At 71.6% G+C, this 56,049-nt stretch carries 50 protein-coding genes and 2 pseudogenes (1 of these 52 only partly in view); 27 read left to right on the forward strand and 25 right to left on the reverse strand.

From position 1 onward, the window contains the following. Positions 1-29 precede the first annotated feature (29 nt). Positions 30-695: a ribosome-inactivating family protein gene (locus SMA5143A_RS28475; RefSeq protein WP_107465682.1), complete on the reverse strand. Its 666-nt coding sequence runs from the start codon at positions 693-695 to the stop codon at positions 30-32. A gap of 208 nt (positions 696-903) precedes the next feature. Then, positions 904-2,343: an RICIN domain-containing protein gene (locus tag SMA5143A_RS28480; RefSeq protein WP_107465683.1), complete on the reverse strand. Its 1,440-nt coding sequence runs from the start codon at positions 2,341-2,343 to the stop codon at positions 904-906. A 555-nt stretch (positions 2,344-2,898) separates the two neighbouring features. Between SMA5143A_RS28480 and SMA5143A_RS44825 the strand changes: the two are divergent. The 5 genes and pseudogenes from SMA5143A_RS44825 to SMA5143A_RS28500 form a co-directional block, all read left to right on the forward strand. Then, positions 2,899-3,000 (forward strand): annotated as a pseudogene (locus SMA5143A_RS44825) (alpha-L-fucosidase); the annotation flags it as partial. Positions 3,001-3,061: 61 nt separating this feature from the next. Then, positions 3,062-5,020 (forward strand): alpha-L-fucosidase, encoded by a 1,959-nt coding sequence (locus SMA5143A_RS28485; RefSeq protein WP_375136554.1) that lies wholly within the window; start codon positions 3,062-3,064, stop codon positions 5,018-5,020. 179 nt (positions 5,021-5,199) lie between these two features. Continuing rightward, the gene (locus SMA5143A_RS28490) at positions 5,200-6,852 is read left to right on the forward strand and encodes an MFS transporter (protein ID WP_107465684.1); all 1,653 of its coding nucleotides are present in this window, start codon (positions 5,200-5,202) and stop codon (positions 6,850-6,852) included. An 11-nt stretch (positions 6,853-6,863) separates the two neighbouring features. Next, on the forward strand, positions 6,864-7,436 hold the full coding sequence (locus tag SMA5143A_RS28495; protein ID WP_107465685.1) for a hypothetical protein: 573 nt from the start codon (positions 6,864-6,866) through the stop codon (positions 7,434-7,436). A 162-nt stretch (positions 7,437-7,598) separates the two neighbouring features. Next, positions 7,599-7,796, forward strand: coding sequence for a hypothetical protein (locus SMA5143A_RS28500; protein ID WP_055543260.1), 198 nt, complete (start codon positions 7,599-7,601; stop codon positions 7,794-7,796). Between the two features lie 11 nt (positions 7,797-7,807). Here the strand turns inward: SMA5143A_RS28500 and SMA5143A_RS28505 are convergent, their stop codons facing one another. Next, on the reverse strand, positions 7,808-8,449 hold the full coding sequence (locus tag SMA5143A_RS28505) for a potassium channel family protein (protein ID WP_107465686.1): 642 nt from the start codon (positions 8,447-8,449) through the stop codon (positions 7,808-7,810). 249 nt (positions 8,450-8,698) lie between these two features. Between SMA5143A_RS28505 and SMA5143A_RS28510 the strand changes: the two genes are divergently transcribed. From SMA5143A_RS28510 to SMA5143A_RS28530, 5 genes are all read left to right on the forward strand, one after another. Next, a complete protein-coding gene (locus tag SMA5143A_RS28510; RefSeq protein WP_258193787.1) occupies positions 8,699-9,448 on the forward strand; it encodes an HdeD family acid-resistance protein in 750 nt (249 codons plus the stop codon). A gap of 25 nt (positions 9,449-9,473) precedes the next feature. After that, a complete protein-coding gene (locus SMA5143A_RS28515) occupies positions 9,474-10,490 on the forward strand; it encodes a YhjD/YihY/BrkB family envelope integrity protein (protein ID WP_107465687.1) in 1,017 nt (338 codons plus the stop codon). Next, on the forward strand, positions 10,487-10,927 hold the full coding sequence (locus SMA5143A_RS28520) for an SHOCT domain-containing protein (protein WP_107465688.1): 441 nt from the start codon (positions 10,487-10,489) through the stop codon (positions 10,925-10,927). Before SMA5143A_RS28515 ends, SMA5143A_RS28520 begins: the two co-directional genes overlap by 4 nt. Before the next feature lie 64 nt (positions 10,928-10,991). Next, entirely contained in the window at positions 10,992-11,432 is a 441-nt protein-coding gene (locus SMA5143A_RS28525; RefSeq protein ID WP_107465689.1) for a DUF7144 family membrane protein, read from the forward strand. 119 nt (positions 11,433-11,551) lie between these two features. Continuing rightward, a complete protein-coding gene (locus SMA5143A_RS28530) occupies positions 11,552-12,406 on the forward strand; it encodes a class II glutamine amidotransferase (RefSeq protein ID WP_107465690.1) in 855 nt (284 codons plus the stop codon). Between the two features lie 46 nt (positions 12,407-12,452). Here SMA5143A_RS28530 and SMA5143A_RS28535 read toward each other — a convergent pair whose 3' ends face one another. The 10 genes from SMA5143A_RS28535 to SMA5143A_RS28580 all read right to left on the reverse strand — a co-directional run bounded on the left by SMA5143A_RS28535 (position 12,453) and on the right by SMA5143A_RS28580 (position 22,855). Beyond that, positions 12,453-13,145, reverse strand: a complete 693-nt coding sequence (locus SMA5143A_RS28535) for a gamma-glutamyl-gamma-aminobutyrate hydrolase family protein (RefSeq protein ID WP_258193788.1) — start codon at positions 13,143-13,145, stop codon at positions 12,453-12,455. A 56-nt stretch (positions 13,146-13,201) separates the two neighbouring features. Next, entirely contained in the window at positions 13,202-14,692 is a 1,491-nt protein-coding gene (locus SMA5143A_RS28540) for an aldehyde dehydrogenase (RefSeq protein WP_107465691.1), read from the reverse strand. A 144-nt stretch (positions 14,693-14,836) separates the two neighbouring features. Then, on the reverse strand, positions 14,837-16,294 hold the full coding sequence (locus SMA5143A_RS28545) for an APC family permease (protein WP_107465692.1): 1,458 nt from the start codon (positions 16,292-16,294) through the stop codon (positions 14,837-14,839). A gap of 217 nt (positions 16,295-16,511) precedes the next feature. Then, on the reverse strand, positions 16,512-17,150 hold the full coding sequence (locus tag SMA5143A_RS28550; RefSeq protein ID WP_107465693.1) for a TetR/AcrR family transcriptional regulator: 639 nt from the start codon (positions 17,148-17,150) through the stop codon (positions 16,512-16,514). A gap of 150 nt (positions 17,151-17,300) precedes the next feature. Beyond that, positions 17,301-18,146, reverse strand: coding sequence for a fumarylacetoacetate hydrolase family protein (locus SMA5143A_RS28555; protein WP_107465694.1), 846 nt, complete (start codon positions 18,144-18,146; stop codon positions 17,301-17,303). Next, positions 18,139-19,059, reverse strand: a complete 921-nt coding sequence (locus SMA5143A_RS28560) for a 3,4-dihydroxyphenylacetate 2,3-dioxygenase (RefSeq protein WP_107465695.1) — start codon at positions 19,057-19,059, stop codon at positions 18,139-18,141. Before SMA5143A_RS28560 ends, SMA5143A_RS28555 begins: the two co-directional genes overlap by 8 nt. Beyond that, the gene (locus SMA5143A_RS28565; protein WP_107465696.1) at positions 19,052-20,512 is read right to left on the reverse strand and encodes an aldehyde dehydrogenase; all 1,461 of its coding nucleotides are present in this window, start codon (positions 20,510-20,512) and stop codon (positions 19,052-19,054) included. The genes SMA5143A_RS28560 and SMA5143A_RS28565 overlap by 8 nt, the downstream gene beginning before the upstream one ends. Before the next feature lie 125 nt (positions 20,513-20,637). Continuing rightward, complete coding sequence (locus SMA5143A_RS28570) at positions 20,638-21,450, reverse strand: acetoacetate decarboxylase family protein (RefSeq protein ID WP_107465697.1); 813 nt, start codon at positions 21,448-21,450, stop codon at positions 20,638-20,640. 14 nt (positions 21,451-21,464) lie between these two features. Next, positions 21,465-22,664, reverse strand: a complete 1,200-nt coding sequence (locus tag SMA5143A_RS28575; protein ID WP_181362048.1) for an NAD(P)/FAD-dependent oxidoreductase — start codon at positions 22,662-22,664, stop codon at positions 21,465-21,467. Positions 22,665-22,666: 2 nt separating this feature from the next. Continuing rightward, positions 22,667-22,855: a ferredoxin gene (locus SMA5143A_RS28580; RefSeq protein ID WP_055512415.1), complete on the reverse strand. Its 189-nt coding sequence runs from the start codon at positions 22,853-22,855 to the stop codon at positions 22,667-22,669. A 167-nt stretch (positions 22,856-23,022) separates the two neighbouring features. Here SMA5143A_RS28580 and SMA5143A_RS28585 point away from each other — a divergent pair, with 167 nt between their 5' ends. Then, positions 23,023-24,378, forward strand: a complete 1,356-nt coding sequence (locus SMA5143A_RS28585; RefSeq protein WP_107465698.1) for a glutamine synthetase family protein — start codon at positions 23,023-23,025, stop codon at positions 24,376-24,378. Positions 24,379-24,398: 20 nt separating this feature from the next. After that, positions 24,399-25,697 carry a cytochrome P450 gene (locus SMA5143A_RS28590; RefSeq protein ID WP_107465699.1) on the forward strand — a complete coding sequence of 433 codons (1,299 nt, stop codon included), beginning with the start codon at positions 24,399-24,401 and terminating at the stop codon, positions 25,695-25,697. Between the two features lie 11 nt (positions 25,698-25,708). On the opposite strand, the gene SMA5143A_RS28595 is transcribed toward SMA5143A_RS28590, so the two are convergent. Next, positions 25,709-26,401 carry a DUF6215 domain-containing protein gene (locus SMA5143A_RS28595; protein WP_181362049.1) on the reverse strand — a complete coding sequence of 231 codons (693 nt, stop codon included), beginning with the start codon at positions 26,399-26,401 and terminating at the stop codon, positions 25,709-25,711. A 184-nt stretch (positions 26,402-26,585) separates the two neighbouring features. Here SMA5143A_RS28595 and SMA5143A_RS43145 point away from each other — a divergent pair, with 184 nt between their 5' ends. Both SMA5143A_RS43145 and SMA5143A_RS43150 read left to right on the forward strand, forming a co-directional pair. Beyond that, complete coding sequence (locus tag SMA5143A_RS43145) at positions 26,586-27,608, forward strand: Gfo/Idh/MocA family protein (RefSeq protein WP_181362050.1); 1,023 nt, start codon at positions 26,586-26,588, stop codon at positions 27,606-27,608. 128 nt (positions 27,609-27,736) lie between these two features. Next, positions 27,737-28,498, forward strand: coding sequence for an SDR family NAD(P)-dependent oxidoreductase (locus SMA5143A_RS43150; RefSeq protein WP_181362051.1), 762 nt, complete (start codon positions 27,737-27,739; stop codon positions 28,496-28,498). A 9-nt stretch (positions 28,499-28,507) separates the two neighbouring features. Here SMA5143A_RS43150 and SMA5143A_RS28610 read toward each other — a convergent pair whose 3' ends face one another. From SMA5143A_RS28610 to SMA5143A_RS28620, 3 genes are all read right to left on the reverse strand, one after another. After that, complete coding sequence (locus tag SMA5143A_RS28610; RefSeq protein WP_107465701.1) at positions 28,508-29,008, reverse strand: hypothetical protein; 501 nt, start codon at positions 29,006-29,008, stop codon at positions 28,508-28,510. Between the two features lie 304 nt (positions 29,009-29,312). Next, positions 29,313-31,529, reverse strand: a complete 2,217-nt coding sequence (gene katG / locus SMA5143A_RS28615; RefSeq protein WP_107465702.1) for a catalase/peroxidase HPI — start codon at positions 31,527-31,529, stop codon at positions 29,313-29,315. 32 nt (positions 31,530-31,561) lie between these two features. Further along, positions 31,562-32,002 (reverse strand): Fur family transcriptional regulator, encoded by a 441-nt coding sequence (locus SMA5143A_RS28620; RefSeq protein WP_107465703.1) that lies wholly within the window; start codon positions 32,000-32,002, stop codon positions 31,562-31,564. 165 nt (positions 32,003-32,167) lie between these two features. Between SMA5143A_RS28620 and SMA5143A_RS28625 the strand changes: the two genes are divergently transcribed. Further along, positions 32,168-32,812 carry a phosphoribosyltransferase gene (locus SMA5143A_RS28625; RefSeq protein ID WP_107465704.1) on the forward strand — a complete coding sequence of 215 codons (645 nt, stop codon included), beginning with the start codon at positions 32,168-32,170 and terminating at the stop codon, positions 32,810-32,812. Between the two features lie 204 nt (positions 32,813-33,016). Then, positions 33,017-33,685: pseudogene (locus SMA5143A_RS28630) on the forward strand (UdgX family uracil-DNA binding protein); the annotation flags it as partial. A gap of 49 nt (positions 33,686-33,734) precedes the next feature. Here the strand turns inward: SMA5143A_RS28630 and SMA5143A_RS28635 are convergent. Further along, positions 33,735-34,646, reverse strand: coding sequence for an SAM-dependent methyltransferase (locus tag SMA5143A_RS28635; protein ID WP_181362052.1), 912 nt, complete (start codon positions 34,644-34,646; stop codon positions 33,735-33,737). A 166-nt stretch (positions 34,647-34,812) separates the two neighbouring features. Between SMA5143A_RS28635 and SMA5143A_RS28640 the strand changes: the two genes are divergently transcribed. Next, positions 34,813-35,355 (forward strand): GNAT family N-acetyltransferase, encoded by a 543-nt coding sequence (locus tag SMA5143A_RS28640; protein ID WP_107465706.1) that lies wholly within the window; start codon positions 34,813-34,815, stop codon positions 35,353-35,355. A gap of 61 nt (positions 35,356-35,416) precedes the next feature. On the opposite strand, the gene SMA5143A_RS28645 is transcribed toward SMA5143A_RS28640, so the two are convergent. The 6 genes from SMA5143A_RS28645 to rhaI all read right to left on the reverse strand — a co-directional run bounded on the left by SMA5143A_RS28645 (position 35,417) and on the right by rhaI (position 43,631). Continuing rightward, positions 35,417-36,106, reverse strand: coding sequence for a LutC/YkgG family protein (locus tag SMA5143A_RS28645; RefSeq protein ID WP_107465707.1), 690 nt, complete (start codon positions 36,104-36,106; stop codon positions 35,417-35,419). Continuing rightward, entirely contained in the window at positions 36,103-37,683 is a 1,581-nt protein-coding gene (locus tag SMA5143A_RS28650; protein ID WP_258193789.1) for a LutB/LldF family L-lactate oxidation iron-sulfur protein, read from the reverse strand. The genes SMA5143A_RS28645 and SMA5143A_RS28650 overlap by 4 nt, the downstream gene beginning before the upstream one ends. Positions 37,684-37,756: 73 nt before the next feature. Further along, positions 37,757-38,512: a (Fe-S)-binding protein gene (locus SMA5143A_RS28655; protein ID WP_107465708.1), complete on the reverse strand. Its 756-nt coding sequence runs from the start codon at positions 38,510-38,512 to the stop codon at positions 37,757-37,759. Between the two features lie 223 nt (positions 38,513-38,735). Further along, the gene (locus SMA5143A_RS28660) at positions 38,736-40,184 is read right to left on the reverse strand and encodes a rhamnulokinase (RefSeq protein ID WP_107465709.1); all 1,449 of its coding nucleotides are present in this window, start codon (positions 40,182-40,184) and stop codon (positions 38,736-38,738) included. Then, the gene (locus tag SMA5143A_RS28665) at positions 40,181-42,220 is read right to left on the reverse strand and encodes a bifunctional aldolase/short-chain dehydrogenase (RefSeq protein WP_107465710.1); all 2,040 of its coding nucleotides are present in this window, start codon (positions 42,218-42,220) and stop codon (positions 40,181-40,183) included. The genes SMA5143A_RS28660 and SMA5143A_RS28665 overlap by 4 nt, the downstream gene beginning before the upstream one ends. 250 nt (positions 42,221-42,470) lie before the next feature. Further along, a complete protein-coding gene (gene rhaI, locus SMA5143A_RS28670; RefSeq protein ID WP_107465711.1) occupies positions 42,471-43,631 on the reverse strand; it encodes an L-rhamnose isomerase in 1,161 nt (386 codons plus the stop codon). Positions 43,632-43,886: 255 nt separating this feature from the next. Between rhaI and SMA5143A_RS28675 the strand changes: the two genes are divergently transcribed. The 10 genes from SMA5143A_RS28675 to SMA5143A_RS28720 all read left to right on the forward strand — a co-directional run bounded on the left by SMA5143A_RS28675 (position 43,887) and on the right by SMA5143A_RS28720 (position 54,709). Next, the gene (locus tag SMA5143A_RS28675) at positions 43,887-45,404 is read left to right on the forward strand and encodes a sugar ABC transporter ATP-binding protein (protein ID WP_107465712.1); all 1,518 of its coding nucleotides are present in this window, start codon (positions 43,887-43,889) and stop codon (positions 45,402-45,404) included. Then, a complete protein-coding gene (locus SMA5143A_RS28680) occupies positions 45,401-46,441 on the forward strand; it encodes an ABC transporter permease (protein ID WP_107465713.1) in 1,041 nt (346 codons plus the stop codon). The genes SMA5143A_RS28675 and SMA5143A_RS28680 overlap by 4 nt, the downstream gene beginning before the upstream one ends. Next, positions 46,434-47,465, forward strand: coding sequence for an ABC transporter permease (locus tag SMA5143A_RS28685; RefSeq protein ID WP_107465714.1), 1,032 nt, complete (start codon positions 46,434-46,436; stop codon positions 47,463-47,465). Before SMA5143A_RS28680 ends, SMA5143A_RS28685 begins: the two co-directional genes overlap by 8 nt. Before the next feature lie 66 nt (positions 47,466-47,531). After that, a complete protein-coding gene (gene rhaS / locus SMA5143A_RS28690) occupies positions 47,532-48,614 on the forward strand; it encodes a rhamnose ABC transporter substrate-binding protein (protein WP_107465715.1) in 1,083 nt (360 codons plus the stop codon). Positions 48,615-48,665: 51 nt separating this feature from the next. Further along, positions 48,666-48,986 (forward strand): L-rhamnose mutarotase, encoded by a 321-nt coding sequence (locus SMA5143A_RS28695; protein WP_099968455.1) that lies wholly within the window; start codon positions 48,666-48,668, stop codon positions 48,984-48,986. A gap of 56 nt (positions 48,987-49,042) precedes the next feature. Next, on the forward strand, positions 49,043-50,467 hold the full coding sequence (locus tag SMA5143A_RS28700; protein WP_107465801.1) for a BNR repeat-containing protein: 1,425 nt from the start codon (positions 49,043-49,045) through the stop codon (positions 50,465-50,467). 110 nt (positions 50,468-50,577) lie between these two features. Next, positions 50,578-51,603 carry a LacI family DNA-binding transcriptional regulator gene (locus SMA5143A_RS28705; RefSeq protein ID WP_107465716.1) on the forward strand — a complete coding sequence of 342 codons (1,026 nt, stop codon included), beginning with the start codon at positions 50,578-50,580 and terminating at the stop codon, positions 51,601-51,603. Between the two features lie 102 nt (positions 51,604-51,705). Next, positions 51,706-53,007 (forward strand): alpha/beta fold hydrolase, encoded by a 1,302-nt coding sequence (locus tag SMA5143A_RS28710; protein ID WP_107465717.1) that lies wholly within the window; start codon positions 51,706-51,708, stop codon positions 53,005-53,007. Between the two features lie 2 nt (positions 53,008-53,009). Beyond that, positions 53,010-53,753 (forward strand): PIG-L deacetylase family protein, encoded by a 744-nt coding sequence (locus SMA5143A_RS28715; RefSeq protein ID WP_107465718.1) that lies wholly within the window; start codon positions 53,010-53,012, stop codon positions 53,751-53,753. A 44-nt stretch (positions 53,754-53,797) separates the two neighbouring features. Further along, complete coding sequence (locus SMA5143A_RS28720) at positions 53,798-54,709, forward strand: pentapeptide repeat-containing protein (RefSeq protein WP_107465719.1); 912 nt, start codon at positions 53,798-53,800, stop codon at positions 54,707-54,709. Here the strand turns inward: SMA5143A_RS28720 and SMA5143A_RS28725 are convergent. Next, positions 54,677-56,049, reverse strand: the 3' portion of a protein-coding gene (locus tag SMA5143A_RS28725; protein ID WP_107465720.1) for a cytochrome P450. 184 nt of this gene lie beyond the right edge of the window; 1,373 of the gene's 1,557 nt are visible here — the last part of the coding sequence; the start codon falls outside the window, past its right edge; its stop codon occupies positions 54,677-54,679. The two genes, SMA5143A_RS28720 and SMA5143A_RS28725, sit on opposite strands and share 33 nt — an antisense overlap.

The raw sequence follows: 56,049 nt of genomic DNA on the forward strand, positions 1-56,049 counted from the left end.
GGCAGACGACGCTACTTTCGCAACGCGCCCTAGCCGCGCATCAGGCCGACCTGCTGTGCGGTGACGAAGACGGGGGATCCCTTGTCCATGCCGCCGGCGATGTGGTCGGCGATGGGGCGGAACCGGGAGGCCGCGGTGATGGCGATGCTGTAGCGGAGCATGCCGCTCGCCTGCGTGGTGCGGTCGGTGCCGCGGACGCCGAGGTCCCTGAGGCTCTGCTCAAGGCTGAACCAGCCGAGGTCGACGTCGGTCAGCGACTGGTTCGCGACGCGGGCGAGATCGTCGTAGCCCTCCTTGCCGAGGAACCAGTTGTCATCGGTGGCGTCCTCCTTGTCCGGTATGCCGGAGGCGAGGTTCAGGACGACGCCGTGCGGGGTGCCACCGACGGAGAACCGGACGACGCGGAAGTCGCTGAGCCGTACGAGCGCGTGCGCCGTGGGGGTGTGGTTGCCGCCGCTGATCACGACGTCGGCGAACCTCCGGGTGTCGACGTCGGGCGTGGTGCTGCCGTCGGCCGGGGTCTCGGCGAGACTCCGCAGCCGGTCGAGCATGTCCAGGTAGGCGCCCGATCCGCGGTCCAGCTGCCAGCGGACCTGGGGGAGGTCGACGTCGTCGGTGCCCATCCATGCGTGGATGATCACCAGGAGGCCGAGAAGCACCGACAAGGCGACCACGATGGTGACGCTGGTGGGCATGTCGTGCTCCGGTTGTTCGACGTGCGGCGATGTCACCAACGACGCTCACAGCCGGGCGGTTGTTTGGCAGGCCCCTGTTGCCGCCGCGAACAATTCAAGAGGGCAGGGTTTCATGTGGTGCGTACACATATGGGGCTTTCCGGACGCGGACGTGCCGAGGCCCGACGGGTGGCCAGGACGCCCACCCGTCGGGCCTCGGTGCGTGCCGTCAGGCGGTGCGGCGCTCGAACTGCTGGTTGGTGCCGGTCCCGCAGGTCCACTGGATGAGTCGGGCGCCGTTGGCGGTGGAGGCGTCCTTGACGTCCAGGCACTTGCCGCTGTGCCGGGCCACCAGGCGGTAGTAGCCGCTTCCCTGGTCCTCGAACCGCCACTGCTGGTTGGTGCCCGTCGTGCAGCGGTACTGGTTCACGAAGGCGCCGTCGGCGGTGGAGGCGCCGGAGACGTCCAGGCACTTGCCGCTGTGCTGGGCGAGGACGCGGACGTAGCCACTCCCCGCGTCCTGGAGCCGCCACTGCTGGTTGAGGCCGCCGCCGCAGGTGTACTGGAGGGCGAACGCGCTGTCGGCGGCCGAGTTGTCGGTGATGTCGAGGCACTTGCCGCTGTGCCGGGCGACCAGGTTGTAGTAGGGGCCGCCGCCCACGCCGGTGACCGTGCCGGCTGCGGTGTCGACGGCGATCTGCGGGTACCAGGGCAGGTTCATGGTGGTCTTGGTCGGGAAGGTCAGCGGCAGCCAGACGTACTGGGAGTCGTTGACGGTGCCGCCCATGGAGTTGCCCCAGCGGTCGCCCATGTACAGGTACGAGGTGCCGGAGGTGCCCTGGACGGGCAGGACGAACGTGGTCTGGGAGCCGTAGCCGGTGTCGTCCCCGATGTCGGCCATCGCCGTCCACGGGCCGGTGATGCTGGTCGCGGTCGCGTACCTCTGCTGGTTCGGCTTCCAGCCGCTGTTGCCGGAGGTGAGCATGAAGTAGACGCCGTCCCGCTTGAACAGCGCCGGTGCCTCGCGGAAGGTGCCCGCCCACGGGTTGGCGGCCAGGCTGTCGTAGCCGGTGTAGTCGGCGGTGAGCTTCCAGATCTGCAGGTCGGCGTTGCCGGCCGCGGAGGTGATCTGGTAGGCGGTGCCGTCGTCGTCCTTGAACAGCGTCATGTCGCGGGACGTGGTGCCGGACGGCGGGCGGAAGCTGCCCCGCCAGGTGTAGTCGCCGTCGACGGTGTCGGAGACGGCGACCGCGGCACGGGCCTGGTTGTAGTCGCTGCCGTTCTCCTTGTGCATCCACATCACGAACGTGCCGGTGGTGCTGTTGAAGATCACCTTCGGGCGTTCGATGTTGGCGACCGCCAACTCGGGGTCGCTGGCCTGGGTCAGCACATGGCGCCGGAACTCCCAGGTCTTCAGGTCGGTGGAGCGGTAGACGGAGACGGCCTTGAAGGTGTTGTCGGCGTTGCGGTTCTCGCCGAACCAGTAGTAGAAGGAGCCGACCTTGATCACCCCGCCGCCATGGGCGTGCACCACGGCTCCCGTGGCGTCGGTGAACTGCGTCCCGTTGGTCACCGTGACCGGTGCGGCCGAGGCGGGCGAGCCGGTCACCAACAAGGCGAACACGCTCACCGTGGCGGCCAGCACGAGCGTGAGGATGCGTCTGAGCATGGGTACCTCAGCAGTTTTGGAATTGTTGATGTGTGTGCGACTCCGTTGCCGGACGGTAGAGGTGGGTGCATCGGTACGTCAAGGGTTCTGACATCCGATGTCTGCTGGAGCGGATCTTGATACGTCTGGCCACCACCTGCGTTCTGGGCGCTTTTTCGTCCGCCCTATGGACAGGGTTGACGTCATGATTCTTAATGCATTCAGCGTCATCCCGGTGCGATGTGCGTTTCTGTGCGGCTCCCTGTATCCCGCCGTCCCCGGGATGACCCATCCGATCTGTTCGGTCCCGATGCTGACGCACCGCATGGTCCGTGCTGTCCTTTGGACAGGCAGGAGAGATCTCCCTTGTCAGAACCGCTCACGCGACGAAGAGTACTGATGGGTATGGCGGCCATGACGGTCGCCGCAGTCGTCACGCCCGCCCTGGCGAGCCCCGCGCACGCCGCGTCCACCCGGCCCCTTCCGCTCCCGCCCCTGCGTGTCCCGAAGCTCGACCAGGGTGTCGAGCAGCAGTCCGACGACAAGATCCAGTGGCTGCGGGACGCCAAGCTCGGCATGTTCATCCACTGGGGTCCCTACTCCGGCCCGGCCAAGGGCGAGTGGTACATGGAGAACGCCGCCGTCACGCCGGAGAACTACAAGAAGTACGTCACCGACGTCACCGGTGAGCAGTTCACCGGCAGCGCGTACAGGCCGGCCGACTGGGCCCAGCTGGCGAATGGGCGCCAAGTACACCGTTCTCACCGCTCGCCACCACGACGGGTTCGCGCTGTGGCCGTCCACCCACCCGAACGCCTGGCACGCCGGTCAGGCGCCGCTGCAAAAGGACTTCATCGGCCAGTACGTCACCGCCGTACGGGACGCCGGGCTGAAGGTGGGCCTGTACTTCTCCCCGCTGAGCTGGCGCTACCCCGGCTACTATGACGTCCGTGGCACCGACTGCCTCCCGAACGCGTGGGGGTACACCACCGATCCCGCGCACAAGGAGAACGCGCGGATCATGAAGAACGAGGTGTACCAGCAGGTCAAGGAACTGGTCACCCAGTACGGCAAGATCGACGACCTGTGGTGGGACGGCGGCTGGCTCGGCCAGCAGGGCTCGGACGCGGACGCCGCCTTCTTCTGGGAGCCCGGCAGGTTCCGCGACCCCGCCAACGAATGGCCGGTGGACGCCGCCTACGGCGACACCGATCCCGCCACCGGCAAGCCTCTGGGCCTGACCGGGCTGGTCCGCAAGCACCAGCCCGACGCCGTCACCACGCTGCGCTCCGGCTGGATCGGCGACTTCGCCAGCGAGGAAGGCCCCTCCGTCCCGAGCGGTGCCATCCGCACCGGCAAGGTGTCGGAGAAGTGCTTCACCATCGGCGGCGCCTGGGGCTACAAGGCCGGCTCCGGGGTGATGAGCTTCGGCACCGCCATGAACATCCTGGTCAACGCCTGGGTGCGCGACATGACCTGTCTCGTCAACGTCGGCCCCGACCGCACCGGCGCGGTCCCGAGCGCCCAGCAGACCCTGGTACGGCAGATCGGCTCCTTCCTGACCATGTGCGGGGAGGCCGTGTACGGCACCGTCGGCGGCCCGTGGAACCCGGTCGACGGCAAGTACGGGTTCACGTACAAGGACAGGACCTTCTATGTCCATCTGCTGCCCGGCTACAGCGGCACCTCCTTCACCACCCCGCAGATCGGCGACGCGAAGGTCACCCGGGTGTTCGACGTGGCGTCGGGCACCGACCTGGCGTACAGCGTGAGTGACAGCGGCGAGGTGACCGTCACCGGCATCAACCGCACCCGCGTCCCCGAGGACAGCGTCGTCGGCGTCATCCTGGACCGGACGGTGCAGCCGGCCGACATCGCCGCCGGCAGGCCCGCCACAGCGAGCAGCGAGGAGAGCTCCAAGGGGAACACGGCGGCCAAGGCGGTCGACGGCTCCACCGCGACCCGCTGGTGCGCGAGCAACGGCAGCACCGGCCACTGGCTGAAGGTGGACCTGGGGGAGGCCAAATCGCTCACCGGCGTCCGGATCGCCTGGGAGCTGGACGCCACCAACTACCGGTACCGGATCGAGGGCTCCACCGACAACGCCACCTGGACCACCCTGGCCGACCGCACCGGCACCGCCGGCACGAGCCAGGTGCAGGTCGCCATGGTCAGCGCCTCGGCCCGGTACGTGCGGGTGACCGTCACGGGCCTGCCCTCCGGGGCCTGGGCGTCCATCCGCAGTCTGGAGGTCTACGACCGGCCCTTCGCCGCCGATCTGGGCACGTTCCGGGTGGTCAACCGCAAGAGCGGCAAGGTGCTGGACGTCAGCGCGGCTTCCAGCGCCGACGGCGCGGCCGTCATCCAGTGGCCGTGGACCGGCGGCACCAACCAGCAGTGGAAGCTGCTGCCCAACACGGACGGCTCCTACCGGCTGTCCAACGTCCGCAGCGGGAAGGTCCTGGACAGTCCGGGGGGCTCCGCCGAGGGCGCGGCCCTGGGCCAGTGGGCGGACACCGACGCCGGCAACCAGTGGTGGAAGCTGGTCCCCGCGACCAGTGGCCACTACCGCCTCGTCAACGTCGGCAACGGCTGGTGCGCCGACGTCAAGGACGCCTCCACCGCGGACGGCGCCGCGGTCATCCAGTGGCACGACACCGGAGGCGCCAACCAGGAATGGCAGGTCATCGCCCTGTAGCCGGCGAGCCGCGCAGCGCCGCGATCGCGGTCACCGCTCATGTGGTGGCCGCCTCGCCCGTGGCGGGTGAGGCGGCCGGCGGGGTTGTGCGCTGCGATGGATGTGGCGGCCGGTCGGCGGAGGGCCGCTGTCCGGGCCACCCCACCGGGTGCCCGGGCCGACTCGGCGAGGTGGGCGGTGTGGCGCACTGGCGGGCTCTGATCGTTCTCGGTACGGCCCAGTTCCTCATGGTGCTGGACACCTCCGTCATGAACGTATCGATCAGTCAGCTGGTCGAGGACTTCGACACCGAGGTCACGGCCATCCAGGCCGTGATCACCCTGTACGCGCTGGTCATGGCCGCGTTCATGCTCATCGGAGGACGCCTCGGGGACATCCTCGGGCGACGCTGCGTCTTCCTCCTGGGCCTCGTCGTCTACGCCACCGGATCGGCTCTGACCGCCGTGGCCCCCAGCCTGTGGGTCCTCACGCTGGGCTGGTCCGTCATCGAGGGGATCGGGGCCGCCATGGTGTTGCCGGCCATGGCGGCCCTCGTCGCCGAGTCCTACCGGGGCCGGGACCGGGCCGTCGCCTACGGCGTCATCGGCGGACTCGCCGGTGCGGGCATCGCGGTCGGCCCGCTGCTCGGCGGCTGGGTCACCACGTACCTCACCTGGCGGCTGGTCTTCGCCGGCGAGGTGGTGGTCGTCGTGACCGTCCTCTGCTTCCGCCGGGTGATCACCGACATCCCCCGGACCGGGCCGCGCCCCCGGCTGGACGCCGTCGGCGCGATCCTCTCGGCCGCCGGGCTCGGCCTCGGCGTACTGGGGGTGCTCCAGAGCGGAACCTGGGGCTGGGTGCAGCCCCGCAACCCGCCCTTCACCGTCCTCGGATTCGCGCCCACCCTGTTCGTCGTCGCCGCCGGAGTGGCCGTCCTGGCCTTCTTCCGGCACTGGGAACGGCACCGGGAACGCGAGAACCGCGACCCCCTGGTGCATCTGTCGCTGCTGGGCGTGCCCGCGCTGCGGTCCGGCCTGATGACGCTGGTGAGCCAGAACCTCATCCTGCTCGGCCTCTTCTTCACCATCCCGCTGTACCTCCAGGTCGTCCAGGGATTCGACGCGTTCCAGACGGGACTGCGGCTGCTCCCGGTGTCCGTGACCATGCTCGTGGCGTCCACCGTCGCCGCCCGGCTGGGCCGGCGGGTGGGGCCGCGCCGCATGGTCCGGCTGGGCCTCGCCGCACTCGTCGGGGCCGTCGTGTGGCTGCTGGCCACCATCGACCCCGTCATCGACGACGCGCAGTTCGCCTGCGCCATGGCCCTGCTCGGCGTGGGCATGGGCATGCTCGCCTCGCAACTGGGCAACGTCGTCCAGTCCAGCGTGAGCGAGGAGGAACGCAGCGAGGCCGGCGGTATGCAGTTCACCGCGCAGAACCTGGGCTCCGCGCTGGGTACGGCACTCATGGGCTCGATCCTCGTCGGCGCGCTCGCCCACGCCTTCACCTCCCAGATCGCCGACGACCCGCGGCTGTCGGAGGAGACCCGCGAGCGTACGGGCGTCGCCCTGGAGGCCGGGATCTCCTTCGTCCCCACCGACCAGGTGCGCTCCGCCGCCGAGCGGGCCGGGCTGCCGCCGTCCGAGGTCGAGGCACTCACCGACGCCTACGCCACCGCCCAGCTCAACGGTCTCAAGGCGGCCCTCCTCGCCGCCGGCGGCATCACCCTCGCCAGCTACCTCGTCACACCGCATCTGCCGACGGGGCGGACCGGAGGGACCGGTGGGAAAGGCCCGGCGGCGCCGGACGCCGCCGCCCCGGCCGCCGGAACATCCCGGTCGGCCCGCCGCCCATGAAGGGGGTTCCCGTGTCCGAGAGCGACCGGACCACCGCCCACGACCGGACCACCGCCCAGGCACCGACCACGCCCCCCGCGCCCCCCGCCGCCCGGGCCCGGCGGGCCGAGCGCCGCGCCCACGCGGACTACAGCGGCGGCATCTACGGCTCCATGCTGGCGGCATCCGTGATCCTCGGCGCCGGCACCCTGGGCTCCTTCCCACGGCTGGAGATCGTGCTGCTGTTGCTGCTCACCGGCATCGTCTTCTGGATCGCGCACGTGCACGCCGTGCTGTTCGGGGAACGCCTCGCCCAGCGGTCCCTGGACCGCCGGGTCGTCCTGCGCGTCTGCCAGGAGGAGTGGCCGATCATGAAGGCCGCCGTCCCGCCCGCCCTGGCGGTGGCGGTCAGCCCGCTCCTCGGCCTGGACGTCCAGGGCGCCGTCTGGCTGGCGCTCGCCGTGGCCCTGGCCGGGCAGGTGGGCTGGTCCGTCGCGGCGGCACGGTGGGCCGGCGCCTCCTGGCGTCTCGTCACGATCGCCGCATCCGTCAATGTGCTGCTCGGCGTGCCGATCATCTGCTTCAAGCTCTTCCTCAAACACTGAGAACACTGATCGGGGCCCCTCGGCCACCCGTCATGGGGCCTCGGCGTCCACCGTCACGGGCAGTTCACCTGCACGGGGTGAGGCCCGGGGACGCACCGACCGGCACGATCGTCGGGACAGGGACGGAGTTCGCACCCCCGGCCGCCCGCGGGAGAACAGCTCATGCGCTACGAGATCCGCGTCGAGGGACACATGTCGGAGACGCTGGCCAAGGCCTTTCCGGAGCTGGACCATGTGCTGATGTCCGGACAGACCCTGCTGTTCGGCCACGTCATCGACGAGGCACACCTGTACGGGCTGCTGGCGCGCTGCCGGTCGCTGGGACTGCGGGTCGTGGAGATGCGCCAACTGCCGGAGTGATCCGGAACGGCTCACGGCCCGGACGCGCGGCCCCGTCCCTCCGCCCCGGCACCGGAACCGTCCGAGGCGGACGGCGCATCTCCCCGCCGACGCAGCCCCACCTCCACCGCCGTCGCCAGCACCCGCGCGGCCCCGCCCACGAGCAGCAGACCCACCACCATCTGGATCATGGTCGCCACCCGCCCCGTCTCCGAACGGGCGGTGATGTCGCCGAAGCCGACGGTGGTGAACGTCGTCAGCGTGTAATACAGGGAGTCCGTCCTGGTCATCGGCTCGGTGAAGGAGCCGGGCGTGGTGCGGTCCATCAGGTAGTACGTCGTCGCGAACAGCACCAGGAACACGACCAGGGTCAGGGTGAGGGACTCCACGGCCCGCAGCCGCGGATAGGGCGAGCGTGCGATGGTCCTGACCTGCCACACGAACAGCAGTACGACCGCCAGTAGACCGCACACGATCAGAGTCAGGGCGCCGCCGGTGCGGTACTCCTCCAGGGGCAGCAGGTAGTACGCGGTGAGGAGACCGGCGGCCATCAGCACCGTACGGGCGACCACCGCGCGCGTCGCCCGTCGGCGGGCACGGCGTTCACGGTTCTGCCCTGAGTCGGCAGCGCGGGTGCGGCCGTGGCCCGCCCGCCTCTCGGAGGAATCACTCATCTCGGACCCATCCTCTCCGCCGCGCGCTCGGCGCGCTTCCGCCCGGCGCCGCGGGGCACGCGCGCCGCTGCCCGTACGTACGACGCCACCGGCCGCGCCCACCGCCTCCGGCCCAGGCCCGCGGCCACGCCCCGGGTCACCCGCCGCGGGTGACCCGGCGATCGGCCGGACGGAGGAAGCTGGCCCCGTCGGCCACCATGTGGCCACGGGCGTGCGAACGCCCCGCGTGACAGTGCGAGGAGGACCTCCATGACCGCGCCGCACGACCCCGCTCCGGCCTCCGGACGCGCGGGCGGACCCGACCCCACGACCTCCCGACCGATGGTGCCCCCCGCCCCTCCGGCCCACCACCCCACGGCCGCCCCCGGTTCCGCCGCCCACGACTCCGGAGCAGGTGCCGGGGCCGTGGGCTCGCGGTCCGGGCAGGGACCGGCGGAGGCGCTCGGAGGGCTCGGCGGGTCCTGGTCCTGGCTGCTGGGGGCGGCCGTCGCCACGATCGTGCCCGGCATCCTCGTACTTGTCTGGCCCGACGAGACCCTGCACGTCCTCGCGGTCCTCGTCGGCCTGCACCTGCTCGTGCTCGGCGGCTTCCGCTTCGTCGCGGCGTTCGCCCGCCCCGACCACGGCGAACGCTTCCCCGGACTGCTGATCGCCGTGCTGTACGTGGTGGCCGGAGTGCTGTGCCTGCGGAACCCCCTGCAGACCATCACCGCACTGGCACTGATCGTCGGCATGGTGTGGCTCGTGACGGGCCTCCTCGCCCTGTACACGGCCATGTCCGCCAAGGACCTTCCCCACCGCGGCCTCCTTCTCGGCGCCGCGGTCCTCGGTGTCGTCGCGGGGGTCGTGGTGCTGGCCCTCCCGGCCGAGTCCGCGCGCGCCCTGACCCGGCTGCTCGGCCTGTGGCTCGTCCTGCTCGGCCTGGCCGAGGGCGCCGTCGCCCTCGCCGGGCGCGCCGCACTCGGCCGCGCGTCCGCCCGGAGGGCGGCCGCGCGGTGACGCGGAGCGAGCGGCTCCCTGAGCCATGACCAGACGGCGCGCCCCGGCCGACCCCGCCACCCCCGCCCGCAGAAGCAGGGCCGAACGGGTGGCCGCCGGGCTGCGCGCGGCTCCCGCCGCCCGGCTCCTGCCCCACCTGTCGGCCCTCAACGTGGTGGAGGGCTCCGTACGACTGGCCGCCCAGGCGTTCGTCACGGCGCTCCCCCTGCTGATGACGGTGGCGTCCTTCGCCCCCGGAGGAATCCAGGAGCTGCTGGTCGACTCGCTCCGCGCGGTGCTGGGGATCCGCGGCGACACCCTCGACGAGATGCGTCGGGCCTTCGCCGCGACCGGTACCACCCGTGACACCGTGGGCGCCCTCGGAGTGCTGATCACCCTTGTCTCCGCCACCGCCTTCAGCCGGGCGCTCCAGGCGGTGTGCGAACGGTGCTGGCACCTGCCCAGGGCACCGCTTCGGGCGGTGACCGTGTGGCGCTGGTTGCTCTGGCTCGTGGTCTGGCTGGGGGTCCTGCTGCTCCAGGCACCGCTGCGCGGCGGCTTCGGCCTGGGCACCGTGACGGGGCTGGTGCTGTCCGTGCTGGCGGCGCCGCTGCTGTGGTGGTGGTCCCAGCATCTGCTGCTCGGCGGTCGGATCGGCTGGCGGGAGCTGCTCCCCGGAGCCGTGCTGGCGGGGACGGGCACGGTGGTGCTGAGCTGGGCGGCCCGCCTGTTCATGCCGGCGGCCATGCAGCGCGGTCTGGAGGAGTTCGGCCCGCTCGGACCGGTCTTCACGTTCCTGTCCTGGCTGATCGCGGTGTTCCTGGTCGCCGTGTCCGGCCTGGCCCTCGGCCCCATGGTCGCGGCCACCGGCTGGTACCGGACGGCCCGCCTCCCGCGCCGTCGGCCCCGGACCACGAGTGAGCCGATGGGCCACCGGTCCGCGCCGCCGTCGACGCGGCTTCACCCTTCCCGGGTGAGGACGCGCGGTCCCCACCGTGGGCACGCTGAGGAGGCAAGGCCGGGCATGACTGCCGGGCACGGGCAGGACGGAGGAGAGACATGAGTGGGCCGACCTATCTCGCGTACGACTATCCACTGCTGAGCGCCTTCTGGACGATGCTGGTGTTCTTCCTGTGGATCATGTGGTTCGTCCTGCTGTTCCGGGTCGTCGTCGACATCTTCCGCGACGACGAACTGAGCGGCTGGGCCAAGGCGGGCTGGCTGGTGTTCGCGATCGTCCTGCCCTTCCTGGGTGTGTTCGTCTACGTGGTCGCCCGTGGCAAGAACATGGGGCGCCGCGAGGTGGCGCAGGCCCGGGCCCAGCAGCAGGCCTTCGACAGCTACATCCGTGAGACCGCCGCCGGTTCCGGTGGCCGGGCCAGCAGCGTCGACGAACTGACCAGGCTCTCCGAGATCCGCGCCCGCGGTGACATCACCGACGACGAGTTCCGCCGGGCCAAGCAACTGGTGCTGAGCGGCTCCGGCGCCCCGGAACGCTGACTCACGTCCCCCACTCCTCCGGTCGCCGACCGCGCCCGGAGCCGACACGAAACGAGGCAGCAGCATGGCAACCACCCACCACACCCGCCCCACGCGCGAGCACTCGGCCAAGCAGGGATGGGCCGTCGGACTGACGGCCTTCGCCGCCGTCATGCTCCTGATCGCCGGTGTCCTCGACGTGATGCGCGGCATCGCGGCGATCGCCGAGGACGACATCTTCGTCACGACCCGCAACTACGTCTACGAGTTCGACCTCACCAGCTGGGGCTGGATCCACCTGATCCTGGGTGCCGTCGCCCTGATCGTGAGTGCCGGGCTGTTCCAGACGTCGACGTGGGCACGCGTCGCGGGCGTGGGGATCGCCTCGCTCATCATCATCGCGAACTTCCTCTCCCTGCCGTACTACCCGGCGTGGTCGATCGTGATGATCGCGATGTCGGCGTTCGTCATCTGGGCCCTGTGCGTGGTGCGCAAGGACGACTCCCTCGCTTCGAGCGACATGTGAGAGGAGGGAGCAAGGACCCCGGTCACGGCCCCCACCGGAGGCGGCGCCCAGGAGAGCGCCGCCGGCCGGGGCGGCGTCGGCCGGCGCCTACGACCGAACACCAGGAAGGGCGGAGACCCATGTGCCGGTGGCTTGCCTACTCGGGAACACCCGTGCTGCTCGACACCATCCTGTACCAGCCCGCGCACTCGTTGATCGACCAGAGTCTGCACGCCCGGATGGGTGTGGAGACGACCAACGGCGACGGATTCGGCATCGGCTGGTACGACACGTCCCCGCACACCAGCACCCCGGCCGTATTCCGGGACGTCGGGCCGGCGTGGAGCAACCGGAATCTGCGGGAGATCGCCGACCACGTCGAGTCGCCGCTGTTCTTCGCCCACATCCGGGCGACCACCGGCACGGCGGTGCAGCAGACCAACTGCCATCCGTTCCGGCACGGCCGCTGGATGTGGATGCACAACGGCGCGATCGCCGAGTTCCACCGGATGCGCCGGGACCTCGCCCTCGTCGTCGACCCGGAGTTGTTCCTCGACATGGAGGGATCGACGGACTCCGAGATGATGTTCTACCTGGCGCTCACCTTCGGTCTGGAGGAGGACCCGCCGGGCGCCGTCGCGCGGATGGCGGGCCTGGTGGAGCGGGTCGGCCGCGAGCACGGGGTGGAGTTCCCGCTCCAGATGACGGTGGCCGTCACGGAGGGACAGCGGCTGTGGGTCTTCCGCTACTCCAGCCAGGGCGCCTCGCGTTCGCTGTACTACAGCACCGATGTGGAGACGCTCCGGTCGCTCCACCCCGACCTGTCGTTCCTCCGCGAGGTCTCCGACGACACCCGGCTCGTCGTCTCCGAGCCCCTGGGCGACCTGCCCGGAGTCTGGAACGAGGTCCCGGAGAGCCACTACGGCGTGGTGCAGCCGGGCGCCGACAAACTGCTCCCCTTCACTCCGAGTCCCGAACCCGTTCTCAGCACTTGAACCCGCTCTCGGTCCGTGAGCCCGTTCTCAGCCCCTGAACCCGCGTTCAGCTCCGGCGGTCGCGGGTGGCCCGGACCAAGGCGTCGAAAAGGTTCTGCTGGGCCGGGTCCTCGGCGGCGGTGTCCTCGGGATGCCACTGGACGGCCGTGAACCAGCCGCGCGCACCGGGGAGTTCGAGCGCCTCGGCGGTGCCGTCCACCGCGGTGGCCGTCACCTCCAGCCCCGTGCCGAGGCGGTCGACACGCTGGTGGTGGTAGCAGGAGGCGTCGACCTTCTCGGCGCCCGTCGCACGGGCCACCTCCGACGCCGGTCGCAGCGTGACGGGGTGCACGAGGTGCCGGTGCTCGCGCTCCGGGCCGCCCATGTCCTGCTCCAGGGTGCCGCCGAGGGCGACGTTGACGACCTGGAGGCCCCGGCAGACCGCCAGCAGGGGCAGTCCCAGGGCGAGCGTCTCGCGTGCGACCGCCAGGTCGAAGGCGTCCTGCGTCTCGTCCACGTCGTACACGGTGGCGTGGGTGTCGGTCGCGCCGTAGTGGTGGGGGGCGAGGTCGCCGCCGCCGGGCAGCAGGACGCCGTCGAAGCGGGTGAGGCGGGCGGCCACGTCCCCGGCGGCGGGGTGCACGCTCACCGGCTCCCCACCGGCCCGCCACACCGCCTCGACCAGGGCGCGGGCGTTGACCTCGGCGGCGTACCGGAGCGCGGACGTGGTGGCGGCGAACCTGGCCGGAATCGCGATCAAGGGGCGATGAGGCGTCAGAGGTCGCGTGGGCGTGGGAGGGCGCGTGGACGAAGGGGTCACAGCTGGATCCAGGTGGTCTTCAGTTCGGTGTACTTGTCGAGGGCGTGCGCGGACTTGTCGCGGCCGTTGCCGGACTGCTTCATGCCGCCGAAGGGCACGGTGAGGTCGCCCTCCTCGTAGCAGTTGACCCAGACGGTGCCCGCCTTGAGGGCGCGCGAGACCCGGTGCGCGGTGGACAGGTCGGAGGTCCACAGTCCGGCGGCGAGACCGTACTCGGTGGCGTTGGCCAGCCGCACGGCCTCGTCGAGGTCGTCGAAGGTCAGCACGGAGAGCACCGGGCCGAAGATCTCCTCGCGGGCCAGGCGCATGCCCGGGTCCACCCCGTCGAAGACGGTGGGCCGCAGATAGCTGCCGCCGGTGCCGGTCAGGGTGCGCTCGCCGCCGGTCAGCAGCCGCGCGCCCTCCTCGCGGCCGGTGCCGATGTGGTCGAGGACGCGCTCCAGATGGGCCTCGCCGACCAGGGCGCCCATCTCGGTCGCCGGGTCGAGCGGGTCGCCGACGCGCAGGTCACGGGCGCGGGCCACGATCGCCTCGGTGACGCGCTCGGCGACGGAGGAGTGCACCAGCAGCCGGGAGGGCGCGGTGCACATCTCGCCCTGGTTGAAGAAGATGCCCCAGGCGGCGGTGGCGGCGGCCTTCTCCAGGTCGGGGGCGTCGGGAAGGATGATGTTCGGCGACTTCCCGCCCAGCTCCAGCCAGACGCGCTTGAGGTTGGAGTCGGCGGCGTAGCGCAGGAAGTGGCGGCCGACCGCGGTGGAGCCGGTGAACGCCAGCACGTCCACGTCCGGGTGCAGCCCGATGGCCCGTCCGGCCACCGGCCCGTCGCCGGTGACGACGTTGAGGACGCCCGGCGGCAGGCCGGCCTCGGTGGCGATCCGGCCGAGGAGCAGCGCGGACAGCGGCGAGTTCTCCGACGGCTTCAGGACGACCGTGCAGCCGGCGGCGAGGGCCGGGGCGACCTTCCAACTGGCCAGCGTCAGGGGGAAGTTCCACGGCACGACGGCGCCGACGACCCCGGCGGGCTCCCGGGTGACGAGGGCGAGGGCGTCGGGGGCGGTGTGGGGTGACTCGTCGGTGAGTTTGCCGGCCAGTTGCCCGTACCAGCGGAAGGTGTTGATCGCGGCCCGCAGTTCGATCTCGTACGCGTCCGTGATCGGCTTGCCCATCTCCAGGCTGATGGTGAGGGCCAGCTTCTCCCGGTGTTCTGCGAGGAGTTCGGCGACGCGCAGCAGGATCCGGCCGCGGTCGGCGGGCGCGAGGCGGGGCCAGGGGCCGGAGTCGAACGCGCGGCGCGCGGCGGCCACGGCCAGGTCGACCTCGGCGGGGCGGGCGTCGGCGACCTCGCGCAGGACGTGTCCGTTGCGGGGCGAGACGACGGTGAACGCGGTGCCCCCGCCCGGCTCGTCCGTCCCGTCGATGTGGTGGTGGGCGGGCAGGTCCAGGTCCTTGGCGCTGCGCAGGAGGTCGTCGTGGGCGAGGGCCGGCATCGGCTCTCCTCTTCCTGAGTCGGGTGGGCGGCAGGTCGGATCGGTGGCGGGAGTGGGCCGACGGCGGCACCGGGGGAGTGGTGCCGCCGTCGGCCGCGGGGCGGGACGTCGGGGTCGGCCGGCGACCGCGTGGCCCCGTCGGGGTCAGCCCGCGGCCGCGTGGCTCCGTCGGGTCACCCGGGCCGCGACGAGCCCGAGGGCCAGCACGACGGGCACGGTGAGCTGGAGCCAGAGGGCGGTGGTGGGGTCGCCGCCGATGAGCGTGGTGAAGTTCTCGATGATCAGCCAGATGGCGCCGGCGATGCCGAGCGCGCCCAGGACGGGGGCGATCAGTGTGTTCCAGGGCCGGGTGTCGGCGCGCGAGCGGCGGAAGAAGACGACCACGGACACCGAGGTCAGGAAGTACAGGAGCATGATCGCGAGGACGGCGACCCCGCTGAACCAGGAGAAGAGGGTCAGCACCGGGTCCTTGCCGAGGAGCGCGAACGGGACGACGAGGGCCACCGCGATCACGGTCTGGACGGTGCCGGCGACCCAGGGGGAGTGACGGCTGTTGAGCGCGGTCAGACCGTGGGGCAGCAGACCCTCACGGCCCAGCGAGAACAGATAGCGGTTGGCGGAGTTGTGGAAGGCGAGGATGCCCGCGAACAGCGAGGTGGCCAGCAGGACCGGCAGGACGTCACCGGTCCACGCGCCGAACAGGTCGGCGACCGGGGCGAACACCCAGGAGGCGGCGTCGCCGCTCTCCAGCGCCTTGCCCGCGTCCGCCGTCGCCCTGGACGCGCCGTGCGCGGAGACCAGCATCCACGACGTGAAGGCGAAGAACACGGTGATCACGGTGACCGACAGATAGGTGGCCCGGGGGACGGTTCTCCTCGGTTCCCGCGCCTCCTCGCCGTAGAGGGCGGTGGCCTCGAAGCCGATCATCGACGCCACCGCGAACATCAGCGCCACACCCGGGGCGCCCTGGAGAGCCGCGTCCGGCGAGAAGCTGTCGGTGAAGCCGAGCCCCTCGGGGCCGCCGCCCTTGAAGAAGGTCACCAGGGCGAAGGCGATGAGGATGCTGAACTCCGCGAGGACGAACACGGCGAGCACCTTGGCGCCCATCTCGATGCCGGCGGCGCCCAGCACCTGCACGACCGCCATCGTGACCAGCGCCCAGACCCACCAGGCGACGCCGACGCCGGTGTGGTGCTCGACGAGGCCGCTCATGGTCGCGCCGTACAGCCCGTACAGGGCGGCCTGGACCGTGCAGTAGGCGAAGAGGGCCACTCCGGCGCTGCCGGAGCCCGTCGACCGACCGAGGCCCTTGCCGATGTAGGTGTAGAAGGCGCCGGCGTCCACGACGTGGCGGCCCATGGCGACGAAGCCGATGGAGAACAGCAGCACCACCACGCCGGCGGCGACATAGGCGGCGGGGGCGCCCGCCCCGTTGCCGATGACGACGGCGATGGGCACGGCACCGGCGATGCCGGTCAGCGGGGCCTGGGCGGAGAGGACGAAGAAGAGGATGCCCAGGACGCCGAGGGAGTCGGGCTTGAGTCTGCTTGCCGTGGAGTTGCCTTGCGAGGTGTGCGGGGCGACCGCCGTCTGACTGTCCACTCGGATCACCTGTCGGGACGGGGAGGGATGGGAGTTCGTTTCGGGTCAAACGAGTTGCCTTATCGTGGGCTTGAACTATCCGTTTGGCAAGGGGGTGGGGGCAAGATTTTCCACTGGGTGGACACCCCCGTGCGCACACCTGTGACCGCGGGCGCGCAACACGACGAGGCCCCGGACGCAACGGTGTCCGGAGCCTCGGAAAGCGCAGGTGGGAGGGCTACTCGGGGGTGTCCCCGGCGTCGGCGCGGCCGGTGTCGCCGTCGGCTTCCAGGAGCCGCAGCAGACCGCGCAGCCGCTCCACGGCGGCGTCAGTGACCTCCGGCTCGCCCAGGACGAGCTGGTGCAGCACCAGACCGTCGAGGGCGGCGAACACCAGCCGGGCCAGCGCCTGGTCGGCGTCGGCCGGCAGCATACGGCTCAGCTCGCGCCGGGTGGCGTCGAAGTACTCGTCGTAGAGCGCCCTCAGCTGCGGCAGCAGCTCGGGGCGGCGGCGGGACTCCAGCAGCAGCTCGTACTGGAACGCCTGCCGCCCGGGGTCCGCCGTGACCATCTCCGACAGGCCCGTCGAGAAGTCGGCGACTTTGCCGGTGCCGGGTTCGAGCGCGCTGACGCTCAGCGACGTGCGGATGGTGTGGGCGAGCGCCTCCTCGATCAGCGCGTCCCGCGAGCCGAAGTGGTGGACGACGAGTCCGTGGGTGACCCCGGCCTCCTCCGCGACGGCCCGGTAGGTGAGTTTGCGCAGTCCGCCCCGTGCCACCACCCGGACCGCGGCGTTCAGCAGGGCCTCCCGCCCCTCGCCGTAGTGCAGGCGCTTGCGTGGCTTCCGGCTCTTGGGCACGTCGGCGGAATCGGTCATGCCGGTGACCCTACCCGTACGGTTCCGGGCCCCTGCGGGCGTGCCGGGCGTCGCGGGGCAGGCGGGAGTTGGACGACAGACCCTAGGGGCCCGCCGTACCGCACCGGGCGCCCGGTGCGGCGGCCCGGTGCGGCAGGACTCGGGGCGGTGTCAGCGCTTCGGCGGGCGGATGCCGCGGAACTCCCAGTCGCCGCCCAGCGCCGTGGACAGCACCTCCTCGGACTCGGTGGGCTGCGCGCCGACGTCGCTGCGGATCGGGGCGGGGCCGGTGACGATGTGGTTGGTGAGCCGCCCGAGGCCCTCCACCTCGACCTCGACGACGTCGCCCGGCCGCACGGGCCGGGAGTTGGCCGGTGTGCCCGACAGCAGGACGTCGCCCGGGTACAGGGTGATGGTGCGGGCGATGTCGGCGACGAGGTAGTGCATGTCCCACTGCATCTCGTCGGTCGAGCCGTCCTGCGCGACCTCGCCGTTGACGTAGGTCCGAAGGCTCTTGCCGCGGAAGTCCCAGTCGGTGACCAGGCCCGGGCCGAGCGGGCAGAGGGTGTCGGAGCCCTTCACGCGGAGCATGGAGCCCGCGTCCGTGTCACGGAAGTCGTGCAGGCCGTAGTCGTTGGCGACGGTGTAGCCCGCGATGTACTCGCCGGCCTCGGCGGGGGAGATGTTCCGCGCCGTCCGCCCGATGACGATGGCGACCTCGCCCTCGTAGTTGAGCCACTTGCAGCCCTCGGGGCGGACGATCGCGCCCCGGTGGGAGTTGAGGGCCGAGGTCGGCTTGTGGAAGTACGTGGGGGTGTCCGGCAGCTCGATCCCGAACTCGTCGACGCGGCTGCGGTGGTTGAGGTGGACGGCGATCACCTTCGACGGCACGACCGGCGGCAGGTGGTGCGCGTCCTCGGTCTTGACGCGGCGGCCGTCCCCGGCGACCAGCTCGTCCCCGTCGACGGTGACCTGGACGGCGGCGCCGTCGAGCAGGATGCGGCGGTACTCAGGCATGGGAGGACTCCTGTACGGGGGTGTGGGATGCGGTCCAGCCGTCGGCGGGCCGGTCGAACCAGAGGTGCACCTGGCCGGTGCCGACGGAGTTCTCGTACTCGCCGTACTGCCGGGCCCTCGCCGCGCACGCCCGCTCGCCGAGGGCGCCGGCCATCATCAGGTAGTGGAAGAACTTCGCCTCCGGCTTGAACTTCCAGAACTGGTCCATGGTGTCGAGGACCCGGTCGTGGCGTCCCTCCTTGAACCAGGCGATCCGCTCCTCGTCGGCCGCGCGCGCCTCCGGGGTGAAGATGTGCACCGGGTCGCTCGCCTCGTGGTCGCGCAGTTCGCGCAGCGGCCAGAAGGTGTGCGAGAGGGCGCCCGAGGCGATCAGCAGCACCCGGCGGCCCGGTGTGGCGGCGATACCGTCGGCGAGTGCCCGCCCCAGTCGCAGATGGTCCTCCATGTCGCCGGTCTGGCAGACCCCGATGGTCACCCACCGCTTGTCCGGCAGCCCCTCGCCCAGGAACTTCCACAGGTTGATGGTGGCGTAGTAGATCGGCAGGTACTCGTCCTCGATCGCGGTGATCCAGGTGCCGTGCTTGTCCGCGAACTTCTCGATGTTGTGCGCGAGTTCGGGGTCGCCGGGGAAGTCGTACGGCATCCGGCACATGCCGCGTGGCAGCTCCTCGGAGGTGAACAGCCCGGCCCGCCGCGCCTGCGCGGTGACCACGAACTCGACGGTGGTCGCCCAGTGCGAGTCGAGGACCACGACCGTGTCGTAGTCGTCCCGCTCGAAGACGTCCTCACGGAGCTGCTGGAGGCCGGTGACGAGGGTGATCTCCTTGCCCTCGTTCAGCTCCAGCCGGTCCTCCTGCGGCAGCACGATGGTGGGGACATGGGCGAGGAGGCCCGCCCCGACGATCTCACCCATGGTTGTTCCATCCGTTCGGTGCGGTGACCGTGTTCTTCAGGTCGCAGTAGAAGTCGAAGCTCCAGGTGCCGCCCTCGCGGCCCACTCCGGACTGGCGGGAGCCGCCGAAGGGCGCCTGGAGGTCGCGGACGAAGAAGCAGTTGACCCAGACGGTGCCCGCCACGAGCCGGGCGGTGACCCGCTCGGCGCGGGCCGGGTCGCCGGTGGCGAGGGTGGCGGCCAGCCCGAACCGGGTGTCGTTGGCGAGCCGGACGGCCTCGTCCTCGTCGGTGAAGGTCTGGAGGGTGAGGACCGGCCCGAAGACCTCCTCCTGCACGATCTCCGAGTCCTGCGCCACATCGGTGAGCAGGGTCGGCGCGTAGTACTGCCCGTCCAGCCGGTGCCCGCCGATGACCGCACGGGCGCCGGCCGCGACCGCCCGCTGCACGAAGCCGTCGATCTTCTCCAGCTGCCGTGGATGGATGTTGGGCCCGATGTCGGTGGCCTCGTCCCGGGGATCGCCCTGCTTCAGCGCGCTCGCCTTCTCGACGAACCGCCGGGTGAACTCCTCGGCGACCGCCTCCTCGACGAGGAAGCGCGTCGCCGCCAGGCACACCTGTCCGGCGTTGTCGTACTGCTCCACCGCGAGGTCGACGGCGAGGTCCAGGTCGGCGTCCGCGAACACCAGCAGCGGGGACTTGCCGCCGAGTTCGAGGCTGAGCGGGGTGAGGTGGGCGGCGGCCGATGCGGCGATCCGCCGGGCCGTGGGCACCGAGCCGGTGAAGCTGATGCGGCGCACGTCCGGGTGCGAGGTGAGGGCGTCGCCGATCTCGGCGCCGTAGCCCTGCACGACGTTCAGCACACCGGCCGGCAGTCCCGCCTCGGCGGCGATGTCGGCGAGCAGGGAGGCCGTCAGCGGTGACCACTCGGCGGGCTTCAGCACCACGGTGTCGCCGGCGGCGAGCGCCGGGGCGACCTTCCAGGTGGCGAGCATCAACGGGGCGTTCCACGGGGTGATCAGCACGCAGGGGCCCGCCGGGTCCCAGGACACGTGGTTCGTGTGCCCGCGCGTCTCGAAGTCCTCGTGCGCCAGCTTCAGCAGCCAGTCGGCGAAGAACCGGAAGTTGTGTGCCACCCGGGGCATCACGCCGCGCCGGTGCGACCGCAGCAGCGCTCCGTTGTCGGTGGTCTCGACGACGGCGAGCTCTTCCAGGCGCTTCTCCACGCCGTCGGCGATGGCGTGCAGGATCCGCGCCCGCTCGGCCCGCGAGGTCGCGGCCCACCCGGGGAACGCGGCCTTCGCGGCGGCGACGGCGGCCTGGGCCTCGGCGGGTCCACCGCGGGCGATCTCGCCGAGCACGGCGCCGTCGATGGGGGAGTGGTCGGTGAAGGTGCCGGAGGAGGCGACGCGCTCGCCGCCGATCCAGTGCCGCGTGTCGACGGGGACTCCGCCGACGACGATCTTGTCAGACATGGGGAGGGGTGTCCTTTTCAGCGAAGGGGAGGTGCGCCGACCCAGGGCGCGGGACGTGTCGGCACGTGGCTGTGCCGCGTGGGCGCGGCGCGCCACGGAGTGCCCGTGGCGGCCCGCCGCCGGGCTCACTCGTCCGCCGCTCCCGACATCCCGGACTCCAGCAGCCGTCCGCCGTCCCACACCACGCCGACCTGCCGGTAGTACGCGGCGATCGGCTCCTCCACCGTCAGCCGCGCCAACTCCTCCGTCGGCGCCTCGAACAGCTCCAGCTCCGCGTCGCCGACCCAGGGCTGCCCACCCTCGAAGGAGGCCGCGCCGGACTCGATCAGCTCGTCCAGCGCCAGGCCCTTCCCCTTCTCGACCGACGGCAGCCACCGGTGGTGGGCCATGGGGTGGCCGTTGACGAAGCCGTTCGTCTCCGACGGCTCCCGCAGTGTCACCACCGTCTGGGCGAGCCGCCGGTCCGCCGCGGCGAGGGTCGCCCCGAAGCGGGCCCCCGCCTCGATCCGCGGAGCGGGCCCGTACGGATGGGGCCGCGTCTGGTGGATGGACCCGAGCTTCTTCGGGTAGCCCTGGTGCAGCCCGCGGGCGATCGCGAAGTCCTTGTCGACCCAGATGTACACGCACCGCGAGTACGTCCGCCCCCGGTACGTGCACCGGACGACCGCGAAGGCCTCCTTGTACTGGGAGAGCACCGGGTCGAGCAGCTCCGTGCCGGACGCCGAGCAGGACTGCCAGTCGGCCCAGATCAGCGCGACCGCGCCCGGGTCCTCGTCGGCGAGTTCCAGCGGTTCCGGCAGCAGTTCACGCACCCGCGCGGGGTCCGTGCGGTACTCGACGGTGAGCAGGTCGCCCGAGTAGCGCCAGGGCGGGGAGGGGATCAGCGACGAGGAGCCCGTCGCCGTCTTGGGGTGGAGGAATCCACGGACGGTGGTCATGGTGAGGCGGTTCCTTACGCGGTGAGGGCGGGCTGCTTCAGCAGGTCGGCGCGGTGGCGGGCGGCGGCGGAGGCGATGGCCGGGCCACCGAGCGCGACGACGCCGACCAGACGGGCGTCGCGGTGGTAGCCGACCAGGACGTCCCCGGCCGGGTCGCCCTCCAGGACGCGCACGTCGCCCTTGCCGAGGACGGGGGCGCCGAAGGACTGGAGCCGGAAGTCGTGCTGGTCGCTCCAGAAGGTGGGCAGCGGGGCGAAGGGCGCGGGTTCGGCGCCGGTCAGCACCTTGGCCGCGTGCTTGGCGGTGTCGGTGGGGATGCACCAGTGCTCGACCCGGCGCGGTACGCCGTCGTAGCGGGCGTTGGGGAAACGCGCCACGTCGCCCACCGCGACGACCTCCGGCCGTCCGCCGACCCGCAGCTGTTCGTCGGTGAGGACTCCGTCGGTCAGGTCGAGGCCGTTGCCGTCGAGCCACTCGGTGTTGGCGAGCGAGCCGACCGACTCCACCACCACGTCGGCGGGCAGTACGGTGCCGTCGTCGAGGACCACCCCGGTGACACGGTCCTCGCCCGCGAAGCCGGCGACCCCGGTGCCGAGGGCGAAGCGCACCCCGCGCTCCTCGTGCCGGGCGAGCAGCGCGCGGCCGAGCAGCTCGCCGAGCGGGCCGACCATGGGCAGCGGCAGCGGATCGACGACGGTCACCTCCGCGACACCGAGGGCCACGGCGGTCGCGGCCACCTCGCAGCCGATGAACCCGGCGCCGACGACGACCACCCGGGCACCGGGCCGGGTCAGCTCCGCCCGCAGGCCCTGCGCGTCGGCGAGGGTGCGGACCGTGTGGCGTCCGGCGAGGGGACCGGGGCAGCGCAGCCGCCGGGGTCGCATCCCGGTGGCGGCCACCAGCGCGTCGTACGGCAGCTCCGAGCCGTCGTCGAGGACGACGGTCCGTTCGGCGAGGCGGGACGCGACGACCCTGGTGCCGAGGCGCCACTCCACGTCGGCCACGCTCGCGCGGGGCCGGAAGGCGAGGGACTCGAAGGGGGCCTTCCCGGCCAGCACCTCCTTGGAGAGCGGGGGCCGGTTGTAGGGCATGTGGGGCTCGTCGCCGACGAGCGTGATCGCCCCGGTCCAGCCGGCCGCGCGCAACTGCTCGGCGGCGCGCAGACCGGCCATGGAGGCGCCGGCGACGACCACGCGTGCGCTGGTGGGAGCCATGGTCAGGCCTCGATCCGGATGGCCTGGAGCGGACAGACGTCGGCGGCTTCCTCGACCTCGTCGAGCAGCGCGTCGTCGGGGTCGCTGACGTAGGCCAGCCGCCCGTTCGCGTCCAGCTGGAAGACCTCGGGGGCGGCGAAAACGCACTGGCCGTGGTCCTGGCACTTGTTCATGTCGACGACGACCTTCATGGCCGGTCCTCCTCAGGTCATTTGGCTCCAAACAACATAGGAAGCCGCACACCCCTGGTCAATAGCTGTCCAGGTGGATAATTTTTTGGCCTCAGCCCCTTGCGGGCCACTGGGCCCCTTCTTATCGTTTGGGCTCAAATCATCTGCCTGCCGCCGAGGAGACAACGGTGAGCGCATCCCCAGCACCGGACATTCGTCAGCACCAGGAGCGGCTCGCCGCCGAGGGCATCGACGTGGTCCGCGTGACCTACCCCGATCTCATCGGCACCGACCGCGCCCGGGACGTCCTGCTCGACAGCCTGCCCACGGCCTGCGAACACGGCCTCACCTTCTGCCGGGCCGTCTACCACACCTCCCCCCAGGGGGACGTCGTCCCGGTGCCCGGGGGCCTCGACGCGGGGCTGCCCGACATCCACGTACGACCGGACCTCGACACCCTGGTCCCGCTGCCGTGGGAGCCCGGCGTCGCCGCCTGCCTCGGGGAGACCGTCGACCCGGCCACCGGGTCACCCGCGCCCGAGTCGCCCCGCGACCTGCTGCGCACCGTGCTCGCCCGCTGCGCCGAACAGGGCCTGACCCCGATCGTCGGGCCCGAGTTGGAGTACTTCCTGTGCGACGAGGACCCGGCGTCCCCGAGCGGCTGGAAGCGCTACTCGGGCGCGGCGGGAGTCGTCTACACCGCCGGCCTGCGCGCCGACCCCGACAACCATCTGCTGCGCACCCTGCGCCACCTCCGCGACCTGCGGATCGGCGCCACCAACGGCAACCACGAGTTCGACGGCGGGCAGTTCGAGATCAACCTCGACCACTCCGAGGCGCTGTCGGCCGCCGACCGGTCCTTCCGCTTCAAGGCCGCCGTCAAGGAGCTCGCCCGCAAGGAGGGCCGGCTCGCCACCTTCATGGCCAAGCCGTTCAACGACGCCGGTGGCTCCGGCTTCCACCTCCATCTGTCCTGCGACGACGAGCGCGGGAAGAACGCCTTCGACGACCCGTCCGGCGCCCACGGCCTGTCCGCCACCGCCCGGCACGCCCTCGCCGGCATCCTCGCCCACGCCCCGGCGCTCGCCGCCCTCGCCAATCCGACGGTCAACTCCTACAAGCGCTTCGGGCCCGACACCCTCGCGCCCTGGCTGATCGACTGGGGGCTCGACAACCGCAGCGCCATGGTCCGCGTCCCGCCGGAGCGCGGTTCCGGCGCCCGCCTCGAACTGCGGCTCGGTGACGCCAGCGCCAACCCGTACCTGCTGATCGCGGGCACGATCGCCGCCGCGCTCCTCGGGGTCCGGGCGGGCGAGGAGCCCCCCGCCCCGCTGGAGGGCTACGGCTACGACACCGCCCGCTCGGCCGTCCTGCCCATGAACCTGTCCGAAGCCCTCGACGCGCTGGAGGCGGACACCGCCCTCACCGAGGTGCTCGGCAAGGACTTCACCACCTCGTACCTCGGCTACAAGCGGAACGAGGCCGAACGCTTCCACCGGCACGTCACCGACTGGGAGTTCACCGAGTACGCCTACCACCTGTGACGTCCAGGAGAACCAAGAACATGACCACTTCCGCCCACCTCCCCTCCGTCCGCGAGGCCCTCCAGGAGCCCCTGCCGCTGGCCGACGTGGACCTCGCCGACCTCGGCAACTTCACCGACGGCATCACCCCCTGGCGCATGTTCCACACCCTGCGCCACGAGGACCCGGTGCACTGGCAGCCCGAGGACGCCCCCAACTCCGGCTTCTGGGCCGTCACCCGGCACGCCGACATCGCCCGCGTCGACCGGGACGCCGAGACCTTCACCTCGACCAGGTTCGTCAACCTGGAGGAGGTCGACGACGACCAGATCAAGACCCGGGCCTCCATCCTGGAGATGGACGGCGTGCGCCACCGCGCGCTGCGCAGCGTGATCCAGCGGCAGTTCGGCGCGGGTGTGATCAACGGCTACACCGACTTCCTGCGCGGACTGACCGCGACCACGCTGGACGCGGCCCTCGCGAAGGGCACCTTCGACTTCGTCGCCGACGTCTCCGCCGACTTCCCCATCAACGTCCTCGCCCGACTGCTGGACGTGCCCCCGGAGGACAACCAGAAGCTCATCGACTGGGGCAACCGCATCATCGGCAACACCGACCCCGACTACGCGGACGTCCTGCTGCACAGCGAGGAGAGCGAGAAGTACCGTCATCTGCCGTTCCGCTCGCCCGCCTCGGTGGAGGTCTTCGAGTACGGCCGCGAACTGGCCCGGCAGCGGCGCGGCGGGGACGGCACCGACCTGGTGTCCCGTCTGGTCAACGCCACGCCCCGCGACGGGGTGCCGCTCTCCGCGCAGGACTTCGACAACTACTTCCTGCTGCTGGTGGTGGCCGGCAACGAGACCACCCGCCACACCATCTCCCACTCCATGCTGGCCCTGCTCCAGCACCCCGAACAGCTCGCCCGCCTCCAGGCGGACCCGTCGCTGATCCCGGTCGCGGTCGAGGAGTTCCTGCGCTGGGCCTCACCCGTCTACCACTTCCGCCGCACCGCGACCCGGGACGTGGAGCTGGGCGGCAAGCACATCAAGGAGGGCGAGAAGGTCGTCATGTGGTTCGCCTCCGGCAACCGCGACGAGGAGGTCTTCGGCAACCCGTACGACTTCGACGTGGCCCGGCAGAACAACGACCACGTCACCTTCGGCAAGGGCAGCCCGCACCTGTGCCTCGGCAATCTGCTGGCCCGCACCGAGATCCGCATCATGTTCGAGGAGTTGATCCCCCGGCTCGCCGACATCCGGCTCGCCGGTGACGTCCCGCGCGTGCGGTCCAACTTCGTCAACGGCATCAAGAAGCTGCCGGTCGAGGTGACCCTGGCCTGACGGTCCCCGGCTCAGCCGGACTTCCAGCCGGGAAGCGTCGGCAGCACCTTCTCGGCGATGCGGAACAGCGCCGCGTCGTCCGGCGGCAGTCGGTCCTCACGCCAGATGACCAGGTCGTAGGTGTCGCCCTTGTCCTTGGTGTCGCTCGCCACCAGCAGATGGCGGGCGACACCGCCGGGGCCCGACGTGGCGTCGCCGCCGTCGAGCCGGAAGGAGATGGCGATGGTCTGCCCCGAGTAGAGCACCGCCTTGTGTCCCAGGACCGTCCTGGACTGGGCCCCGGCGCCCAGGTACTCGATCGACTCCGCGACCGGGAGATCGTCGTACGACGCCGAGATCTGTACGGTGTGGGACTCCAGTTCGACCTTCGCCTCGGGGGTGACGGTCTTGGTGCCACTGGCCCAGCGGGACTCGCTCTCGCTGCCGGTCGCGTACTCCGCCTCCTCCAGCGGTGTGCCGACGAGCTTCGGTAGGTCCTTGCGGTTCAGCGCGGTGCACAACTGCGCCCCGGAGACCCGCTTCCTCGGCGCCGGCGAGGCGTCGTCCGAGGTCGAGCAGGTGGCCGGCCCGCTGTCCGTGCCCGGCCCGGCGAAGGCGTCCTGCAACCACAGGCCGCCGGCCACCACCCCGAACAGGACGAACGCCAGGATCGCCTGGCCCCACGCCCCCGTGTCCTTCTCGGGCGCCCCTTGACGGTCGTTCATGTCCCCCACGCCCGCGGTCCCCACGCCTACGTCCCCCACGCCATGTCCCCCACCCCGAATACGCGCCCCGTGCGCGCCGGGGGAGCTTAACGGGTGTTCGTTCGACGCGCGGACAATATTGCGATCATGTGATCGCACCCGTCGGCGGGTAGAACCCCGGCATCCGGTCGAGCGAAGGACCCGTATGACTCAGCAGAGCTCCCTCGGTGTCGCCGTCATCGGCACCGGCCGGATGGGCGCCGACCATGTGCGCCGGATCACCGAGGTCACCAGCGGTGCCCATGTCGCCGCCGCCGTCGACCTCGACACCGACCGGGCCGAGGCGGTCGCCGCACGCGTCGACGGCTGCGCGGCCTTCTCCGACGCCGCCGAGGCACTGGCCTCGCCGGGCGTCGACGCCGTGCTCGTCGCCTCGCCGGGACCGGCCCACGAGGCGGCTCTGCTCACCGCCTTCGCGCACGACCTGCCCGTCCTGTGCGAGAAGCCCCTCACCCCGGACACCGCCGCCGCGCTCCGTCTGCTGGAGGCCGAACAGCGGCTCGGCCACCGCAGGGCGCAGGTGGGCTTCATGCGCCGCTACGACCGCGAGTACGTCAGGCTCAAGGCCCTGCTCGACAGCGGGGAACTGGGCCGCCCGCTGATGCTGCACAACCGGCACCGCAACCCCGAGAACCCGCCCGGCTTCACCAGCGCCATGGCCATCAACGACTCCGTGGCCCACGAGATGGACATCACCCGCTGGCTGCTCGGCCAGGAGGTCGTCGCCGTCACCGTGCTGCGGCCGCGCCCGTCCGGGAACGCCCCCGAGGGCCTCGCCGACCCCCAGTTCGTCGTCCTGGAGACCGACGGCGGCGCCCTCTCCGACGTCGAGCTCTACCTCAACGCCCGCTACGGCTACCAGGTCCAGGCCGAGGCCGTCTGCGAGCACGGCACGGCCCGCATCGGCGACGGGCACGACCTGCTCGTCACCGTCGCGGGACGCTGGGGCGGCACGGTCACCCCCGGCTATCTGGAGCGCTTCGAGGACGCCTACGACCGCGAGGTCCAGGCGTGGGTCGACGCCACCCGCCGCGGTGAGGTGACCGGCCCCGGCGTCTGGGACGGGTACGCCGTCGCGGCGATCTGCGAGGCGGCCGTCCGCTCCCAGACGCAGGGCGGCCGCGTCGAGGTCCACCTCGTCGACCGCCCCGCCTTCTACAGCCCCTGACCCGCGTCACCGCCGACCAGGCCCGGCGTGGGGATTCTCCACCCGCGACCGGGACCCCAGTGCTTCCCGCCCGGTGGGCATGCTCAGTTCAAGGGCGTACGAGGCGCCCCCGTCGGGAGGGCTGAGGCATGGGAACCGAGGACCGCGAGCGGGCGCGCACCCTGGCCGGGAAGACCGCGCTGATCACCGGCGCGGGCACGGGCATCGGCCGGGAGACGGCGCTGCTGCTCGCCGAGGAGGGCGCCACCGTCGTCCTCGTCGGACGGCGCCGGCAGGTGCTGGACGAGGTCGCCGCCGCCGTCGAGGGAAACGGGGGCACGGCCTTCGCCCGCCCCACGCACATCGAGAACGCCGAGGACGTTCGGGCACTCGCCGCCTGGACCAGGGACACCGCCGGGCCCGTCGACCTCCTCGTGAACAACGCGGGCGGCGCGGGCCGGGTCGTCGACGTCCGCTGGACCGGCGAGGACGAGTGGAACGCCGTCATGGGCGTCAACCTCACGGCGGTCTACCTGCTCACCCAGGCCGTCCTCCCCGACATGCTGGAGCGCGGCGGCGGCTCCATCGTCACGATCTCCTCCCTGGCCGCGATCCGGCCCACCCTCCTCGGCGGCGCCCCCTACGGCGCCGCGAAGGCCGGCGTGCGGAACTTCATGGCGTACCTCCGCAACAGCTACCGCGACGAGGGCGTCCGGGCGACCTGCATCCTTCCCGGCGCGGTCGACACACCGGTCCACGACACCCGTGCCGTGCCGCCGGGCCCGGAGCAGCGGGCCGCCATGGTGCGGCCCGAGGACGTGGCGCGCGCCGTGCTGCTGTGCGCCTCGCTCCCGGAGCGCACGCTGATCGAGGAGCTGGTCATCGCGCCCACCGTGCAGCGGCAGGGGTGACGGACGGGATCACAGGCTCGTCAGCACCTGCGGCGACATCGTCTTGATCATGGTGTTGGTCCAGCGCGTCTGGCGCAGTGTCCGCGGGTGACAGGCGGAGGCCAGGGAGAGCAGCGCCGGGTCCTTCGCCGCCTGGGCGAGCTGGGCCAGCATCTCCCAGTGCAGGGAGTTCGCCGTGGCGCTCAGATGGAGTTCGCGCAGGTCCCGCAGGAGCAGCAGTCCGGGATCGAGGGCGTCGGTGGTCTCGGCGATCGACCGGTTCCCGTGCGGGGCGAACACCGCGTCGGACGCGTCGCCCGCCTCCGCCGGGCCGGTGAGGTCCACCTCGCGGTCCGCGGCGGTGGCGGCGATCCGCCGGACGTGTTCGCGGGACCAGCCGGCGAGGTCGGTGGCGACATGGTGGATCTCGTGCTCGGCGCGGTGCCGGTCGGCGACCCGTTCGAGTTTCCCGGCCAGGTTCCGCTCGCCCCGGTGGAGTGCGCGCAGGGCGAGGGCGATGCCGTCGTTCACCGGGTGCCTCCGTCGTGGTCGAGGGCGGTCAGCGCGGCGGACGTACGGTGTTCGCTCACCCCAGGGCCGGTCGATGCGGTCGAGCGACGACTCCATGGCTGCCTCCCGCCGACGGATCACCGCCGGGTACCCGGCGGCACCACCGGATAACACCGCTGACCCGTGGCGGGTGCGGGACGCCCACCCACGGGTGCCCACACGACGACGTCCGGGCCGGCCCGTGGGGGCCGGCCCGGACGCCGGGGTCGGACGGGGCCGGATCAGCTCCGGCCCGCGTCACTCGGGGACCGGGGTCCCCGCGGGATCAGACGAGGTCGAACCGGTCCAGGTCGGAGACCTTGGCCCACGCCGCGACGAAGTCCTTCACGAACTTCTCCTTGGCGTCGTCGCTCGCGTACACCTCGGCGAGGGCACGGAGCTCGGAGTTCGAGCCGAAGACCAGGTCGGCACGGGTGCCGGTCCACTTGACCTCGCCGGTGGCCGCGTCACGGCCCTCGAACAGGGTCTGGTCCTCGGAGGTGGACTTCCAGGTCGTGCCCAGGTCGAGCAGGTTGACGAAGAAGTCGTTGGTCAGCTTGCCCGGGGTCTCGGTGAGGACGCCGTGCGTGGAGCCACCGGTGTTGGCGCCCAGGACGCGCAGACCACCGACGAGGGCCGTCAGCTCGGGGGCGCTCAGGGTCAGCAGGTTCGCCCGGTCGAGCAGCAGGTACTCGGCGGGGAGGCGGTTGCCCTTGCCCAGGTAGTTGCGGAAGCCGTCGGAGGTCGGCTCCAGCGCGGCGAACGACTCGACGTCGGTGTGCTCCTCCGTCGCGTCCACACGGCCCGGCGTGAAGGGGACCTCCACGTCGAAGCCGGCGTCCTTGGCGGCCTTCTCCACGGCGGCGGCACCACCGAGGATGATCAGGTCGGCCAGGGAGACCTTCTTGGCGCCGGTGTTGAACCCGGCCTGGACGCCCTCCAGGACGCTCAGGACGTGACGCAGCTCGTCCGGGTTGTTGACCTCCCAACCGCGCTGCGGCTCCAGGCGGATACGGGCGCCGTTGGCACCGCCGCGCTTGTCGCTGCCGCGGAAGGTGGACGCCGACGCCCAGGCGGTGGAGACCAGCTGGGAGACGGTGAGACCCGAGTCGAGCAGCTTGGCCTTGAGCGCCGCGATGTCGGCGGCGTCGATGGCCTCGCCCTCGGCCTGGGGCAGCGGGTCCTGCCAGAGGAGGGTCTCCTCCGGGACCTCCGGGCCGAGGTACAGCGACTTCGGGCCCATGTCACGGTGGGTCAGCTTGTACCAGGCGCGGGCGAAGGCGTCCGCGAACTGGTCGGGGTTCTCGTAGAAGCGACGGGAGATCTGCTCGTAGACCGGGTCGAAACGCAGCGACAGGTCGGTGGTGAGCATGGTCGGCAGGTGCTTCTTCGACGCGTCGTGCGCGTCCGGGATGATCGCCTCGGCGTTCTTCGCCACCCACTGCTTGGCGCCGGCCGGGGACTCCGTCAGCTCGTACTCGTACTCGAAGAGGTTCTTGAAGAAGCCGTTGCTCCACTGGGTCGGCGTGGCCGTCCAGGTCACCTCCAGGCCGGAGGTGATGGTGTCGCCGCCCTTGCCGGTGCCGTAGCCGGACTTCCAGCCGAGGCCCTGCTCCTCCAGGGAGGCGGCCTCGGGGTCGGCGCCCACGTTGTCCGCGGGGCCGGCGCCGTGGGTCTTGCCGAAGGTGTGACCACCGGCGATGAGGGCGACGGTCTCCTCGTCGTCCATCGCCATGCGGCGGAACGTCTCACGGATGTCGCGGGCGGCGGCGACCGGGTCCGGGTTGCCGTTGGGGCCCTCGGGGTTGACGTAGATCAGACCCATCTGGACGGCGCCGAGCGGGTTCTCCAGCTCGCGGTCGCCGGAGTAGCGCTGGTCGTCGAGCCAGGTGGTCTCGGGACCCCAGTACACGTCCTCCTCGGCCTCCCAGACGTCGACGCGGCCGCCGCCGAAGCCGAAGGTCTCGAAGCCCATCTGCTCCAGCGCGACATTGCCGGTGAGGATCATGAGGTCGGCCCACGAGATGGACTGGCCGTACTTCTTCTTGACCGGCCACAGCAGACGGCGGGCCTTGTCCAGGTTGGCGTTGTCCGGCCAGCTGTTCAGCGGCGCGAAGCGCTGCTGACCGGCGCCGGCGCCACCACGGCCGTCGCTGATGCGGTAGGTGCCGGCGCTGTGCCAGGCCATACGGATCATCAGCGGGCCGTAGTTGCCGAAGTCGGCCGGCCACCAGTCCTGCGAGGTGGTCAGCACCTCGGCGATGTCCTGTTTCACGGCCGCGAGGTCGAGGTTCTTGAACGCCTCGGCGTAGTCGAACTCCTCACCCAGGGGGTTCGCCACGGCGGGGTTCTTGGCGAGGATCTTCAGGTTGAGCCGCTCCGGCCACCACTGACGGTTACCGCCACCCTGCGTGGGGTGCGCGGCGCGGCCGTGGGCGACCGGGCAACCGCCTGCACCCTCCGCCTTCTGATCCGTGACGATCGCGTCGTGGTTCTCAGTCATGGGAGTCCTTCCGAACTGGGTGGATCACGGTGCTAACTGCTGGCTTTGGCTTGCGAGCACTGAGGGCACAGGCCCCAGTAGATGACCTCGGCCTCGTCGATCGCGAAGCCGCGGTCGTCGGACGCCGTCAGACACGGGGCGTGGCCCACCGCGCAGTCGACGTCGACCACGGCGCCGCAGGACCGGCACACGAGGTGATGGTGGTTGTCCCCGACACGGCCCTCGTACAGGGCCGGGCTGCCGGGTGGTTCGAGACGGCGCACGAGTCCCGCATCGGTGAGCGCGCCGAGCGCGTCGTACACGGCCTGGACGGATATGTGGCCGACGCGATCGCGCACGCCGGAGGCGATCGCCTCGACGCCGAGGTGGTCGCCGTCCCGGACGGTCTCCAGCAGAGCGACCCGCGCGGCCGTCACCCGCAGGCCGGCACCGCGCAGCTCCTCGGCGGTGGTCGGAGTCTGGGGCTCGGTCATGACGACAACCTACCCCCTCAAACACGAATAGTTCAAGAAAACGAATGACCCAAGTTTGGTGAACGGTTTCGGACACGCCCGGCGTGGACGGGTCGCTCGCGGGCGGCGACACTGGAGGGGAGGAAAGCCATGAATCCGCAGCTGAGCCGTGGTGGAGCCCCGGCGATGACGCGTTTTCGCGACCGGTCGCACGCCGGGCGCGAGCTGGCCGCGCGCCTGCGCCCGCCGGGGGAGAGGGGCGAGCTGCCCGACCCGGTCGTCCTGGCCCTGCCCCGTGGCGGCGTCCCCGTCGCCCGGGAGGTCGCACGGGCCCTCGGCGCGCCCCTCGACGTGCTCGTGGCCCGCAAGATAGGCGCGCCGTCCCAGCCGGAATTCGGGGTCGGCGCGATCGTCGGCGACGCCCCGCCCCTGTTCGACCGGTCGGCGCTCGCCGCCCTGGGGCTCACCGAGGCCGACCTCGCCCCCGTCGTCGCACGGGAGCGGGACGAACTCCGCCGCCGCGAGCGCCGCTACCGGAGCGGCCGACCCGCCCCCGACCTGCGCGGCCGCACCGCGATCGTCGTCGATGACGGCCTGGCCACCGGCGTCACGGCCCGCGCCGCACTGCGCGCCGCCCGCCGGGCACACCCCGCGCGCCTGATCCTCGCCGTGCCCGTCGGCGCCCCCGAGTCCGTCGAGCTGCTGCGCGGCGAGGCGGACGTGGTGATCTGCCTGCGCAGCCCGTACGGCTTCCGCGCGGTCGGCCACTGGTACGACAACTTCGACCAGCTCACGGACGAGGACGTCCTGGCGGTGCTGGCGGACGTCTGACCGGATGCCCGACCGGACGTTTGATGAAGGAGGCGGACCCGCATGAGCCCTACCCGGCCGACGAGCGACGCGCGGTCACGGTCTGCGAGAGGAGACACGCGGTCATCGGGCGAAGGAACGCGGTCCGCGACCGACAGGCGCTCCGGAAGCGGCGGCGGAAGCCGTGCCGGAAGCGACAGGGAAGCCGCGAGTGCCTCCCGGGACGGCGGCCGGGCCTATGACGCCGGGCCGTTTCTCCCGAGTCGCGGCGGCCTCGCGGCACACCGGCGCGCGGCGGCCGACTGCCGCGGCTGCCCGCTGCACGAGGACGCCACCCAGACGGTCTTCGGCGCCGGCCCGGAGTCCGCGAGGATCCTCCTGGTGGGGGAGCAGCCCGGCGACCAGGAGGACCGGCAGGGCGAGCCGTTCGTCGGCCCCGCCGGACGGCTGCTGCGGCGGGCCGCCGAGGAGGCCGGGCTCGACATGGACGAGGCGTATGTCACCAACGCGGTCAAGCACTTCAAGTTCGTACGACCGCCGGGCGGCGGCAAGCGCCGCATCCACAAGGCGCCCGAACTGCGGGAGGTCGCCGCCTGCCACCCCTGGCTGCGCGCCGAACTGCGTCTGGTGCGCCCCGAGATCGTCGTGGCCCTCGGCGCGACCGCCGGCAAGGCCCTGCTGGGCAGTTCCTTCCGGGTCACCAAGGACCGGGGCGCCCTGCTGCCGCTGCCGGGTGACGACGAGGACCAGGACGGCCGGCCACATGTCGTCGCCACGCTCCATCCGTCGGCCGTCCTGCGCGCCGACGACCGCGAGGGCGCGTACGCGGGGCTGGTGGCGGACCTCAGGGTGGTGGCGGAGGCGCTGGCCGGGGACGGCGGGGAGGGAAGCTGAACCCCGAGGGCGCACGGGGGGTTGTAAACGGCGCCGCCGGCGAAGTCGCCTACGGCTTGTGTCCGACCCCACCGAAGCAGTCCACGTCCCACGGCTCGTCATCGTGTCCGGAGCCGGAGCCGGAGCTGATGCCGGAGCCGGAGCCGGAGCCGGAGCCGGAGCCGGAGCTGATGCCGGCGCCGGAGCCGGGCGTGACCCCGCTCGGGCCGCCGGCCGGGCCGTCCGTCCGTTCGGCCCGCCACCGGCCCACGGACACCAGGCCCGGTTCGAGCAGCTCCAACCCCTGGAAGAAGCGGGCCAGTTGCTCGGGGGAGCGGTTGACGCGGGGATTGTCGCCGGTCTTGTTCCAGTGCTCGACCATGGAGCGCATGGCCTGCGGCCGGTACACCTCGGTGCTGTCGCCGAACACGAGGTGACTGCCGGAGGGCAGGGCGTCCACCAGGCGGGCGACGACGTCGTACGCGGACTCGTCGGGGAGGTGCGCGGCGACGCCGAGGAGGATGAGGCCGACGGGTCGGCTGAAGTCGAGGGTGTGGGCGGCGCGTTCGAGGATGGTGTCCGGGTCGCGCAGGTCGGCGTCGACGAAGGCGGTGGCTCCCTCGGGGGCGCCGTTGAGGAGGGCGTTGGCGTGGACGAGGACGATGGGGTCGTGATCGACGTAGACGATCCGCGCGTCCCTGGCGACGCGTTGGGCGACCTCGTGGGTGTTGTCGGCGGTGGGCAGCCCCGTGCCGACGTCGAGGAACTGACGTAACCCGGCCACCGCGGCGAGGTGGGTGACAGCCCTGCGCAGGAACGCCCGTTGCGCGCGGGCGATGTCGACGATCTGGGGGTTGGCCCGCCGGATCTCGTCCCCGACCTGCCGGTCGATCTCGTAGCAGTCCTTGCCGCCGAGCCAGTAGTTCCAGATCCGCGCCGAGTGCGGTACCCCGGAGTTGATCACCGGACGGTCGAGTGGCATGAGGGCTCCCCGTGTTGATGCGTGCAAGAGCCACCCAACCTAACAAGATCGCCATGGTCATGATCGACAGTCCGCCGCCAAGCCGGCGGACACCGTCGAGATCCGGCCGCGGGTCGCCCACCGACACTTTCCCCAGGGCGAGTTGACCACCTGTTAGCGTGCGCGGATGGAAGATCTGGGAACCGTGGCCTGGCCGCCGCCTGAGCCGATCCGTACCGAGAGACTCGTGCTCCGTGAGCCCGGAACCCGGGACCGTGCGGCGTTCGTCGAGCTGCACTCCTCGCCGGAGGTGCACACCTACCTCGGCGGTCCCCGGCCGCGCGACGCACTCGAACGCGAGATGCCGGAGGTGCCCGAGCAGTGGCCCGGGAGCTTCGTCGTCGATCTCGACGGGAAGATGATCGGTCACGTGCTGCTCAGGCGAGCGACGGGCCACCGTCGCCCGGCCGCCGCGGGCAAGCTCGACCTCGGCTACCTCTTCCTCCCCCGGGCATGGGGACACGGATACGCGGCCGAGGCGTGCGCGGCGGCCCTCGGCTGGTTGACCGCCGCGCTCCCCGGCGAGCCGGTGGTCCTCACCACCCAGACCGCCAACACCCCCTCGATGCGCCTCGCCACGAAACTCGGCTTCACCGAGGTGGAACGCTTCGAGGCCTGGGAGGCCGAACAGTGGCTCGGCATGCGGCCCCCGGCCGTGCCGTCCAGGTGAGTCGCGGCGGGAGGGCCGGTGACGAGGCGCACGCCGCGCGACTCGCCTCACTTGTCGCGGCTCACTCGCCCCCGCCCCCGCCGACCAGCACCACCTCCAGGGTGCGTGGGCCGTGGACCCCCTCCACTCGGTCCAGTTCGATGTCGCTCGTGGCGGAGGGGCCGGAGATCCAGGTCAGGGGGCGGGTGGGGTCGAGGCGTTCCAGGGCCAGGGGGACCGAGGGGACGACCTGGGCGGGGACGCGTACGACGCAGATGTGGTGGTCGGGGACCAGCGTGACGCGGCGGCGGCCCTGGTCCGGGGAGCCGTCCAGGACGATCGTGCCGGTCTCCGCGATCGCGAGCGCGCAGGCCGTGACCACACTGTCCACCTCGTCCAGTTCGTGCGGCGTGCTCTCGGCCCGGTCGGCGACCCGTGTCACCTCCGTCGCCGACAGCCACTCCTCGGGCAGCGCGGGCGGCACGAGAACCGAGGAGGAGCCGTGCGCGGCCAGCAACTCCGCGATGACGTCGGGGAGTCCGGCCGTATCCGTGCGGTGCACGATCGCCCGGTAGTCGGCCAGGTTCTCGGCCAGCAGTTCCACCGTCTCCGCCACGTCCCGTTCGCCGTGCTCCCGGAGGTACGTTCGTGGAACGGCCTGCTCGTACTGGACGTCCCTCCCCGCCTCGTCAGGCACGGGGGGCCTGTCGTCGCGTCGTACGTCGGCGAGCGCGCGCCGCACCCGACCCAGGATCAGATCCCTGCTGCTCACTTGCCGCCGTCCTCTCCGCCGCCGGCCCTCTCGCCGTTCGCCCGACCTCCGCCGCCGTCCCGCCCGCGGAGCGAGGGGCCCCCGTCCGCGCCCCCCTGTTCCGTCCGCCCCCCGTTCGTCCGCTGCCACCAGTCGCGGAACGGTTCCGCCGGCAGCTTCGGCAGGGCGCGGCTCGCGCTCCACGCCATGCCGGGGCCCGGCAGCGTACGGGGGTGGAATCGGCGGGTGCGGGACGCCAGCCGCTGGCCGGTGCGCAGCGCGGCCGGGTGGGTGAAGGCCCAGCCGGCCGCCCGCATCGCCGCCCGCTCGGCGGCGTGGCCCTTCGCGGGCTTGAGCACGACCTTGGCGCCCTTCCGCGTCACCTGCCCGCCCTGCGCGACCCGCTCCCGCAGATGCACCAGCACCTCCGGGATGTCGATGGCCACCGGGCACACCTCGTAGCAGGCGCCGCACAGCGACGAGGCGTAGGGCAGGGAGGAGTCGATCTCGCTTCCCGTGCCCCGCAGTTGCGGGCTGAGGATGGCACCGATGGGGCCCGGGTAGACCGAGCCGTACGCGTGGCCGCCCGCCCGCTCGTACACGGGGCACACGTTCAGGCACGCCGAGCAGCGGATGCAGCGCAGCGCCTGGCGGCCGACCTCGTCGGCGAGCGTGTCGGTGCGGCCGTTGTCGATCAGGACGAGGTGGAAGGTGCTCGGGCCGTCGGCCGTCCCGGAGTCCGTCGTGCCGGTCCACATCGAGGTGTACGGGTTCATCCGCTCGGCCGTGGACGAGCGGGGGAGGGTCTGGAGGAACACCTCCAGGTCCTGCCAGGTCGGCACGATCTTCTCGATCCCGACGACCGAGATCAGCGTCTCGGGCAGGGTGAGGCACATCCGGCCGTTGCCCTCCGACTCCACCACGACCAGGGTGCCGGTGTCGGCGACCATGAAGTTGGCTCCGGAGATGCCCACCTTGGCCCGCAGGAACTTCTCCCGCAGATGCAGGCGCGCCGCCTCCGCCAGCTCGGCGGGCGTGTCGGTCAGCCCGTCGGGGGCCGGGCGGCCCCACTCGCTCATCTCCTTCGCGAAGATGTCCCGGATCTCGCCCCGGTTGCGGTGGATCGCGGGGACGAGGATGTGCGACGGGCGGTCCTTGCCCAACTGCACGATCAGCTCGGCGAGATCCGTCTCGTAGGCGCGGATGCCCTCGGCCTCCAGCGCCTCGTTCAGCCCGATCTCCTGCGTGGCCATCGACTTGACCTTGACGACCTCCGTCTCACCGGTCGACTTGACCAGATAGGTCACGATGCGGTTGGCCTCGTCCGCGTCGGCGGCCCAGTGGACGGTACCGCCCGCCGCCGTCACCGACTCCTCCAACTGCACCAGGTACCGGTCGAGATGGCGAAGGGTGTGGTCCTTGATCCGCTTGCCGGCCTCGCGCAGCTCCGCCCAGTCCGACACCTCCGTGACGGCCATCGCCCGCTTGGCGCGGATCGTGTGTGTGGCGTGCCGCAGATTGCCGCGCAGTGTCGCGTTGTGCACGGCCTCGTGCGCCGCCTTCGGAAACGCCGGCATCCCGACGAACGTCCCACTCACGCGCCGCCCCCGATCGTGCTCGCCGAGGTCCCGTCCACGGCGGTCTCCTTCACCGTCTTCTCCGTACGGCCGGTCATACCAGCGGCTCCTCTTCCGTGCTCGCCAGGATCTCGGCGATGTGGACCGGCCGCATGCTCGTGCGCAGCCGGGCCATGGTGCCGCCGAGGTGCATGAGGCACGAGTTGTCGGCCGCGCACAGGGCCTCCGCGCCCGTGGACTCCGCGTTGCGCACCTTGTCGCGGCCCATCGCCGCCGAGACGTCGGAGTTCTTCACGACGAAGGTGCCGCCGAAACCGCAGCACTCGTCCGCCCCCGGCAGCTCCACCAGCTCCAGCCCCTTCACCGCCTGGAGCAGCCGCCGCGGCCGCTCGCCGAGCCCGAGACCGCGCAGCCCGTGGCAGGTCGGGTGGTAGGTGACCTTGTGCGGGTAGTACGCCCCGACGTCCGTCACGCCCAGCACGTCCACCAGGAACTCGGTCAGCTCGTACGTCTTCGGCACGACCGGCGCGAGCGTGCGCGCCAGCGTGTCGCCGCGCCCCTCGGCGCGCGCCCGCTCACCCATCCGCGGATACAGCTCCCGCACCATCGCCCCGCACGACCCGGACGGCGTCACGATCGCCTCGTACCCACCGAATACATCGGAGAACTTTCGGGCCAGGGGTTCCGCCTGATGTCGGTACCCGGTGTTGTAGTGGGCCTGCCCGCAGCAGGTCTGATCCATCGGGAAGTCCACCTCGACGCCCAGCCTGGTCAGCAGTTTCACCACGGCGCGGCCGGTTTCCGGATAGAGCGTGTCGTTGACACAGGTCAGGAACAGAGCGACACGCATCGCGGCTCCTTGAGGGGTCGGTCATCGGATGAAAGCAGGGTACGACGCCAACGCCCCGAGGGCGAGGGGCCCCGCTGGCCGGAATCGCCGCGCGGGGCCCGCCCGTCACCGGGCAGGGGAGGACGTCGAGCAGGAAACACACCGGCCGCCGGAGCGGGCGTCAGCCCTGAGCGCACCGGCCGCCGGAGCGGGCGTCGACCCGGCACAGGCCGCCGGGCGCCTCTCACGCCCGCGCGAGCCGGTCCTGCGCCGCGCGCCAGGCCGCCGGGTCGCCCTGCGGCTCGTACCGCGTCAGCGGCTGCGTGCGGGCGACGAGCCCGCGCATCGAGGCCCGGTCGTCGACGACGCCGTGCGTGCGGGCCTGGACCAGGACGTTGCCCAGGGCCGCGGCCTCCGCGGGGCCCGCCACCACCGGCAGCCCACAGGCGTCGGCGGTGAGCTGGCACAGCAGGGCGTTGCGGGTGCCGCCCCCGACGATGTGGACGACGTCCACCGGGTGGTCCGCCAGCGCCTGGGCCTCGGCGACGGCCCGCCGGTGGGCGAGGGCGAGGGAGTCGAGGATGCAGCGGGTGACCTCCGCGGGGGAGGAGGGCACCGGCTGCCCCGACTCCCGGCACGCCGCGGCGATCCGCTCCGGCATCCGGCCGGGCGCGAGGAACGCCGAGTCCCCCGCGTCCACGACCGACCGCAGCGCCGGCACCCCGGCGGCGGCCCCCAGCAGCTCCCCGAGATCCGGGCCCCCCCAGTCCCGTACGCACTCCTGCAGCAGCCACAGGCCCATGATGTTCCGCAGATAGCGGACCGTGCCGTCGAGCCCCAGCTCGTTGGTGAAGTTGGCGGCCCGGCTCTCCTCGGTCAGCACCGGCGCGTCCAGCTCCAGCCCGGCCAGCGACCAGGTGCCGGTGCAGATGTACGCGAACCGCTCACCGGTGGCGGGTACGGCCGCGACCGCCGAGGCGGTGTCGTGGGAGCCCACGGTCGTCACCGGCACCGGCCCGGTCAGCCCCGTCTCCTCCAGCACCCGCGGCCGTAGCAGCCCCGCCGGGTCGCCCGGCCGCCGCAGCGGCCCGAACAGCTCCAGGTCGACCCCGAGCCGCTCCGCCACGCCGTACGCCCAGTCACGGGTGCGCGGATCGATCAGCTGGGTCGTGGACGCGTTCGTCAGCTCCGTGCCGACCTCACCGGTGAGCCAGTACGACAGCAGGTCCGGGATGAGCAGCAGCCGCCTCGCGTACGCCAGCTGCGCCGACGACCTGGCGGCGATCAGCTGGTACAGCGTGTTGAAGGGGGCGTACTGCAACCCGGTGGCAGCGTACAGCTCGGCGGCGGGCACGGTGGCCCACGCCTTCTCGGCGACGCCGTCGGTGCGGGTGTCCCGGTAGTGCACCGGGTTGCCGAGGAGTGCCCCGTCGGCGTCCAGCAGCCCGTAGTCGACGGCCCAGCTGTCGATGCCGACGGAGTCGACCGGCCCGGCCGCCTTCAGCCCGTCGAGAACCCCCGCGTACAGGGCGAGCACGTCCCAGCGCAGCCCCTCGGGCGTGCGCACCGGCCGGTTGGGGAACCGGTGCGCCTCGACCAGCTCCAGCGAGTCCCGGCTCGCCCGGCCGACCATGACCCGCCCGCTGGACGCGCCGAGGTCGACCGCGGCGTAGGACTTCACGGCCGTGCTCATCGCAGGAAGGCGGCGGCGACGCCGGCGTCGACCGGGACGTGCAGCCCGGTGGTGTGCGTCAGCTCCCCGCCGGTCAGCGCGAACACCGCGTTGGCGACGTGCTCGGGCAGCACCTCCCGCTTGAGGATGGTCCGCTGGGCGTAGAACTCGCCGAGCTTCCCCTCCTCGATGCCGTACGTCGCCGCCCGCTGGGCGCCCCAGCCGCCGGCGAAGATGCCGGAGCCCCGCACCACCCCGTCCGGGTTGACGCCGTTGACGCGGATGCCGTGCTCGCCCAGCTCGGCGGCGAGCAGCCGCACCTGGTGGGCCTGGTCGGCCTTGGTGGCGGAGTAGGCGATGTTGTTGGGGCCGGCGAAGACGGCGTTCTTGGAGGCGATGTAGACGATGTCGCCGCCCAGCTTCTGCGCGATCATCACCCGCGCCGCCTCACGCGACACCAGGAACGAACCGCGGGCCATGATGTCGTGCTGGAGATCCCAGTCCCTGGCGGAGGTCTCCAGCAGCGGCTTGGAGATCGAGATTCCGGCGTTGTTGACGACGAGATCGACCCCGCCGAAGGCGAGCACGGCCGCCTTGAAGGCCCCGGCGATCTGCTCCTCGTCGGTCACGTCGACCGTCACGGCGACGGCCTTGTCGGCCCCGCCCAGCTCCTCGGCCACGGCGGCGGCGTTCTCGCCGTTCAGATCGGCGACGACGACACACGCCCCCTCCGCGACCAGCCGGTGGGCGATCGCCCTGCCGATCCCGCTGCCCGCCCCCGTCACCAGTGCCACCCGGGTGGCCAGCGGCTTCGGCTTCGGCATCCGCTGGAGCTTGGCCTCCTCGAGGGCCCAGTACTCGATGCGGAACTTCTCCGACTCCTCGATCGGCGCGTACGTGGAGACCGCCTCGGCGCCCCGCATCACGTTGATCGCGTTGACGTAGAACTCTCCGGCCACCCGCGCCGTCTGCTTGTCCTTGCCGAAGCTGAACATGCCGACGCCCGGGACCAGCACGATCGCCGGGTCGGCGCCGCGCATCGCGGGGGAGTCGGGCTCGGCGTGCCGCCGGTAGTAGGCCGCGTACTCCTCGCGGTACTCGGCGTGCAGCTCCGTCAGCCGGGCGATCGCCGTGTCCAGGTCCGCGGTCGGGGGGAGGTCCAGCACGAGCGGGCGGACCTTCGTCCGGAGGAAGTGGTCCGGGCACGAGGTGCCCAGCGCGGCGAGCCGCGGGTGCTCCGCGCTCGCCAGGAAGTCGAGCACGACGTCGGAGTCGGTGAAGTGCCCCACCTGCGGCTTGTCCCGCGAGGCGATGGCCCGCACATGCGGCGCGAGCGCGGCGGCCCGCTCCCGGCGCGCCCCGGCCTCCAGCGCCTCGTACCCCTCGACCACCGGCCCGAACGGCTCGGCCTTCCCCTTCTCCCGGAGGAACGCCTCGGCGGTGCGGATGATGTGGAGCGAGTTCCGCTCGCACTCCTCGGCGGTGTCGCCCCAGGCGGTGATGCCGTGCCCGCCGAGCACACAGCCGACGGCCCCCGGGTTGTCCCGCTTCACGGCGGCGATGTCCAGCCCCAGCTGGAAGCCGGGCCGACGCCACGGCACCCACACCACGCTGTCCCCGAAACACTCGGCGGTCAGCTTCTCCCCGTCGGCCGCGCAGGCCAGCGCGATCCCGGAGTCCGGGTGCAGATGGTCGACGTGGGCGGCGTCCACGAGCCCGTGCATGGCCGTGTCGATCGACGGGGCCGCCCCGCCCTTGCCGTGCAGGCAGTAGTCGAACGCGGCGACCATCTCGTCCTCGCGCTCCACCCCCGGGTACACGTCGACGAGCGCCCGCATCCGGTCCAGCCGCAGCACGGCAAGCCCGGCCTCGGTGAGCGTCCCGAGGTCGCCCCCGGACCCCTTCACCCACATCAGCTCCACATCACCCCCGGTGACGGGGTCGGTGTCGCTCCCCTTGGCGGACGCGTTGCCACCGGCGTAGTTGGTGTTCCGGGGATCGGCACCGAGCCGCCGGGACCGGGCGAGCAGAGCTGCGGCTTCGGGATGGGTTGCCATGTGCGATCAATCCTTACGGTGAGATGAGTACGGGGGGTACGGAATACGGCTCGGGGGTACGGGGCGCGTCGCCGAGTGCGGGTGCGCGGGGCCTCTCGCGCAGTTCCCCGCGCCCCCAAGGCCCAGGCCCTGCGGGCCTGAAGAGCACGGGGCGCAGCCCCTGCTTTTCAGGGGCGCGGGGAACTGCGCGACCAGCCACGAACGGCCCACAGCCCGCAACGAACAAGCACAGGCAGACGGAACCCGGAGATCACGCCCCCCAGCCGGCCTGCTCGCCTCCCACCCGCTCCTCGACGATCTTCGAGGCCCACCCGGACGCGCGGTACGCCTTCAGCGGTTCGGGGTCCAGCCCCATCTCCTCCCGCACCTCACGGAGCAGCGGCCGCACGTCCGTGTTGTACGCGTCCATCAGTACGGCGTTGGCCTCCAGCACGTCCCCGGCCCGCTGAGCGGAGCGCAGCGCCTCCCCGTCCACCAGCAGCGCCTTCGCCGTGGCCTCCTGGACGTTCATCACCGACCGGATGATCGCCGGGATCTTCGCCTCGATGTTGTGGCACTGGTCGAGCATGAACGCGACCTCGGGAGTGAACCCGCCGCCGCGCACCACCTCGTACATGATCCGGAACAGCTGGAAGGGGTCGGCCGCGCCGACCATCAGGTCGTCGTCGGCGTAGAACCGGGAGTTGAAGTCGAACGCGCCGAGCTTCCCCTCCCGCAGCAGCGTCGCCACGATGAACTCGATGTTGGTGCCCGGGGCATGGTGGCCGGTGTCGACGACGACCTGCGCCTTCGGCCCGAGCTTCAGACAGTGGGCGTAGGCGGTGCCCCAGTCCGGGACGTCGGTCGTGTAGAACGCCGGCTCGAAGAACTTGTACTCCAGCAGCATCCGCTGCCCGTCCCCGAGCCGCTCGTACACCTCGGCCAGCCCCTCGGCCAGCCGGTCCTGCCGCTCGCGCACATCGTCCTGGCCGGGGTAGTTCGTGCCGTCCGCGAACCACAGCTTCAGATCGCGGGACCCGGTGGCGTCCATGATGTCGACGCACTCCAGCAGATGGTCGACGGCCTTGCGGCGGACCGTCGCGTCCGGGTGGCAGATGCTGCCCAGCTTGTAGTCGTCGTCCTGGAAGGTGTTGGAGTTGATCGCGCCGAGCCGCACACCCCGCTGCTGGGCGTGCTTGGCGAGCGCCGCGTAGTCGTCGACCTTGTCCCAGGGGATGTGCAGCGCCACGGTCGGGGCCACGCCCGTGTACTCGTGCACCTTGCCGGCGTCGTCCAGCTTCTCCCAGGGGTTGCGCGGCACACCGGCCTGGGCGAAGACCTTGAAACGGGTTCCGGAGTTTCCGTACGCCCACGACGGCGTCTCGACGGCCTGGGTCTTGAGGGCGGCCTTCACCGCGGCGAGCTCGGTCACGTCAGGGCTCCTACCGACTTTGATGTCTGAAACGATTCAGCACGGGAAACTATGAGCGGCTCGTCCGACTGTCAACCCCCCAGGTCAAGACTGTCGTCCGTGATCCTGTTGTGACCTCATCTATCGAAAAATTTTCGACCGGAACCCATTGACGTGACCTGCATGGGGTGCCTAACGTCCCGGCAACCTAGTTGAAACCTTTCACGACGCGGTGAGGGCTCGGCCCTCCGCCACCGGCGTCGTCGAGGAGCCCCCATGACAGACCGGTCCGACACGGGTCCGGCCCCCGTTCTCGCGCTGAAGGACATCTCCAAGTCCTTCGGCGCCGTACGCGCCCTGCGGGACGTGTCCCTCGAACTGTTCCCGGGCGAGGTGCACGCACTCGCCGGCGAGAACGGAGCGGGCAAGTCGACCCTGATCAAGACCCTCGCCGGGGTGCACCGACCGGACTCCGGCCAGGTGCTCCTCGACGGAGTGCCCACGGTGTTCCACGGTCCGGCCGACGCCCGCGACGCGGGCATCGCCGTGATCTACCAGGAGCCCACGCTCTTCCCCGACCTGTCGATCGCCGAGAACATCTTCATGGGCCGCCAACCCCGGCGCGCCCTCGGCCGGATCGACCACAAGGCCACGCACGCGGCGACCCTCGCCCTGATGCGGCGGCTCGGCGTCGAACTCGACCCGGACCGTCCGGCACGCGGCCTGTCCATCGCCGACCAGCAGATCGTCGAGATCGCCAAGGCCCTGTCCTTCGACGCCCGCGTCCTGATCATGGACGAGCCGACGGCGGCCCTCACCGGCAGCGAGGTGGCCCGCCTCTTCGGTGTCGTCCGCACCCTGCGCGAGCAGGGTTCCGCCGTCCTGTTCATCTCCCACCGTCTGGAGGAGATCTTCCAGATCTGCCGGCGGGTCACCACCCTGCGCGACGGCGCCTGGATCTCCAGCGAACCCGTCGACGGCATGACCGAGGACGATCTGGTGCGTCGCATGGTGGGCCGCGACCTGGAGGAGCTGTACCCCAAGCAGGAGGTCGAGCCCGGCGAGGTCGCCCTGAGCGTGCGTCGACTGACCCGTGAGGGCGTCTTCACCGATGTCTCCTTCGACGTCCGCCGCGGCGAGATCGTCGGCCTGGCCGGCCTCGTCGGCGCCGGCCGCACCGAGGTGGCACGGGCCGTCTTCGGCGTGGACCGCTGGGACGCGGGCGAGGTCGCCGTCGACGGGAAGCCCCTCACCAACGGGGCGCCCTCCACCGCCATGTCCGCCGGGCTCGCCCTGGTCCCCGAGGACCGCCGCGCCCAGGGCCTGGTGATGGACATGTCCATCGAACGCAACATCGGCCTCACCGGCCTCCGCACGACCGTGAAGGCCGGCCTGGTGGACCGCGGCGCCGAACGCAGCCGCTCCCTCGACTGGGCGGTCAAGCTCCAGGTGAAGTACGCCCGCCTCGCGGACACCGTCAACACGCTGTCCGGCGGCAACCAGCAGAAGGTCGTCCTCGCCAAGTGGCTCGCCACCGGCCCGAAGGTGCTGATCGTCGACGAGCCCACCCGCGGCATCGACGTCGGCACCAAGGCCGAGGTCCACCGCCTCCTCAGTCAGCTCGCCGCCGACGGTGTGGCGGTCCTGATGATCTCCTCCGACCTGCCCGAGATCCTCGGCATGGCCGACCGCGTGCTCGTGATGCACGAGGGCCGGCTCACCGCCGAGATCCCTCGCTCCGAAGCCACCGAGGAAACCGTGATGGCCGCAGCCACGGGGAGGGCAGCCGCATGACGGTGACCGCCCCCGAGAACACCCCCGTCGCCGAGGTGCCCAGGTCCAGCGGCACCCGGCTCGTGGACCGCGTCTTCAAGATGCGTGAACTCGCCATCCTGGTCGTCTTCGTGGCGATGGTCGTCGTCACCCAGCTCGGCAACAGCGAGTTCCTCACCGAGCAGGGCATCAAGGACCTGCTGCTCAACGCGACCATCCTGGTGCTGGTCGCCGTCGGCCAGTCCCTGGTCGTCATCACCCGCAACGTCGACCTGTCGGTCGGCTCCACGCTCGGCATCAGCGCCTTCGCCGCCGGCACCTATCTCCAGGGCGGCGGGAACGCGGTCGTGGCCGTGCTCCTCGCGGTCCTGATGGGCATCGGCTTCGGCCTGCTCAACGGGCTGCTCGTCAGCCTCGGCCAGGTGCCCGCCCTCGTCGTCACCCTCGGCACCCTCTACATCATCCGCGGCATCGACTCGATCTGGGTCGGCTCCCGGCAGATCGTCGCCTCCGGCCTGCCCGACGGGTTCATCGACTTCGGCTCCGGCGGCATCCTCGCGGTGCCCTACCTCGCCCTGATCGCAGCTGTGGTCCTGGTGGCGACGGCCTACTACCTGAAGCACTTCGGCAGCGGCCGCGAGCTGTACGCCCTCGGCTCCAACCCCGAGGCCGCCCGCCTCGCCGGCATCCCCGTCCGCAAGCGGATCCTGGTCGCCTACACCTTCTGCGGCGCCCTCGCCGGCCTCGCGGGCGCCCTCTACCTGGCCCGCTTCGGCAACGTCGACTCCGGCACGGGCACCGGGTACGAACTGACCGTCGTCAGCGCGGTCGTGGTCGGCGGTGTCGTCTTCACCGGCGGCTCCGGCAGCGTCTACGGGGCCGCGCTCGGTGCCCTGCTGCTGACGTCCATCAACAGCGTCCTGCCCGCCCTCGGCGTCAGCTCGGTGTGGGTGCTCGCCATCAACGGCGTCCTGCTCATCCTCGCCATCGCCGTGGACCGCCTGGTCGCGCTGCGGGTGGCGACCGCCCTGAAGAAGAGGAACGCCCGCCATGGCTGACCCCACGTCCTCGCACGCGAGCCGCTGGTCCGCCCTGAAGCGGTGGGACTCCGCCGTCGGCGCCCTCCTGATCGTCGTGCTCCTGCTGTCCTTCTCCACCGTCGACGGCTTCGGCAACGCGCTCAACCTGTCGTTCCTCATCGGCAACACCCTGCCGATCGCGCTGATCGCCCTGCCGATGACCCTGCTCGTGGTGTCCGGTGAGATCGACCTGTCGGTCGCCTCCACGGCCGGCCTGTCCGGCGCGGTCATGGGCGCCCTGTGGAACCAGGGCATGACCATCGAGACGATCATCCCGATCTGCCTGGCCCTCGGTGTGGTCTGCGGACTGATCAACGGCCTGCTGGTCACCCGGCTCGGCCTGTCCTCCCTCGCCGTCACCATCGGCACCCTCGCCGCCTACCGGGGCGTCGCGCAGATCGTGCTCGGCTCCGACGCGGTCACCGACTTCCCCACGCAGTACCTGGACTTCGCGGCCGGCCGCATCGGCGACAGCTTCGTCCCCCAGGCCCTCATCCCGTTCCTGGTGCTGCTCGTCATCGCCGTGATCGCCCTGCACGCCACCCCGTTCGGACGGTCCCTGTTCGCGATCGGCGCCAGCGAGGAGGCCGCGCGCTTCACCGGTATCCGCGTCAAGCGCCAGAAGCTGATCCTGTTCACCGTCACCGGTCTGATGGCCTCCCTCACCGGCGTCTTCTGGGCCCTGCACTACGCCAGCGCCCGCTACGACAACGCCACCGGGCTCGAACTGTCCGTCATCGCGGCCGTGCTGCTCGGCGGCATCGACTTCGACGGCGGCAAGGGCACCCTCGGCGGCGCGATCGCCGGAGTGTTCCTCCTCGGCACCCTCCAGAACGTGATGAGCCTTGAGGACGTCTCCGCCCAGTCGCAGATCGTCGTCACCGGTGTCCTGCTCGTCCTCTCCGTGCTCGGCCCCCGGGTCGCACGCCAGATCTCCGTCGCGAGGGCCGGCCGCGGCGCGGCCCCAGCGCCGGTGCCCAAGGCGCCCACTCCAGCCCCCTGACGGCTGGCCCCCACCGCCGATTCCTCACCGCACACCCGCCCGTCCCTCCCTATCCAAGGAATCATCATGCGCAAGGCAACCCTCCGTCGCTCCTGTGCGGCGCTCGCGGCCGTCACCTCGTTCGCCCTGGCGGCCACCGCCTGCGGCGGCACCACCAAGGAGGACGTCAAGAAGGACACCGCCTCGGCGAGCGCGACCGGCAAGGCCGACCCGAACGCCGAACTGAAGAAGGGCCTGACGGTCGGCTTCCTGCCCAAGCAGGTCAACAACCCGTACTTCACCTCCGCCGACAAGGGCGGCGAGACGGCCCTCAAGGAGCTGGGCTCCAGCTACAAGGAGGTCGGCCCCTCCAGCGCCACCGACACCTCCGGCCAGGTGAACTACGTCAACACCCTCACCCAGCAGCAGGTCGACGCCATGGCCGTCTCCGCGCAGGACCCGGGCGCCCTGTGCACCGCCCTCAAGCAGGCCATGAGCAACGACATCAAGGTCGTCACCTACGACTCCGACACCAAGCCGGAGTGCCGCAACGCCTTCGTCTCGCAGGCCAGCGCCGAGGACCTGGGCCGCACCGAGGTCCAGCTGCTCGCCGAACAGATCGGCTACAAGGGCGAGATCGCGATCCTGTCGGCCGCGCAGACCGCGACCAACCAGAACACCTGGATCGAGTTCATGAAGGACGAGCTCAAGGACCCGAAGTACAAGAACATCAAGCTCGTCAAGGTCGCCTACGGCGACGACGACGCCCAGAAGTCCTTCCAGCAGACCCAGGGCCTGCTCCAGGAGTACCCGAAGCTGAAGGGGATCATCTCCCCGACCACGGTCGGCATCAAGGCCGCCGCCCAGTACCTGTCGGGCTCCAAGTACAAGGGCAAGGTCAAGCTGACCGGCCTCGGCACCCCCAACGACATGCGCAAGTACGTCAAGGACGGCACCGTCGAGGGCTTCGAGCTGTGGGACCCGGCGAAGCTCGGCGAGCTGGCCGCCCGCACCGCCGTCGCGCTGGTCTCCGGCCAGATCACCGGCAAGGAGGGCGAGACCTTCACCGCCGGCGACATGGGCGAGTACACCATCGGCAAGGACGGTGTGATCAACCTCGGCAAGCCCACCGTCTTCACCAAGGAGAACATCGACAAGTTCGACTTCTGATCCCAGAAGCCGAGTCGACGCCACCCCCCTCACCCCCAGGAGCGGTAACTCATGCAGCGCGTCTGCTTTCTGCTCAAGGTCCGCCAGGACCGGATCGACGAGTACCGCGAGCGGCACGCCGCCGTGTGGCCGGAGATGCTCGAAGCGCTCTCGGCCACCGGCTGGCACAACTACTCCCTCTTCCTGCGCGACGACGGCCTCCTCGTCGGCTACCTGGAGACCGAGGACTTCCAGGCCGCCCTCGCCGGCATGGAGGCCACCGAGGTCAACGCCCGCTGGCAGAACGAGATGGGACCCTTCTTCGAGTCCCTCGACGGCGCCCGCCCCGACGAGGCCATGAAGCCCCTCACCGAGGTGTTCCACCTGGCCTGAGCCGCCGGCTGGCCCCGTCCCCCCTTCCCATGTCGCACGACAACGGAGTCCCCGAGATGAAGAGACGTACCGTGCTCGGTGCCGCCCTCGCAGGCGCCGTGGTGAGCCCCGCCCTCGGTGCCGCCACCGCCCGCGCCGCCGACCCGGGCCCCTCGGTCAGCCAGACCGGCACCACCCTGCTGGACAGCCAGGCCATCTACTTCGTCTCGTACGACGGGCTGGTCAACAACAACGCGTTCCAGAAGAACGGCCTGCTGACCTACAAGGGCCACCAGTACGCCGTCTGGTACACCGCCGACCGCAACGCCGTCGTCGGCCGCCGCGCCGTCGGCTCCGGCACCTGGTCCACCGTCAAGGTCGGCCACACCCTGCGCTACAACGACTCCCACAACGTCATCTCCATGGGCGTCTCCAAGGTCGACGGCCGCCTCCACCTCAACATGGACTCCCACAGCGACGGCTTCACCTACGTCAAGTCCGTCGCCGGCCTCATGGACAACCCGGCCGGCCTGAGCTGGACCACGAGCCGCTTCGGCGCTCCCCAGTCCACCCTCGACGGGCTCGCCCTCACCTCGCAGTTCACCTACCCGCAGTTCCTCTCGACGCCCGACGGCAAGCTCCAACTCAGCTACCGCGTCGGCATCTCCGGCAACGGCCGCAACGCGCTCGCCGAGTACGACGGCACGTCCTGGACCAACCTCGGCGAGTGGAGCAGCTCCACCGGCACCTACACCAGCGAGCACGGCTCCTCCACCGCCCGCAACATGTACCTGCACGGCATCGACTACGACCGGAACGGCCGGCTGCACTCCTTCTTCACCTGGCGCGAGCAGAACGGCGCCGTGATGTGCAACGGCGGCGGCATCACCAACCACGACACCGGCTACGTCTACTCCGACGACCGCGGCCGCACCTGGCGCAGCAACGCGGGCACCGTCGTCGGCACCACCGGCGGCTCCGACAAGGTCGCCGTCACCGACTCCGGGCTCGTCGTCGACCCGCTCAACCCGGACCACTCGCTGATGAACCAGGAGAGCCAGTTCACGGACTCCGCCGGCCGCCCGCACGCGATCATCAGCTACGTCCCCGGCCGCTTCGGCCAGTGCACGACGAACTATGTCGCCGACCGTACCGCGGGCGGCCGCGCCTTCCACGTCCGTAGGAACGCCTCGGGCTCCTGGCAGAAGACCGAGATTCCCGTCGCCCTCGGCTCCAGCCAGCGCACCAAGCTCGCCCTCGACACGTACGACAACGCGTACGCGATCCTGCCCTTCGGCCGGATATGGGGGGCGTCCGCCGCCTCCGGATACACCGACTGGAAGTCCCTGTTCGACCCCAGCGCCCTCAACGCCTTCGGTGAGGTCGTCATCGACGAGACCCGGATCGCACAGGACAACGTCCTGTCCGTGATGTACCAGGTGAAGTCCAGCGGAACCACGCCGTCGGCGCTCCGCGTCATCGACTTCGCCCTCCCCGCCTGATTCCCGTACGACGGGACGTTCCCGCGCCCGACGCGCCCATTCCTGTGGTGGCCCGAAGGTAATGTGAACGTATGCCCGCCGCTCCGCACCTTCCTGGAGGTCCCCACCCCATGGCCCAGTCGGTGGGTATCAAGGACGTCGCCGCTGCCGCCGGAGTCTCCGTCGGCACGGTGTCGAACGTCATCAACCGGCCGGATTCGGTGGCCTCCGGGACCCGGGCCCGCGTGCTCGCCGCGATCGACCGCCTCGGCTACGTCCGCAGCGAGTCGGCGCGCCAACTGCGGGCCGGGCGGAGCCGGATCATGGGACTGCTCGTGCTCGACATGGGCAACCCCTTCTTCGTCGACGTCGCGCGCGGTGCCGAGCGGGCCGCGCGCGACGCCGGGCTCGGCGTGATGGTCTGCAACAGCGCGCAGAGCGCCGGCGAGGAGTCCGAGTACCTGTCGCTCTTCGCCGAGCAGCGCGTCCGGGGCGTCCTGTTGACGCCCGCCGACGCGACCGGACGCAACATCGAGGCGTTCCGCCGCCATGGCATCCCCTTCGTCCTCGTCGACCGTGTCGCCGAGGGCACCACCGAGTGCTCGGTCTCCGTCGACGACGTCGCCGGCGGCGCGCTCGCCGTACGGCACCTGGTGGACGCCGGCCACCGCTCCATTGCCTACGTCAGCGGCCCCTCGGGCCTCAACCAGGTCCGTGACCGCCGCACCGGCGCCCTGAAGGCGCTGGAGGAGGCGGGCCTCGGCCCGGACTCCCTGCGGGAACTGCCCACCGAGCGCCTAGACGTGGCCGCGGGCCGGGACGCGGGCGCCCGTCTCCTCGGCCTGGCCGACCGCCCGACCGCCGTGTTCTGCGCCAACGACCTGCTCGCCCTCGGCGTCCTCCAGGCCATGTACGCGGCCGGTGTTGGCGTCCCCGACGACCTCGCCATCGTCGGCTACGACGACATCGAGTTCGCCGCCGCGGCCGCCGTCCCCCTCACCTCCGTGCGCCAGCCCGCCGTCACCATGGGCGCCCTCGCCGCCGCACTGCTCCTGGAGGAGACCGAGGCCGACACCGCGCCGACCGCGCACGAACACCGTCGGGTCGTCCTCCAGCCGGAGCTGGTGGTGCGCCGCTCCAGCCTCTCGGCGCGCTGACCGGCCGTTCAGCGGGATCTTCTTGATCCACCGGCTCGGCGGGGCGGAGAATCTGTGCTGGACTGGATCACCGTCCGGTATCCGTCCGCCCAAGGAGCCCCGTTGTCCGTCAGCTACCGGCAGCCCGGTGTCGTCCTCACCGACCGCCGCTTCAGCGTCCCCCTCGACCACCACGACCCGGCGGGGGAGCGGATCGAGCTGTACGGGCGTGAGGTCGTCGCGGGCGACAAGGCCGGCCAGGACCTGCCCTGGCTGCTCTATCTCCAGGGCGGCCCCGGCTTCGGCGCCAACCGCTTCGTCGGCCGCCAGGCGTGGCTCGACCGGGCACTGAGGGAGTACCGGGTCCTGCTCCTCGACCAGCGCGGCACCGGCGCCTCCACCCCGGCCAACCGCCAGACGCTCCCGCTGCGCGGCGGCCCCGCCGAGCAGGCCGACTACCTCGCCCGCTTCCGCGCCGACTCCATCGTCCGCGACTGCGAGGCCATCCGCCGCGAGGTGACCGGCGGCGCCCCCTGGACCGTCCTCGGCCAGAGCTTCGGCGGCTTCTGCGCGGTCACCTATCTGTCCTACGCCCCCGAGGGGCTGAGCAGCGCCCTCATCACCGGCGGACTGCCCTCCCTCGACGCGACCGCCGACGACGTGTACCACGCCGCCTACCCGCGCATCGAACGCAAGGTCGCCGCCCACTACGCCCGCTACCCACAGGACGTCGAGCGGGCCCGCCGGATCGCCGAGCACCTCCTCCAGCACGAGGTGGTGCTGCCGAACGGCTACCGGTTCACCGTCGAGGCGTTCCAGTCGCTCGGCATCATGCTCGGCCGCTCCGACGGCAGCCACCGGCTGCACTTCCTGCTGGAGGACGCCTTCGTGCGCACCCCGCAGGGCCTCGCCCTCGCCGACGCCTTCCAGGAGGAGGTCCAGGGACTGCTGTCGTACGCCGGCCACCCGCTGTACGCGCTCCTCCACGAGGCGATCTACGGCCAGGACCCGGGCCCCACCGACTGGGCCGCCGAGCGGGTGCGGGCTCGGTTCCCGCAGTTCGACGCCGCCAAGACCCTCACCGGTGACGGCCCGCTGCTGTTCACGGGTGAGTCCGTGCACCCCTGGATGTTCGACAACGACCCCGCCCTGCGCCCCCTGCGCGAGACGGCCGAGGACCTGGCGCGGGAGCGGGGCTGGGCACCTCTGTACGACCCGGACCGGCTCGCCGTCAACGAGGTGCCGGTCGCCGCCGCGGTCTACCACGACGACATGTACGTCGACACGGCCCACTCGCTCCGGACGGCCCGGGCCGTCCGGGGTCTGCGTACCTGGGTCACCGACGAGTTCGAACACGACGGCGTACGGGCCGGTGGGCCGCGGGTCCTGGACCGGCTGCTGGCGCTGGCCCGCGACGAGGAGTGACGATGACCGACGCACCGACCGACCGGCTCCTGCCCCTGCCCGACGACTGGCGGCGGGCCCTCGCCGTGGTGGCCCACCCGGACGACCTCGAGTACGGCTGCGCGGCGGCGGTCGCCGCCTGGACCGACGCCGGACGCGAGGTGGCGTACGTCCTGGCCACCCGCGGCGAGGCCGGCATCGACACCCTGGACCCCGCGAGCTGCGGCCCGCTGCGCGAGCGGGAGCAGCGAGCCAGTGCGGCCGTCGTGGGCGTCTCGGTGGTGGAGTTCCTCGACCACCGGGACGGTGTCATCGAGTACGGCACCGCCCTGCGCCGGGACATCGCCGCCGCGATCCGCAGACACCGCCCCGAACTGGTGATCACCATGAACCACCGTGACACCTGGGGCGGCACCGTCTGGAACACCCCCGACCATGTCGCGGTGGGCCGCGCCACCCTGGACGCCGCAGGCGACGCCGGGAACCGCTGGATCTTCCCCGACCTCGTCGAGCAGGGCCTGGAGCCGTGGGACGGCGTCCGCTGGGTGGCCGTCGCCGGCTCCCCGCACCCCACCCATGCCGTCGACGCGACGGCCGGCCTCGACCGCGCCGTCGCCTCCCTCCTCGAACACCGCGCCTACCTGGAGACGTTGACCGACCAGGACCCCGAGACCTACGCCCGCGACTTCCTCACCGGCCACGCCCGGGCGGCGGGTGAACGCTTCGGCGGGACCCCGGCCGTGGCCTTCGAGGTGTTCCCCCGCTGAAACGACGTGCCCGGCCCCGGTCCGTCGTCGTTAGGGTGAGTCGTATGGAACGACCATCCGGTGATGTGCTCAACCCGAAGGCCCCGCGCGACCCGCAGAACACGCACGTCCCGCAGAACACGCAGGACCCGCACACCGGGCAGGACCCGCCCGCCCCGCAGGACCTGCGGGGCGACTGCGGCAACTGCTTCGGGCTGTGCTGTGTGGCGCTGCCCTTCGCCGCCTCGGCGGACTTCGCCGTCGACAAGGCCGCGGGCAAGCCCTGCGGGAACCTCCGGGACGACTTCCGGTGCGGTATCCACACACGGCTGCGTGATGAGGGGTTCACCGGCTGCACCGTCTACGACTGCTTCGGTGCCGGACAGAAGGTCTCCCAGGTCACCTTCGGCGGCCGGGACTGGCGCTCGGGCGGCCGTGAGCACGCCCGGCGGATGTTCGACGTGTTCCCGGTCGTACGGCAGCTGCACGAACTCCTCTGGTATCTGACCGAGGCCTTGACACTGCCCGCCGCCCGCCCGGCGCACGCGGAGGTCCGCCGGGCCCTCGACGAGACCGAGCGGCTGACCCGGCGCACCGCCGGGGAACTGGCGGAGCTGGATGTCGCCGCGCACCGGCAGCGGGTCAACGAGGTGCTGCTGAAGGTCAGCGACCTCATGCGGGCGGGCGCGGGACGCGCGAAGAACCGCAGGGGAGCCGACCTGATGGGCGCGCGACTCAAGGGCGCCGACCTCCGGAAGGCCAATCTGCGCGGCGCCTATCTGATAGCCGCCGATCTGACCGGCGCCGATCTGCGGGGCGCCGACCTGATCGGTGCGGACCTGCGCGACACGGACCTCACCGACGCCGACCTGACCGGCGCCTTCTTCCTCACCCAGCCGCAGGTCAACGCGGCCCGGGGCAGCGCCGGCACCCGGCTCCCGGCGTCAGTCACCCGCCCCGGTCACTGGGCAGCGTGACGGGGACACGCGCGCCCGCGCGCCCTCGACCGCGCCTTCGGCGCCGGCGCCCGGCACGGTGTCCACGGCCTCGGGCCGGTACCCCGGGCGCCGCTCCAGGCGCAGCCGCAGCCCCTCCGGCATCAGCGTCAGCCGCTCGGTGACCGTCAGCCGGTACGCCGGGTCCGGCCGCAGCTCGTAACGGCGCAGCAGCAGCCCCAGCACCAGCGTGGCCTCGTGCAGCGCGAACTGGCGGCCGATGCAGGCCCGTGCCCCCGTGCCGAACGGCTTGTAGGTGTGCGGGGGCCGCGCGCGGACGGCCGCCGCGTCGAAGCGGTCCGGGTCGAACCTCTCGGCGTCGGCGCCCCACACCTCCGGATCCCGGTGCAGCATCGTCGTCAGCACCAGCGCCCAGCCGCCCCGCCGCACCGGATGGGCACCGCCGAGCACGGTGTCCTCCAGGGCCTCCCGCGAGTAGGCGGGCGCCGTCGGCCACAGCCGCAGCGTCTCGTCGAGCACCCGGCGTACGTAGCGCAGCTTGGCGACCTGGTCGTAGCCGGGCCGGGTCGTGTCACCCCACACCCGGTCCACCTCGGCGCGGGCGCGCGCGGCGAGTTCGGGGCGCAGGGCGAGATAGTGCAGGGCGAACGACAGGGCGCCCGAGGTGGTCTCGTGCCCGGCGATCAGAAAGGTGAGGACCTGGCGGCGCACGTTCGTGGCGGACAGCCGCTCCCCGGTCTCCGGACGCGCTGTCTCCAGCATCCGGTCGAGCAGGTCCCCGGCGCCCCCGCCCCCGGACGACCGGCGTGCGCGCACCACCGCGTCCACCGTGTCGTTCAGGAAGGCCATGTCCACCGCGTTCTGCCGGGAGGCGGCCCGCAGCAGCAGCGGCGCCAGCGGATCGGGGACGACATTGCGGCGCTGGGCGTGGGCGAGGACGCCGACCATCGCGGAGACGAAGGGGTGCGGACGGTCCCGCTCGAAGGAGCCGAAGTCATGGCCGAAGCCGGTCCTGGCGATCGTCTCCAGGGTCAGCTTGGTCATGTCGCCGGGCACGTCCACGGGCCGCCCGGCCGCACCCGCCCGGTCCCAGTGGTCCATCAGCCGTTCGGTGACGTCGAGCATCAGCGGGTGGTACCCGGCCATGGCCTCCCTGCTGAAGCCCGGCGCCAGGACGTCGTGGGCGAGCTGCCAGTTGGGCTCGTCGTTGTACGCCGTGAACAGCCCGTCCCCGGCGACCGGCCGCAGATTGGCGACCCCCAGCCCCACGTGCTTGGCGAACCGCGACTCGTCCGCCATGTCGGCCGCCAGAGCCGCGCCGCCCACGAAGACGATCTCCTTGCCGAACGCCTTCCGCCGGA

This window comes from Streptomyces sp. MA5143a (assembly GCF_900290235.1).
Classification (GTDB): Bacteria; Actinomycetota; Actinomycetes; order Streptomycetales; family Streptomycetaceae; genus Streptomyces.

Excerpts from the sequence above, each read along its gene's own strand:
- katG (WP_107465702.1), bottom strand. The coding sequence starts at position 31,529 with ATGACTGAGAACCACGACGCGATCGTCACGGATCAGAAGGCGGAGGGT.
- SMA5143A_RS28680 (WP_107465713.1), top strand. The coding sequence starts at position 45,401 with ATGACGGTGACCGCCCCCGAGAACACCCCCGTCGCCGAGGTGCCCAGG.
- SMA5143A_RS28575 (WP_181362048.1), bottom strand. The coding sequence starts at position 22,664 with ATGGCTCCCACCAGCGCACGCGTGGTCGTCGCCGGCGCCTCCATGGCC.
- SMA5143A_RS28515 (WP_107465687.1), top strand. The coding sequence starts at position 9,474 with ATGACCAGACGGCGCGCCCCGGCCGACCCCGCCACCCCCGCCCGCAGA.
- SMA5143A_RS28590 (WP_107465699.1), top strand. The coding sequence starts at position 24,399 with ATGACCACTTCCGCCCACCTCCCCTCCGTCCGCGAGGCCCTCCAGGAG.
- SMA5143A_RS28520 (WP_107465688.1), top strand. The coding sequence starts at position 10,487 with ATGAGTGGGCCGACCTATCTCGCGTACGACTATCCACTGCTGAGCGCC.
- SMA5143A_RS28655 (WP_107465708.1), bottom strand. The coding sequence starts at position 38,512 with ATGCGTGTCGCTCTGTTCCTGACCTGTGTCAACGACACGCTCTATCCG.
- SMA5143A_RS28700 (WP_107465801.1), top strand. The coding sequence starts at position 49,043 with ATGAAGAGACGTACCGTGCTCGGTGCCGCCCTCGCAGGCGCCGTGGTG.
- SMA5143A_RS28695 (WP_099968455.1), top strand. The coding sequence starts at position 48,666 with ATGCAGCGCGTCTGCTTTCTGCTCAAGGTCCGCCAGGACCGGATCGAC.
- SMA5143A_RS28660 (WP_107465709.1), bottom strand. The coding sequence starts at position 40,184 with ATGAGCACGGCCGTGAAGTCCTACGCCGCGGTCGACCTCGGCGCGTCC.
- SMA5143A_RS28715 (WP_107465718.1), top strand. The coding sequence starts at position 53,010 with ATGACCGACGCACCGACCGACCGGCTCCTGCCCCTGCCCGACGACTGG.
- SMA5143A_RS28560 (WP_107465695.1), bottom strand. The coding sequence starts at position 19,059 with ATGGGTGAGATCGTCGGGGCGGGCCTCCTCGCCCATGTCCCCACCATC.
- SMA5143A_RS28555 (WP_107465694.1), bottom strand. The coding sequence starts at position 18,146 with ATGCCTGAGTACCGCCGCATCCTGCTCGACGGCGCCGCCGTCCAGGTC.
- SMA5143A_RS28510 (WP_258193787.1), top strand. The coding sequence starts at position 8,699 with ATGACCGCGCCGCACGACCCCGCTCCGGCCTCCGGACGCGCGGGCGGA.
- SMA5143A_RS28500 (WP_055543260.1), top strand. The coding sequence starts at position 7,599 with ATGCGCTACGAGATCCGCGTCGAGGGACACATGTCGGAGACGCTGGCC.
- SMA5143A_RS28480 (WP_107465683.1), bottom strand. The coding sequence starts at position 2,343 with ATGCTCAGACGCATCCTCACGCTCGTGCTGGCCGCCACGGTGAGCGTG.
- SMA5143A_RS28675 (WP_107465712.1), top strand. The coding sequence starts at position 43,887 with ATGACAGACCGGTCCGACACGGGTCCGGCCCCCGTTCTCGCGCTGAAG.
- SMA5143A_RS28595 (WP_181362049.1), bottom strand. The coding sequence starts at position 26,401 with ATGAACGACCGTCAAGGGGCGCCCGAGAAGGACACGGGGGCGTGGGGC.
- SMA5143A_RS28620 (WP_107465703.1), bottom strand. The coding sequence starts at position 32,002 with ATGACCGAGCCCCAGACTCCGACCACCGCCGAGGAGCTGCGCGGTGCC.
- SMA5143A_RS43145 (WP_181362050.1), top strand. The coding sequence starts at position 26,586 with ATGACTCAGCAGAGCTCCCTCGGTGTCGCCGTCATCGGCACCGGCCGG.
- SMA5143A_RS28635 (WP_181362052.1), bottom strand. The coding sequence starts at position 34,646 with ATGCCACTCGACCGTCCGGTGATCAACTCCGGGGTACCGCACTCGGCG.
- SMA5143A_RS28570 (WP_107465697.1), bottom strand. The coding sequence starts at position 21,450 with ATGACCACCGTCCGTGGATTCCTCCACCCCAAGACGGCGACGGGCTCC.
- SMA5143A_RS28640 (WP_107465706.1), top strand. The coding sequence starts at position 34,813 with ATGGAAGATCTGGGAACCGTGGCCTGGCCGCCGCCTGAGCCGATCCGT.
- SMA5143A_RS28485 (WP_375136554.1), top strand. The coding sequence starts at position 3,062 with ATGGGCGCCAAGTACACCGTTCTCACCGCTCGCCACCACGACGGGTTC.
- SMA5143A_RS28505 (WP_107465686.1), bottom strand. The coding sequence starts at position 8,449 with ATGAGTGATTCCTCCGAGAGGCGGGCGGGCCACGGCCGCACCCGCGCT.
- rhaS (WP_107465715.1), top strand. The coding sequence starts at position 47,532 with ATGCGCAAGGCAACCCTCCGTCGCTCCTGTGCGGCGCTCGCGGCCGTC.
- SMA5143A_RS28550 (WP_107465693.1), bottom strand. The coding sequence starts at position 17,150 with ATGACCGATTCCGCCGACGTGCCCAAGAGCCGGAAGCCACGCAAGCGC.
- SMA5143A_RS28525 (WP_107465689.1), top strand. The coding sequence starts at position 10,992 with ATGGCAACCACCCACCACACCCGCCCCACGCGCGAGCACTCGGCCAAG.
- SMA5143A_RS28665 (WP_107465710.1), bottom strand. The coding sequence starts at position 42,220 with ATGGCAACCCATCCCGAAGCCGCAGCTCTGCTCGCCCGGTCCCGGCGG.
- SMA5143A_RS28475 (WP_107465682.1), bottom strand. The coding sequence starts at position 695 with ATGCCCACCAGCGTCACCATCGTGGTCGCCTTGTCGGTGCTTCTCGGC.
- SMA5143A_RS28685 (WP_107465714.1), top strand. The coding sequence starts at position 46,434 with ATGGCTGACCCCACGTCCTCGCACGCGAGCCGCTGGTCCGCCCTGAAG.
- SMA5143A_RS28625 (WP_107465704.1), top strand. The coding sequence starts at position 32,168 with ATGACGCGTTTTCGCGACCGGTCGCACGCCGGGCGCGAGCTGGCCGCG.
- SMA5143A_RS28540 (WP_107465691.1), bottom strand. The coding sequence starts at position 14,692 with ATGCCGGCCCTCGCCCACGACGACCTCCTGCGCAGCGCCAAGGACCTG.
- SMA5143A_RS28705 (WP_107465716.1), top strand. The coding sequence starts at position 50,578 with ATGGCCCAGTCGGTGGGTATCAAGGACGTCGCCGCTGCCGCCGGAGTC.
- SMA5143A_RS28580 (WP_055512415.1), bottom strand. The coding sequence starts at position 22,855 with ATGAAGGTCGTCGTCGACATGAACAAGTGCCAGGACCACGGCCAGTGC.
- SMA5143A_RS43150 (WP_181362051.1), top strand. The coding sequence starts at position 27,737 with ATGGGAACCGAGGACCGCGAGCGGGCGCGCACCCTGGCCGGGAAGACC.
- SMA5143A_RS28530 (WP_107465690.1), top strand. The coding sequence starts at position 11,552 with ATGTGCCGGTGGCTTGCCTACTCGGGAACACCCGTGCTGCTCGACACC.
- SMA5143A_RS28720 (WP_107465719.1), top strand. The coding sequence starts at position 53,798 with ATGGAACGACCATCCGGTGATGTGCTCAACCCGAAGGCCCCGCGCGAC.
- SMA5143A_RS28565 (WP_107465696.1), bottom strand. The coding sequence starts at position 20,512 with ATGTCTGACAAGATCGTCGTCGGCGGAGTCCCCGTCGACACGCGGCAC.